This is a genomic window from Deefgea rivuli DSM 18356, from assembly GCF_000620145.1.
In the GTDB taxonomy this organism is placed as follows: domain Bacteria; phylum Pseudomonadota; class Gammaproteobacteria; order Burkholderiales; family Chitinibacteraceae; genus Deefgea; species Deefgea rivuli.
Genome location: NZ_KK211081.1, coordinates 485,139 through 542,809, shown reverse-complemented (window position 1 = coordinate 542,809; position 57,671 = coordinate 485,139). Strand labels below are relative to the sequence as shown.

Sequence of the window (57,671 nt, the reverse complement as noted above, 5' to 3'; positions counted from 1 at the left end):
TGGCCGCTGGATGAGGGCGATGCGTTTGAAGTGCTGGGCAATGTGCTTGATAACGCGGGGAAATTCGCGCAGCACAAAGTTGCATTGTCATTGCGCAGCAGCGATATGGGCTTGCTGATTATCGTTGCCGATGATGGACCCGGTTTTGGTGCAGAACCCGAGCGCGCATTGCAGCGTGGCATTCGTCTGGATGAACATGTCGCAGGCCAAGGCATCGGCCTTGCCGTTGTCACCGATATTGTGCATGCCTATGGCGGGACAATCCATTTAGGGCGGAGTACTTTGAATGGTGCAGAAGTACGCATTGTATTTGATAGAAGGGTATAGCCATCTAGGCTTTTACTAAAAAGGCTTTGATGGATATACCCTTGCTTATGTTTTAGTGATGCATTGCTGGCATCACACTACTCATTTCTTGCGCCATAAAGAGTGTTGGATCCAGCATCCCAAAAATCATCGCGATATGCGCGACGACTAAAAAGATCGCGACAAAGATCGCATGCAGTTTGAGTTTTCTCTCTTCATCCCAGCCTTTTCCAATGACGCCCAAATCCAGCAAAGCCAAGCCGCCCAAAGGCACGATGCCGGATAAATAAAAGCCGACCGCAATGATATCGGCGATACCACGCCATTCTCCGGCCTGCGTAATCGGAATCACGGCGTTGGCCATCAAATAGACAAATACCCCGCAAAAATACACGCCGCCCGTAATGCTGGCAAAGCGATTGATTTGGCGCATTTTGCCGTGAAACTGGCGTGAAAAGAGGATAAATAGCTCGGTAATCGCGACGGTTTCGGCGAGGATGACGGGAATCGCCATAAAGAAAATCAGATTCCACGGTTGATTGTCGGCCAGCAAGGCCATGTAGTGAGTCATATTCATGTGCGTCTCCGTGGCGCAGGCATGCTGCGCCGTGATGGGATCAAAGCGTAAATTCAAATCAATTGATTGTTACGAATGACGCCTGGGTGGCGGAGAGGCGGGGCTGAGATCGACCATTTGTTGCGAGAAGGCGGGCGCTGCATGCTGCACACTCAGCAGTGGTGTAATGCATGAGCTAGGAGTGATTTGCGCGGGTAGAGCGCAGTGGCCTAAACAATCAAAGCTTGCGTGATTGAGGTTTGCTTGGTGGCTAGGGCAATGCGTGGTGACCTGACGCTCACTCAATTGCGGGCTAGGTGCCGAGATGCTGGCCGATACGGGCGTGCAAAACAGCAGCAAGCTCAAGGCTAGCAGCAGCGGTGCACAACTCATCCGTATCGTTTGCCAAACTTGCATAAGCTTAATGTCGTTATCGGCGTTGAGTTTAAGGTTCTGATTCTGCTGTGCTTTCCAATCCGGAATATTGCCTTATATCAAGATCGTTCTTGCTGATCTTAATATTTTGCTGATTTTCTTGGGGTACATAAAAGTCATTTGTAAGTTTTATGTTCTATTCTGTGAACTGTGTTCAGATTAGGGGAAGAATCGAATGAAGATACTGAGTCGGCCCCGTTTTATTGTGCTGTCGATCTCGTGCTACGTATTCTTTGCGTTGGCGTGGATTTTTTTATCCGATCATTTGTTAAGCTCGATTGTGAATCATGACACGCTCGTTTCCTTGTCAACCGCAAAAGGCATTTTTTTCGTATTGGTTTCTGCTGCAGGTTTTTTTCTGGCTTTGCGCGCGGTACCTACATTCAATACGAGTCATAGCGAGCTAGGGCTAAATTTGCTGATTCGCACCAGTGGTCGCTGGCGCATCATGATGTATCTTTTCGCGCTGATTATTACGCTGTCAACGCTGTATTTACACAGCAAAATTGCTGCGAATTTTGGCAATCAATCTTTGATTATTTTATTGATGCTACCGATTATTTTAAGCGCTTTGATCGGTGGGCTGGGCCCCGGTTTGCTTGCTACTGCATGCGCAGCAGTTGGATCGGATGCCATTGCTTTACCACACCTATATGCGGTTGATGTGGCGGCATACGAACAGCTTAAATGGTTGTTGCTGATTGTGAATGGTGTCGCTGTGAGTGTGTTTAGTGCCGTGTTGCAGCGTTCTCTGGCGACTTTGGATCATCATCGTAACTTATTAAAAGCCATTATTCAGGGCACGTCAGATGCGATTTTTATTAAAAATGCGCAAGGGCGTTACTTATTAGCCAATGAAGCAGGCGCGGCGTTTGTGAATAAATCCGTCGAGGAGGTGGTTGGTTTATATGATATTGATTTCTTTGATGCAGAGTCAGTACAGACTTTGGCGCAATTAGATCAAGCGATTATGCGTCAAGGCGTGGTGCAAACACACGAGGAGCGATTAACGCTGCAAGATGGTTCGGAGATGACTTTTCTGGTTACCAAAGGACCTGTTTTTGATCAATATGGCAAAGTGCAGGGCTTGTTTGGTATTTCTCGCGATATTACGGCACAGAAAAATACCGAGCTGGCGCTCATCGCTAGAGAAGCCGCGCTAAAGCAAGCGCAACATTTGGCGCATGTGGGGAGCTGGGAGTGGAATCTGCAAACCGGCCAGCATGATTGGTCTGAAGAGGTTTATCACATCTATGGCCGCGATCCACGTTTATTGCCTGCGGTTTATCCTGAAGTTCAGCAGTATTTTACCCATCAAAGCTGGGTTTTGTTCTCGAGTGCGATAGAGCAAGCGCTAAAGCAAGTGCAGCCTTATCAGTGTGAGGCTCAGGTTCTCCGTGGTGACGGTGTTCTGCGCTGGATTAGTGCTCGTGGCGAGCCAGTGTGTGATGAGCAAGGTCAGTTGATCGCATTTCATGGCACGGTGCAGGATATTACGGATCAAAAACTGGCCACTCAGCACTTGGAAGAGAGTGAGGAACGGCTAAGAAATATCGTTAATGCGACCAGTGATGGTTTTTGGGATTGGGATTTGGAGAGCGGCCATGTGTACCGCTCTCCTCAGTATTACGAGCTGGTTGGTATGCACGCCGAAGATGACAAAGGTGATTTTAGCTTTCTACAGCGACTCATTTTTGCTGATGACTTACCGCATGTTTTGCAGATGATCGAGTCTTATCTGGTGAGTGACATACCACGTTTAGAATTTGATTTTCGCTTGGCTAATTTTGATTCAGCTAAGCCTCGCTGGGTTCGCGGTTTTGGCAGGAGCGTGCGTCGAAATGAGCAAGGTTTTGCAACGCGAATTGTTGGAACGTTGTCTGATATTACCGAGCGAAAACGGGTGGATGATGATTTTCGTTTTGTGTTGAATGAAGCTGGCGACGCAATCTGGATTACGGACGAGTCAGGGCGTTATACATTCGCAAATCCATCCGCTTGTAGGCTCACTGGGCATAGTTTGGAAATGCTCTGTGCGATGCAGATTCCTGATTTAGTCGCTGATGAGCATACTGAAGAGCTGCCCTTGCATTTGGAGCGCTTGCAGCAGCAAACCTTTGATTGCCGCGAATGGCGCTTGAATCGACGCGAAGGTGGCGTTGTCTCGGTTGAATTAACAACTGTGCGGATGCACGATGGGCGTTATATGGCGTTTGGTCGTGACTTGACCGAGAAAAAACGCGATGAACAGTTACTTAAAGAGCGTGAACAACAATTGGAGCGCGTGCTGGCGGGGTCGGATCAAGGCTATTGGGATTGGAATTTACAGACTAATCAATTTCAGGTGAGTGCCCGTTATGAAACAATGCTGGGCTATGCGCCGAGTGAAATGGATGTTTGCATCGAGAAATGGCCTGAAATTGTTCATCCTGATGATTTTTCTGCTGTATCGGAATCGATTGAGTGCCATTTAGGCGGGGAATCGCTCAGCCACACTGTTGAAATGCGCTGTAAAACTAAGCAAGGCGATTGGTTATGGGTTCTGACTTCGGGTCGAGTTGTCTCGTGGAGCGAGGATGGTTTGCCATTAATGATGTCGGGTACGCATACCGATATTTCCGAGCGAAAACGCCATGATTTAGCACTGCGTGAGTCGGGCGTGGTGTTTGATAATAGCTATGAAGGGATTATGGTTTTGGGCGCGGATCAGCTTATCGCGAAAATTAATCCGGCATTTACACGAATCACCGGGTATAGCGATATTGAGGCCATTGGGCAGTCACCGCATATTTTATCATCGGGTCAACACGATGCCGCGTTCTATCAGGAAATGTGGCACTCAGTCAGCACGCATGATTTTTGGCGTGGAGAGCTTTGTAATCGGCGTAAAAATGGTGCGATTTATATCGAGCTGCTTTCAATTTCAGTCGTGCGGGATGCGCGTTTTGCTATCCAATACTATATCGGTATTTTTTCTGATATCACGCTACTTAAAGCCCATGCGATGGAGCTTGATCGTGTCGCTCATTATGATGCGCTGACGGGCTTACCAAATCGCCGTTTATTATCGGATCGCTTAACGCGTTCGATTAACCGTACCGCACGCAGTGGCAAATTGTGCGCGATCTGCTTCTTGGATTTAGATGGCTTTAAGACCGTCAATGATCAGTATGGCCATGCCATTGGTGATCTATTGTTGATTGGGGTTGCTGAAAATTTACAGGCAGTACTTCGCGCGGACGATACATTAGCTCGCTTGGGCGGTGATGAATTTGTGCTGATTTTGTCTGAAGTGGGTTCTCCAGCAGAGTGTACTTTGATTCTTGATCGTGTCTTGGCGGCTGCGAGCGCCGCGGTACAAATTGAAGGGCTTTCAATTCGTATTTCCGCCAGTATTGGGGTGAGTTTATATCCAGAAGACAATGTCGATGCGGATACTTTGCTGCGGCATGCCGATCAGGCTATGTATTTGGCGAAAGAGGCAGGAAAAAACCGTTATCAGTTATTTGACCCTGAAAGTGATCGTCAAGCACAGCTGCATCGAAAAGCACTCGAGTTTATGTGGTTGGCTTTGGAGCGAAATGAGTTTGTGCTGCATTATCAGCCTAAAGTTGATCTTGAAAATGGCGAGGTGGTTGGTGCTGAGGCATTAATCCGTTGGCAGCATCCAGAGTCAGGGCTATTGCATCCTGCTGAATTTCTGACTCATCTCTATGGTAGTGAACTTGAGCACGCATTGGGTGAATGGGTGATTCATGCCGCATTACAACAAGCGGCACAGTGGGTTCGGGCAGGTTTGCAAATCAAAATTAGCGTGAATGTCAGTGCGAATCACTTATTACGCGCTGATTTTTCTGAGCATTTGCAGGCGGCATTGGCGCGTTATCCCGAAGTGCAGCGATCCAATTTCGAGCTAGAGGTATTAGAAACGGCTGCAATTGGCGATATGCAGCAAGCGGTTGAAACATTGCATCGTTGCAAGGCGATGGGAGTGAAATTTTCTCTGGATGATTTTGGTACTGGTTTCTCTTCGCTAACTTATTTACGTAAACTGCCGATTGATACCTTGAAAATTGACCAAAGTTTTGTACGCGAAATGTTAACTAATCCTGATGATCTTGGGATTGTTAAGAGTGTGATTCAGCTCGCCGCGGTGTTTCATCGTCAGGTGATTGCCGAAGGTGTAGAGACCATGGCTCATGGTGCCTTGTTGCTGGAATTAGGTTGTCGCTTTGCACAAGGCTATGGGATTGCCAAGCCGATGCCTGCGGAAGACTTCCCCGCGTGGTGTATCGAATGGCAGACTAAAGCCGCTTGGCTGCAAATCGTGCCATGTATTGTTTTAGATTGAAGCAAAAAAATACCCCGCCACTGCTGGCGGGGTAAAAAACTCTCGTAAAGTTTATGGGTGTTGGCGATTAAATCGCGCTTTGACGTAGTTGTTCCAGGATCGCTGGATTTTCTAAAGTCGATGTATCTGCAGTAATTTCTTGGCCCTTGGCAATGTCACGCAAGAGGCGGCGCATGATTTTGCCTGAGCGCGTTTTCGGTAGATTGTCGCCGAAACGGATTTCGTCTGGCTGAGCGATCTTACCGATTTCGTGCGCAACCCATTCACGTAGTTCTTTGGCGATGCGTTTCGCGTCGTCACCTTCTGGGCGATTACCTTTCAGAACCACATAAGCAACGACGGCTTCGCCTTTGATATCGTGCGGCTTGCCAACGACGGCGGCTTCAGCAACCAATGGATTGGCAGCCAGTGCCGATTCAATTTCCATGGTGCCGAGGCGGTGACCGGATACGTTCAGTACATCGTCGATGCGACCCATGATCCAGATGTAGCCGTTTTCGTCGTAATGCGCCGAATCGCCCGCCAAGTACAGCTTGCCGTTGTAATCTTCTGGGAAGTAGGTTTTAGCAAAACGCTCTGAATCGCCCCAGATATTACGTACCATCGATGGCCAAGGTTTGCTAATCACCAAGAAGCCACCTTTACCGCTAGAAACTGGCGCGCCAGATTCATCAACGATGTCGGCCATAATGCCTGGAATTGGCAAGGTGCAAGAACCTGGTTTAGTTGCGACTGCGCCTGGCAACGGGGCGATCATATTGCAGCCGGTTTCAGTTTGCCACCAAGTATCTACAATCGGGCAGCGGCTGCCGCCAATCACTTCGTAATACCACATCCACGCATCTGGATTGATCGGCTCGCCCACCGTACCCAACAAGCGCAATGACGATAAATCGTATTGTTTCGGCAAATCGCCGCCAAGTTTAATCAATGAACGAATCGCAGTTGGTGCAGTGTAGAACGTCGTGACTTCGTGTTTTTCAATCATTTGCCAGAAGCGTGATGCGTCTGGGTACGTTGGTACGCCTTCAAACACGACTTGTGTCGCACCGATGCCGAGTGGGCCGTAGGCGATGTAGCTGTGACCCGTGATCCAGCCCACGTCGGCCGTGCACCAGTACACATCAGTTTCTTTGTAATCGAACACCCATTTCATCGTCACTTGCGTGCCGAGCAGGTAGCCGGCTGACGAGTGTTGCACGCCTTTTGGTTTGCCTGTTGAGCCTGAAGTGTAAAGAATAAATAGCGGATGCTCAGATTCAACCCATTCTGGTTCGCACACGTCGGCTTGGTCTTGCACCAATTTGTGCCACCAGATATTGCGCTCAGTATTCCAGTGTTCTGGCTTGTTGCTAGTGCGTTGGAAGACGATGACTTTTTCAACGGTGTCGCAGCCGCCTAAGCCCAAAGCTTCATCAACCATTGATTTGAGTGGTGTTGGTTTGCCGCCACGGATCGATTCATTGGCGGTAATAACCAGTTTTGCTGCGGCATCTTGAATGCGGTCGCGCAATGCGCCTGCCGAGAATCCGCCGAATACGACCGAGTGAATCGCACCGATACGCGCACACGCTTGCATCGCAATCACTGCTTCAACGGTGTGTGGCATGTAAATAACGACGCGATCACCTTTCACTACGCCGAGTGATTTCAGGCCGTTGGCGAATTGGCAAACGCGGTGATAGAGCTCGCGGTAAGTCACGCGAGTCACTGAACCGTCGTCGGCTTCAAAAATAATTGCAACTTTATTGGCTTTTGTCTCTAAATGACGATCTAGACAGTTGTAAGATACGTTCATTAAGCCGTCTTCAAACCATTTGAAGAACGGTGGTGTTTCTTGATTGAGTACTTTAGTGAACGGTTTTTTCCAGCTTAAGAGGCTACGCGCCAAATCAGCCCAGAAACCTTCGTAATCGGCAGTCGCTTTTTCGCACAGGGCGTTATAGCCGTCCATGCCGGATACGGTCGCATTGGTACGAAATTCGTCTGATGGTGGAAAAAGACGGGTTTCTTTTAATACTGAATCGATACCACTCATGTGTAAGCCCCTTGTGTAGAGAAACTCCGCTGCTGCGCCTTGTCGTACGATATGTACTGGCATTAGGTTCGCTAGGCGGGATAGTTTGTGCCATGACTTAAATAATGATCTGTAGCGAAATCTATGGGTTTCACCCTATGAAATCCAATTGTCTTTTCTGATGTGCCAAATCAATGATGCTGATGGGCTTAGCAATCATTTGAATTTGTTGGCTTTTAGTTGGGTAATAGGGTGAAAACAGCTATTCTGAAACGGCCTAATGATGGCAGATTGACCCTAAAAGAGAGTGTTATGCGTCTGGATGTTTTACCTGCCTTATTGCGCGTACAAAGTCATTTTCTTGCTGAATCGCTGGATCACAGCGTGTTTTTGACTGCATTGCAGGATTTGCTACAGCTCACGGGCAGCGCTTGCGGTGCGATTGCTGAATGGAAAGGCGGTAATGGCATTGTGCACATGCTGGCGCAGCAGGGCTTGGCCGGTGATGACACTCATAAAGATGGTTCGACGGCCGTTTTGCCTTTGAGTGGCGAATTGCGTGCCGGATTGCTCAAGGGCCGTGCGGTGATTGTGCCGCCGCTTTCTGTCGCCGAGACTTGGTGCGTCATATCAAATGCCGAGCAAGGTTTGCAGTCATTGATTTGTTTGCCAATGCAATATCAAGGGCAGTTAATGGGTATTGCGCTCTTAGCCAACATCGATAATGCCTACATGGCAATACTGGCAAAGCAGTTGCAACCATTGCTCAGCACTTTGGCGCAATTAATCCGCTTTCAGCAGCAATTGCAAGCGCGATTTAAAGCTCAGGAAAAGCACGAGCGGCAGCAAGCTTCGCTGCGCGTTCTGAGCCAAATCACCGCGTTGCGGCAGCGGGATGATGGCGATTTAATGACGAGCGCGCTGTATCTGGGTTGCGCTTATTTCTCTCTTCCTGACGCGGTGATCAGTCGTATCGTGGCGGATGAATACCACGTTGTGGTGCAATATCCGGCCAAAGCTGAGTGCAATCTATTACCAACACCACTAGAAAATACCTATTGCAGCCTCACTTTTGCTGCAAATGATGTGCTGGCGATTTCGATGATGGGCTTGTCGCCGTGGGCGGAGCATCCCTGTTACGCCGCCTTAGGGCTCGAAACGTATATTGGCGTTCCGATCTGGGTCGCGGGACAGCGTTACGGCACTTTGAGTTTTTCCTCACTTGAAGTTCAAGAACGCCCATTTGACGAAATCGACCATGAGTTTTTACGACTGATGGCGCGTTGGGTCGGCGGCAAAATCGAGCGCCAATTGGCGCGGCAAGAGCGCGATGAAATTGCGGATCGCTTTAAAAAAATTGGTGAACAAGTGCCGGGTCTGATTTTTCAAACGCGGATGAATCAAGACGGTAGCAGCGCGTATTTGTATGCTAGCGCAGGTATTACAGGGATTTATGGCGTCACACCCGCTGATGTGGCTGAAGATGCGACAAAAGTGTTGGCCTTTTTGCATCCGGATGATGTGACCGAGGTCGTTACGAGCTACACCAAGGCCTTGGAGTCGTTGGTGCATTGGGATACGGTGTATCGCATCAATCATCCGCAAAAAGGTCTGATTTGGGTTGAGGCACATGCTAAACCTGAACGCACGCCAGAGGGTGATACGTATTGGTACGGCATGGTCATGGATGTGACCGAGCAACAGGTGGCGCAGGCGCAATTGCTGCAAGCGATGCAGGCGGCCACAGCGGCTAGTCAGGCAAAAAGTCTATTTCTCGCCAATATGAGCCATGAAATCCGTACGCCGATGAATGGTGTGCTCGGTATGGTGTCTTTATTGCTCGATTCTGACTTGTCGACGCAGCAGCGCGAATATGCTGAAACCATCAAATTAAGCGGCGATGTTTTGATGGGCGTGATTAACGATATTTTGGATTTTTCCAAAATTGAAGCCGGGCGTTTAGAGCTGGAAATGCTTGATTTCGATTTGCCGCGTTTGCTGAATGACTTTTCGGCCATGATGGCGCTGCGTTTTCAAGAAAAAGGTTTACGTTATCAATGTCAGATTGCGGCCGATGTGCCTGCGCTGCTGCGCGGTGATCCGGGTCGATTGCGGCAGATCCTTATTAATTTAGTTGGCAATGCGATTAAATTCACCGAGCAAGGCGAGGTGAATGTCAGCGTGAATGTGCAAGCCAAAAATCCAGATGCGATTACTTTGCGGTTTTGCGTCAGCGACACGGGGATTGGCATCCCGAGCGATAAAGTTCATCGTTTGTTTGATCGTTTTTCGCAAATTGATGAAACCACGTCACGGCGCTTTGGTGGTACGGGCCTTGGCTTGGCCATTTGCCAAGAGATTGTCGCTTTGATGGGTGGCGAGATTAGTGTGCACAGTATTGCTGAGCAAGGTACAGACTTCATTTTTAGCGTAAAAATGGCACAGGCAGCCAATGCCGCCGAGCGCGCTCGGCCTCGTGTGGCATCCAAAGCAACGCAGCAAAAAGTATTGTTGGTGGAGGCCATCGAAAGCCATCGGGAAACGCTCGCAGCTCTGCTCAAAACTTGGGCTGGGCAAGTCGAAGTGGTGGCAAGTAGTGCCGAGGCCTTGGCTGCGTTTCGTGATGCGGCGCAGACCGCGCAGCCATTTACGCTGGCATTGCTCGATCAGCATTTGCCGGAAATGGATGGCTTAAATTTAGCTCGCGTCATGAAGAGTGAAGCGGCAGCGTTGCCCATGTTGCTGCTGACGGCAGTGGGCGTACGTGGTGACGGCAGTCGGGCACGTCAGGCGGGGTTTTCAGCCTACCTGACTAAACCGGTCAATCCCGACGAATTTTATGGCGTGCTTGAGCTGGTGCTGCAAGGCGAGGGCGAGGCACAATTGGTGACGCGCCATACCTTAAAAGAAGTCAGCCCAACGCAGATTTATAAAGTTTTGCTGGCTGAAGACAATCCGGTAAACCGTATTGTGGCCGTTAAAATGCTGGAGAAACTCGGCTGCACTGTTGTGACGGCGGAAAACGGCCACTATGCGGTGCTGGCTTTGTTAGAGCAGGATTTTGATTTGGTATTTATGGATATGCAGATGCCGGATATGGACGGGCTAGAAGCGACGCGGATGATACGCAGCCAGAGCAAAGGGATTCGGATGCCGGATGTGCCCATTGTCGCTTTAACGGCCAATGCAATGGCCGATGATAAACAGCGCTGTTTTGATGCTGGGATGGATGATTTCTTGGTAAAACCGATTCAGGTCGACGCTTTAATGGGAGCGTTAAAGCAATGGGGTCGGCGATTTTGAATGTGGGTATATGATTGAAGGCTTTGATTGTTAAGATCTAGGTATAAATACCCCATGCTTTAATTTTAGAAAAATCATTGCGGCAGTTATCGCATCATTCATTGGATCGTGGCGTGGCAGCTCGGGTAATTCGAGTTCGGCCAGAATGGTACGTAAAGATAAATCCACTTCAGGCCGGTAGGCGCTGACTTTCTTGTTGTAATACATCCCCGATACTTCAATGCTGAGATTGGGTAACTGAATACCCAGCCATGGTTTAAGCTGACGATTAATCACCGCCAAATCAAATTCAAGGTAATAGCCCACAATGGGGCGGCTGCCGATGAAATACAGCAATTGCGCCAGCGCCTCCCTCAGCGGCAAGCCCGCTGCCACATCCTGACGCCGCAAGCCGTGAATCGGAATGGTTTTTGGATCAATCTCGCCGCTGGGTTTGACTAGCCATTGCCGGCTAGTCGATTTCAAAATCGTATTGCCCCGAATGACCACCGCTGCAATCGATAAGATTTCGGCTTGCTTGGGATTCAGACTGGTGGTTTCGCAATCGATACACACCCATTCGTCGCTCGGTGCGGGCGCAAATAGAAATGCAAATGCCGGATCACGGAGCTGACGTTGAGCGCGCCACAGTTGTAGGCGGCGCATCATAGGGCGTGCAACTTGAATTGATGGGCGATGGATTGTTTAAAGCGCTTTACGACGACCAATGTGTCTTTGAGTAGGTCGCGCTCTAGTGTCGTGAGTTGGCTGAGTTCAATTAAATTATCGATGGTTTTGCCTTGCTGCGATTTTTGTAGGCCGTATTTCAATTGCAGGCTTTGCAGATAGGCCAACGACTCGCTCAAGTCGCGCGCCAGCGCCGCAGATAGATATTCGTGTTGGCATAGCGCGTCGATGCGGTGGTAGCTATTGCGATTTTTGAGTCCTGCTTTGAGCGTCAAGCTGCGAATGCCGTGTACCAGTGTGAAAATGCCGCCTTTTTTCAAATCCAGTTGCCCACCTTTGCTGCGTAACTGGGAGAAAAAGCCCAAAGGCGTATCAAATTGCTCGATAGGCCGTGCGAAATGCCCCAGCAAGCTGTCGTTCTGGCTCTGGTCTTGCAGTAAATAGTCGCGCAAACGCGCAAATAACGCTTTATCACCAATAATCGGGTAGGCATCGAGCCAGATCGCTAAATGCATCATGTTCTCAAAGCTGGTGTGCGTCGTCCATTCATTAAATAGCAATTTAAATTCGGCTTCACTGCGTCGCCAATACGGATTATTCAGCATCACTTTGCCGGGGCAGGGCGGATAGCCAAAGCGAATTAGCGCTTGGTTAAATTGCTCGCAGATCTTGACTAAATCTGGATGGGTAAAGCCATCGGCGATAATCAGTGCGTTGTCTTGATCAGTCGGCAAGATTTGCTCGCCACGGCCTTCAGAGCCCAAGCAGACGACGCAAACCTGCTGTGTGATCTCGGCAGGCGCAATCAGTAGCCAGATTTTGGCGAGGAATTTGCGGTGCAATTCACGCATCGTCGCGGCAATCAACGTGATTTTGATACCTTGGCGTTGCTGTTGGCGAATCAGTTTTTCGGTTTGCGCCCATGCCAAACCCAGTTCATCAAGGTTACTGGCGCGTTCGATTTGGCTTTGAATTAAATGCGAATGTTGGGTGAGAAACGCCAATAAATCGACTTGTTCTAAAATGCCGATGATCTCACCATTTTGCGTCACGACGACTCGACCTATCGTATGCCTTGCCATTAATACCATCGCCGCATGTAAAGGTTCGTCATCAGAGACGCTATACAAACGGTAGCGGGCATAATCGGCGACCTGGCATTGGCTGGCATCGAATCCAGTAATGACAAAATCGCGTAAATCACTTTGCGTAAAAATTCCTGCGCCTTGCTGGTGCTGAATAAGCACCGCAGTACAGTGTTGCTCGCGCATCATGCGTGCGGCATCCAATACGCTGGCGTCACTGGCCAGCCATTTAACAGGATGCAGATACGCTGATTTTACTTGCGCTAAAAGCAGCGCTTGCAGCTCATCTTCGGCGGGGGATTGCTGGGCGAGCGTGGCTAAACGCTGCGCGATGTCTTGATAAAAATACGCACCAAAGCGCGGATTGCTGCGGATTAGCTCTAAAATCAGCTCGCGCGGAATAGAAAACACCAGACTGTCATCAATCGCAACCCATTGCTGTGCGGCGCTTTCGCTGAGTAGCGCTTTGCTATTGAGGGTTTCAAGCTCGCTATAAACAGTTAATACTTCGCCATGTTCTTCTTCGGAAATTAAGCCTTTGCTGAGCACTAGTAGCGCGGTGTTCGCGCTGTTGGCTGCGATGACGGTACTGCCGCTGGGAAAATATTGAATATCTAGCGCTTGCTCAAAGCGTTCCTGCTCCGTACTGCTGAGGCTGCTATACGGTGCAGTTGAAAAATTAAATAGCGTAGACATTTTCATTTCCTTGAATGAAAAACGCCCCACATCGAAATCGAGTAGGGCGTTTGCGATGTATCTGCTCTTAGTGCTTATCAGTAGCGCCTTCTGCGCCAATACCCGTCATAGAACGAATAAACTGAGGCAAGAATTTAGCGCGTTCTTCTGCGGCTTGCTTGCTATTATCCAATACCGAAACCAACCAGATCGTGAAGAACGCAAGCGTCATCGAGAAGATCGTTGGGTTTTTGTATGGGAACCATTCGCTGCCTTTGTCGTGACCGAGGACTTCAACCCAAACGGATGGGCCGAGGATAATCAGTGCCAAAGCGGTGATTAAGCCAACAAAACCACCCACAACTGCGCCGCGTGTTGTTAGGCCTTTCCAGAACATGGACAAGAACAGCACTGGGAAGTTAGCAGATGCAGCAATCGAGAATGCAAGGCCAACCATAAAGGCGATGTTTTGTTTCTCGAAGGCAATCCCAAGGAACATGGCCAACACGCCTAAGGCGATGGTCGTCATTTTTGAGACGCGAATTTCATCGGCTTCAACCGCTTTGCCTTTCTTGATAACCGAGGCATAGATGTCATGTGAAACAGCCGATGCACCCGACAAGGTCAAACCAGCGACCACCGCGAGAATCGTTGCAAAAGCCACTGCTGAGATAAAGCCAAGGAAGTAATCACCACCGACCGCATCGGCTAAGTGAATCGCCGCCATATTCGAGCCGCCAATCAAGGCGCCTGAGGCTTCTTTGAATTTCAAACCCGCATCACCCGAGAGCAGCACGATGGCACCAAAACCGATGATGAAAGTCAAAATGTAGAAGTAGCCGATAAATCCAGTCGCAAAGAAGACCGATTTACGCGCTTCTTTGGCATTCGATACGGTAAAGAAACGCATCAAGATGTGCGGCAAACCCGCCGTACCAAACATCAAGGCCATACCCAGTGAAATTGCATCGATTGGGTTAGAAACCAAACCGCCCGGTGCCATGATATTGGATTTAGCTGCGGCGACTGCTGCTTTGGATGCAGCAGCTGCGCTAGCAACTGCAGCTGAAGCATTGGGTGCATGGCTCGCAACGGCTGCTGCTGCGGCTTCGGCAGCGATATTGGCTTTTAGTGCTAATGCTTCGGCGCCATGCTGTTTAACGGCAACGGCTTGGGCAAATAAGTTTTCAAAGCTAAAGCCAACGTGCTTCATCACCATAAAGGCCATGAAGGTCGCACCAGAAAGCAACAAGATCGCTTTGATAATTTGCACCCACGTCGTCGCTAACATGCCGCCGAAGGTCACGTACATGATCATCAGCACGCCGACCAAGATAACCGCATAGGTGTAATCCATTCCAAACAGCACTTGAATTAATTTACCTGCGCCCACCATTTGCGCGATCAGGTAGAGCGCAACCACAACCAAAGTACCCGTCGCGGCAAAGATTCGTACAGGTGTTTGTGAGAGTCGATAAGAGGCAACGTCAGCAAAAGTGTATTTGCCCAAGTTACGCAAACGTTCGGCAATCAGGAAGGTGATTAAAGGCCAGCCAACTAAAAAGCCGATGGAGTAAATCAAACCATCGTAGCCCACGCCAAATACCATCGCGGAAATACCAAGGAAGGACGCGGCCGACATATAGTCACCGGCAATCGCCAAACCGTTTTGGAAACCACTAATCCCACCACCCGCAGCGTAGAAATCTTTGGCTGATTTGGTGCGGCGTGCGGCCCAGTAGGTAATGCCTAAAGTGAAGGCAACAAAAATTAAAAACATCACAATCGCAGGAATGTTGAGGTCGTGGCGTTTTTCGACTGCGCCTTCAATCGCGCCGGCTGCCCATGTTGGGAGGCTGCTGGCGAGCATCAAGCTGGCGATAGAGAGACGTTGTAGATTAGTTTTGATCATTTTTTCGCGTCCTCAACAACTTCGCGTGTGAGTTGGTCAAATTCGGTATTGGCGCGGCGCACATAAATGCCGGTAATCACAAACGCCGACAAAATAATCAAAATGCCAATCGGAATCCCAATGGTGGTCACACCGCCTGAGAGCGATTGGCCGAGTGTTGCAGGGGAGAAGGCAACGACCAAAATAAAGCCGTAATAAATCACCAGCATCACGATAGAAAGCAACCAAGACAGACTCGATTTTTTCCTCACTAATTCTTGAAATTTGGGGTTCTGCTGAATGCGTTCAATCGTATGATCTTGCATGCGCTGCCTCCTTACATAATTCGATAATCAAACCCAAATGGGTGTTGTGCCAGTAATCTATGTGAGAGGTGGGGCATTAGGCTAATTGCATTTTCTGATGTTCTAAATCAGTTCGACTTATGTTGTATTGCAATAGTCTTACTTTCTTGTGTGTAATCAAGCTTTTTTGACTACATTTTGCGTATTGTTAATTCCCTGAAGACGCGTGAATAAGGGATAATCCTAGGATGGAAATCTACCAACTTCGCACATTTGTGACCGTGGCGCAGCAAGGGCATTTGACCCAAGCGGCTGAATTACTGCATTTATCGCAGCCTGCCGTGACCGCGCAGATTAAAGCTTTGGAAGAAGAGTTTGGCGTCTCTTTATTTGAACGCTACTCAGGTGGCGTGCAGCTGACTGAGGCGGGCAAGTTGATTTTGCCCGATGCACAGCAAGTTTTGGCGCAAGCGCGTAGTCTGTTGTATCGCGCTAAAGCACTGCAAAATGAGCCCAAAGGTAAGGTCAAAATCGGCACGATAGGCGTTCCAGCACGGCTGAAACTCGGTCCTTGGCTATCGCAATTGCGCGAGAATTATCCTCTACTCACCGTGCAAACCACGCATGGCATTTCGGTGAGTATTCTCAATGATGTGCGTAAAAAAATCCTTGATGGCGGCTTTTATTTAGGCCGCAATCCTTATCAAAATGTCAGTACCGTGCCGCTTCGCGAAATCGGCTTTTGCGTCGCTTTACCGCCTTCTATGGCGGCAGAGCTGGTGAATGCCGATTGGAAAACGCTAGGCGCTGCGCCGTGGCTGGGACTTTCGCAATACACCAGTTTGGCTGATATTTCGCAAGAGCTGTGGCGCAGTCAAAACATCGCCCCCAAACTGGTTGGTGAATTTGATGAAGAAGCGACATTGCTGGAGCTGATTAAATCGGGGATGGGGATTGCGATTTTGGCCGAACGCACTGCGCATCGTTATGCAGCCGATGGTTCGATTGTGCTATGGCGTAATGGCGAAGTGGCAATTAGTGCTCTATTGCAGTTTATCTACTCCAGCGATAGAGAGCACGACCCGATGTTGGCGATGCTCACTAAAACCTTGAGAATGACGTGGGGACTGGATGATCAGAAAGGCGAAGCCTAAAGATTGGCTGTGGGTATGTTGATGTAGGCTTATTGCTATGTGTGCTACATTGATATACCCATTAGACGTTTTGAAATCATTTTGAGTTATATTATCTGAGAAAAAACAAAAACCCCACTCAAAAGAGCGGGGTTCGAGTATGGCGTCACTGCACTGAATTACTTCAGTTTAGTTTCTTTGTAGATCACGTGTTTACGAACAACAGGATCGAACTTCTTGATTTCCATCTTTTCTGGCATGGTACGTTTGTTCTTGGTCGTTGTGTAAAAATGACCTGTACCAGCAGAAGATTCTAGCTTGATTTTATCACGCATGATTCTATTTCCTTAGCTTACAGTTCGCCGCGCGCACGCAGATCTGCCAAAACCACATCGATGCCGTTCTTGTCGATGGTGCGCAGAGCTGCGGTCGAAACGCGCAAGCGGATAAAGCAGTTTTCGCTCTCAACCCAGAACCGGCGGGATTGCAGGTTCGGTAGGAAGCGGCGTTTAGTTTTGTTATTGGCGTGGGAAACGTTATTCCCTGTCATCGGGCCTTTGCCGGTGACTACACATACTCGTGCCATGATTCTGTCCTGACGTTCGGAACTGGAAAAGTCCACGTTTATATCACAAAGCGCAGATTGTGTTCAAGTCCGTTGATAAAAAACTTCAGACATTAGTCTCTGAAGTGACTGATTTACAACATCTTGCATTCTAAAAAATGCTCAGGCGACATTATTCACTGATTGGCGGCGCAAGTACAGTCCGGTTGCCATTTGTTTCCATAGAAGACACTAATCCGGCGTTTTCCATCTGCTCAATCAGACGTGCGGCACGGTTATAACCGATGCGCAGCTGTCTTTGCACCGCTGAAATCGATGCGCGACGGCTCTTGAGCACAAAGGCCACTGCCTCGTCATACAGCGCATCGCCTTCGCCTGCATCGCTATTCCCGACGCCCATACCGCCCGCAGCCGCTTCGGCTTCAAAGCCGCCGTTTAAGATGCCCTCAATGTAATTAGGCTCGCCCAGCGACTTGAGATAGTCAACGACGTGATGCACTTCATCATCAGCCACAAACGCGCCGTGAATCCGCTGTGGATAGCCAGAGCCTGGCGGTAAAAATAACATATCGCCTTGCCCAAGCAGCGCTTCTGCGCCCATTTGATCTAGAATCGTGCGACTATCAATTTTGCTGGAAACTTGGAAGGCCAAGCGAGTTGGGATATTGGCTTTGATCAAACCGGTAATCACATCAACTGACGGGCGCTGCGTCGCCAAAATCAAATGGATCCCTGCCGCACGGGCTTTTTGCGCGAGACGCGCAATCAGCTCTTCAATTTTCTTGCCTGCGACCATCATCAAATCAGCAAATTCATCGACGACGACGACAATAAACGGCAGATGTTCTAAGCGTTCAGGATCATCCGGGGTTAGGCTAAATGGGTTGGTCAGGTGTTTGCCAGCTTTTTCGGCTTCTTTGATTTTCTGGTTGTAACCCGCTAAATTTCGCACGCCCATTGCGCTCAATAGGCGATAGCGTTTTTCCATCTCGGCCACGCACCAGTTCAGCGCGTTTGCGGCGAGCTTCATATCGGTGACGACTGGGGCGAGTAAATGTGGAATGCCTTCGTAAATCGACAATTCCAGCATTTTCGGGTCGATCATAATAAAGCGCACTTCATCGGGCGTGGCTTTGTAGACCAGCGACAAAATCATCGCGTTAACGCCGACAGATTTACCTGAGCCCGTCGTTCCGGCCACCAGCATATGCGGGGCTTTGCCCAGATCAGTGACGATGGGCTTGCCAGTAATGTCTTTGCCGAGCGCGATGGTGAGCTTGCTGCTCATATCGTGATAAGGCTCGCTCGATAGAATTTCGGAAAGGCGGATCATTTGCCGCGTTGGGTTGGGAAGTTCCAAGCCCATATAGGTTTTTCCAGGAATGGTTTCGACGACGCGAATCGATACTAAGCCGAGCGCACGCGCTAAATCCTTCATCAAATTGACGATTTGCGAGCCTTTAACACCCACGGCAGGCTCGATCTCGTAACGCGTAATCACAGGGCCAGGGTAGGCGGCGACAATTTTGACTTCGACATTGAAGTCGGCCAATTTGCGCTCGATCAGCCGTGAGGTGAATTCCAGTGTTTCTTTGCTAATGGTTTCTTGCGAAGCCACTGCCGGTGCTAAAAGTGCCAGCGCGGGTAAGGAATCATCGGTTTTGGCCGGAGCTACGGCGCGTTTGATCGGCGTTGGCGGTAAATCGACTTCAGCAAATAAGAGTGGCTGTGCGGCTTGCTTGGCTTCGTGTGCTTGTTGTTTCTCTTGCTCTTTCTTTTCTCGCTCAATGCGTTTTTCTACTTGGCGAGCGACGGGAATGTCGAGATTCGGTGTTTCAATAATCAGTGGTTCTTTACCGGCTTGTTTTTGTTTGGCGGCGATCACTTGTTCGTCGCGGACTTTTTTGGTCTCTCTGCCAATTCGGCGATCTTTGGCGGCTTGTATTGCATTGAGCGTATTGAAATAGGCGGCTTCTAATACTGTGCCGATATTTTCCATGACGTTCAGCCATGACAGTCCAGTAAACAGTGAAATGCCTAAGCAAAACGCCGCAATCAGAATCAGCGTTGCGCCGCTAAAACCTAAGCTGAGCGTCATCCATGTGCCGAGCGCAAGGCCGAGCATTCCGCCGGGAACGTAAGGCAGCGGGGCGCTGAGGCTGTGCATGCGCAGCGCTTCAAAGGTGCTGCTGGATAATAAAATCAGGAAAAAACCAAGGCAGGCTAAAAATACAACGGGGCGCGGTGATTCGGCAACACGATCAATTCGGCGATAGCCCCATAAAATGGCGGCCAAGAAAAACACCGTCCACCACCAAGCCGAAAAACCAAAGGTGTAGAGCAAGACATCGGCGACCCAAGCGCCAAAGCTGCCGCCGCGATTATAAATATGCGCTTCAGTGGCGCTGTGTGACCAGCCCGGATCAGCTTGGTGGTAGGTCGATAAGACCAAGACCAAATAAGCCAACACAACGACCAAGATTAACCACCACGATTCACGCAGTAAATTGGCCATGCCGGGCGGTAGCGCGGCACGGGTAGAAACATTCGCGACGTTTTTCTTGCGGAATAAAGACATGATGGGTATCGGATATCGAGGAGATAAAGCTTTCGCGATTATAACGGCAAGCCTGCCCGATGTTCTGCAAATGAATGGCTTTGTGGAATGAATTCATCAATTTAATCGAGAAATCGACTTTGCCATGTGAGGTACTGCCGATGAACGGTAGAAGAGTAGCTTTCTTTGTCCGCAAAATCAGTTGGATAGAACGGATCGAACACATGATAGTGAACGACGGCATTGGGGCTGGTGAGGATGGTCCAGAGTTTTTGCAGTAGGTTTTCTTGATTGGTCCACTCAAAAATCTCTTGCGCTTCGTGGTGTAAAAACACCGGCACGATGGGCGTGTTGGTGGCGATTGATACGGCAAATGCGCCAAATAGAAATCGATCCGCAATCCGCCGTCCTTTGCAGCCGCCTTCGGGGTAAAGCGCAATATTGTCGCCCGAGTTCACCGCCGAAATCAGCTCGGCTTGTGCGGTTTGGCGCGATGATTTACTTTCTCTTTGTACGAATAGCGTTCCTGCGGCACTCGCAATTTTCCCCACCAGAAACCAGTCTTTGACTTCAATTTTAGCCAAGCTACGCACAGTAAAAAGGGAAGGAATGCCAACGTCTTCTAGTGCTGACGGATGGTTGGCGATCAAGATAAAGTGCTTGGGTAGCGGCGCCTGGTGATGTTGGTGCAAGCGCAGCTGAACGCCTAAAGCGCGAACAAAGCAGCGGCACCAAGCATGGAAGAGTTTTGGGTAGAAAGACGCCAGTAGCGTATGTGGTAGGCGTGAGAGCAGCAGCATTACTAAGGTAAACGCGGCTAAATCAAGTAGTGCGATGCCGCGGAGAAACCAGCGCAGAAGCCAAAGCATAATGCAGCTCTTTGAAAGAGAGTGATGTTTTGACTATAGCGCAGTCGATTGATTCTGCTGGAATTGCTGTGCAACGGGGTATGTTGATCTAGCTCTTATTTAATAATGGCGGGATGTATATACATCACTTAGTGGTGTAGGAATCCGGAGAGTTTATTTTCGAGTAGGCGTGGGTTTTCACCATTGGCGATGGTGACCAAACCTTCGGCGACCATTTCGCGGCGGCGAACTTCGAGCAGGATGTAGTGCTTGAGTTTATTGGCTATCGGCAAGAAAAACATATTTGCCGCGCCAACGCCGTAAATTGTCGCGACAAAAGCCACTGCAATCCCCGCGCCGAGTTTGGACGGGTCGGTTAGGTTTTCCATGACATGAATTAAGCCCAAAACCGCGCCCAAAATCCCGAAAGTGGGCGAATAGCCGCCAGCTGCGTCCCAGATTTTAGCGGCGGCACGTGCTTGATCTTCGTAAGCATCGATATCAAGTTCGAGCGCACGGCGGATGGTTTCTGGCTCTGCGCCGTCGACCACCATTTGCAGGCCACGGCGAACAAAAGGATCTTTTTCGCTATTAAAAAAAACTTCCAGCGCCAATAGGCCACCACGGCGGGCTTGCGTTGCCCAATTCATCAGCGTGGTGAGCAGCTTTCTGAAATCCATTTTGGGCGGGATAAAAATCCATTTCAGCATTTTTAAGCCAGCAATAAAATGCCGTGGCTGAGTTTGTAGCATCACCGCACCGACGGTGCCGCCCATTACAATTAAAAAAGCCGTAAATTGAATCAGCGAATTAATGTGGCCGCCTTCCAGCCATTGCCCCAGAATGATTGCGACGAGGCCTAAAATAACGCCCAGAATACTGATTTTATCCATTAACCAATCCAATCCTTTAATTTGCCCCGCAGGCGTGCAATCGCCTGACTATGCAATTGGCACACCCGCGATTCGGAAACGCCTAAGACTGCACCGATTTCTTTTAAATTGAGTTCTTCATCGTAATACAGCGCCATCAAGAGCTTTTCTCGTTCGGGCAGCAATTCAATGCCCGCAATCAATTGCGAGCGAAAACGATCATCAGAAAATAATTCAGCCGGATTAGCACTGCTGTCGGCAGCGTATTGGTCGAGTTGATCGTTTTCGCCGTCTTGTTCGAAATCTTCGTAATGCAGTAATTGATGACCGCGCGCATCGCCGAGCATTTCTTGATATTCGGTCAGCGGCAGATTCATTTTTTGTGCCACTTCGGTTTCCGAAGGCGGGCGGCTTAAACTTTGTTCGAGCTGCACCACGGTGCGTTCGATTTCACGCATATTGCGCCGCGCTTGGCGTGGTAGCCAATCGGCATTGCGGAGTTCATCCAGCATCGAACCGCGAATGCGTTGGCTGGCAAAAGTTTCAAATTGCACGCCCGCTTCAGGGTCAAAATTGCGCGCAGCTTCCATCAGGCCAATCAGACCTACTTGGATTAAATCATCGACATCGACGCTGGCGGGCAATTTGCTCATCATGTGATAGGCGATTTTGCGTACTAAAGACGCGTGCTTTTCCACGCGATCATCTTCGCTGCTGTTTTGGGTATTGCGATAAAGAGAAAGTGCGCGATGAGCTGACATGGATTTACGTTAAGTGACGTCTCTTTCAGTGTAGCTCACTACAGGGGTTTTACCGCAAGCAGTGAAGATTCTAATTGCAATAAAATGGCGTTTAAGCCGCGATTAAAGCCAATAACCGCTTGTTCGGGGCTGGCATCTAAAATGGGTACGGTTTTTGACAGCATAAATAGCTGCGGTGTAGCGCTGTCGTCAGCCAATAAAGCATAGCGTATTTCTAGCGTGACAGCGGGTTTGGCGGGTTGGGTGACATCAATGTAAAAGGTTTGCAGCTCACCTTCCAGCCGCCATTGCGCTGCGAGTGTACTGCCTTGCGGCAAGACGCCGCTAAATAAGCCGCTACGCGCTAAGCGATCTCGTGTTTCGGCGCTGATTTGCTGCGCTGGCGCGGCTAAAAAGCCATTGTGTGGATCAAGCACAAAGCGCTGCGCGCTTTCACGGTAGATTAAAGACTGCGTGTTGTACGGTCGATTTGCGCGTAATTCTGCCACTTGCAACACGCCAAATTTCGGCGCGCTACTGGCTTTAATTTCGACTCTCTCGCTGCTTAAGAGAAAGTCTTGGCGTTTCACGGGCGTGCTGCTGCAGCCTAATAAGAGCCCAATGAGTAAGAAAACGCTCAGGTATTTTTTCATGGTTTTGGCGGCACATAAGGTGGTTGCTGTTGAGAAAAGAATAGCTGACTCGGTTGCTGCTCAACTTTATCGAGCAAAGATTTTAGGCTTGCGCTGCTGGAATTTAAGTTTTCAATCAATTGACTGACTTCAGACTCTTGCGTCGCAGTGAGGCGATCTAGTCTTTGCGTGACGCGCTCCATTCTTTGCACTGCGCTGGCAATCGCCGGATCACTGGCGATTTTTCTAGCGTCTTGCGCTGCTTGCGCTAAATCGGCAGGCGCACTGACCCAGCCTGGTTGCGCTAACACCGATTGCAAAGCTTGATTGGTTTGCCGAGTTTCGACTAGTAAACCTGTAGCCTCGCTGGCGATTTGATTGAGCGGAAATTGTGCCATTCGCCCCAGAACGGTATCCATTTTTTGCGTAATGCTCAGCAGCGGCAAAGGTGCGATTTTTTGCTCGGCAGTGATTAAGAGCTGATCCAAACGCGCAATCGTTTGGTCTAGATCGATTTTTTGTAGTTTCGCCATCAAATCTTGTGCGCCATTCACAAACTGGCCGACGGTACTCGGTGCCGATGGAATGTAGAGATTATCGGGTTTCCAACTAAATGGCAGTTGCCGACTGGTTTGTGGATTGAGGTAATCGATTTCTAAATAACTGGTACCCGTTAAACCTTGCGGTGCAATTTTGACGCGCAGACCTTTCGCCACTTCGACATCAATATTGCTTTGCTGCGGATTGGATAGCCCTTTGCTGGCGAACATATCGCTAGAAAGTCGTGTTTCAACCAACACATATTGCAAGCGTTCCGTTCTGGATAATCCTTGTTCGTAGCGCGCATAGGTAAACGTAATTGCGCTGACTTCGCCGACAACGACGCCGCGATAGCGAACTTTTGAACCAATATCGAGGCCTTGCACCGATTCGTTAAAGTAGGTTTCCAGCTGAAAGGTCTTGTTAAACCATCTGCCGCTACCCAGGCCGATCATTAAAATCGCGCCAAGAATAATGGCCGATAAAATAAATAAGCCTAAACGAAAGTTAGATTTTTGTTCCATGGCTTAGCCTGTGCTCGATAGCGAATCGCAAAACAATGACAGGATCATTTTAGCGCGGTTTCCCTCGGTTAAAAAAGCCGCTAACACGCGTATCAGCGGATGTAGCAAGCGCGGCAGGTGTGTCGATGGCGATGATGCTTTGCACTGATTTATCCAGCATGATCGCGCGGTCGGCAATGGCATTAATACTGGCCAATTCATGCGTGACAATGACAAAAGTCACTTGCTGAGTTTCGGCAATACGGCGTATCAATTCATCCAGCTCTGCTGATGTAATTGGGTCTAGCCCTGCGGACGGCTCATCCAAGAATAGGATCTCAGGGTCGAGCGCCATCGCGCGGGCAATTGCGGCGCGTTTTTGCATCCCACCCGATAGCTCGGCAGGCGCAAAGTCGGCAAATTCTTCTAAGCCCACCAAACGCAATTTAAGCCTCGCTAACGCATCAATCGCAGCGGCGTCCAGTCGGCTAAAGCTTTCAAGTGGTAAAGCAACATTTTCTAGCACTGTCATCGAACCAAATAAAGCACCCGATTGAAACATCACACCAAAATGGCGGAGTATATCGCTGCGTGCATTACCCATTGAGCCTACCAGCTCATTACCTGCTATAAGTATGCTGCCAGATTGCGGTGGATATAGACCGATCAGATGTTTCAAGAGGGTCGACTTTCCACAGCCCGAACCACCCAGAATCGCGACAACTTCGCCGCGCTGAATGTCAAAATTAATGTCTTTTAAAATCGTTCTCGCGCCGTAGCCACAGTTTAAATCGCGAACTTCAATCAGCGCGTTCATGTTTACCAGCCCATGTGGTACGCGACCACGGCAAATAAACCATCTGCGATCACCAAGAGTACCAAGGTTTGCACCACGGCTTGCGTGGTTGCTGCACCGACAGCGCTCGCGCCATTGCCGGTATTTAGGCCGCGTAAACAACCGACTGAGGCGACAATAAAACCAAAAATCGCCGCTTTACTTAAACCGGTGAATAAATCGACCAAATCAACTTGCGTGCTAACTTGGCTCCAAAATGTCGCAAATGGAATCCCAAAGCCTTTCATCACCAGCGCGCCGCCAAATAGGCCGACCACTTCGGCAAATAAAGTCAATAAGGGGGCCATCAACACTCCCGCCATTAAGCGCGGCAAGACCAAAAATCGCATCGGGTCAAAGCCAAAAGTCACCAGCGCATTCACTTCCTCATTCACTTTCATTGTGCCGATTTCGGCGGCAAATGCGGCTCCCGTGCGGCCAGCGAGCAAGATTGCAGTGATCAACGGCCCTAATTCGCGAATGAGGGAGAGGCCAAGCAAGTTGGCGACATAGAGTTCAGCGCCAAATTGCCGCATTGGAATTGCGGATTGGAACGCCAAAATCACGCCAAGCAAAATAGAGATCAGCGCAACAATCGGCACCGCATTCGCGCCAACCAGCTCGCACTGCTGCAAAAAATCACGTATGCGGAAGGTTTTGGGTTGACGTAGTGTGTCGGCAATGGCTTGTGCAATCGCGCCGAGAAAGCTGATTTGCAGCTTAAAGTCGGCGAGAGTGTTAAACGTATTTAACCCTAATTGACTGATTGCGTTGACGCGTTTTTTGCCGGCCGAGGGCAGCAAGGCTTGCTCTGGATTGAGGGCTTGCAGCAGGCGCTGGCTTTGTTCAGGGATGTGTTGCAGTTGCGCGCCGCGTTGCACTAGCTCGAACAGCAGTGCTGCGCCAGCGCCATCGCATCGGACGATGCCGCTGGCGTCAATTTGTGCGTTGGCCCATTCGGTTTTACGCACGACGCGCCACAGCGCAGGCACGGTGGATAAGGTTAAATCACCGCGCAGTTCAAACGACGCGTTGTTGTTACTAGGAATGAATTGGGCTTCAGTTTTGACCATGAGGAATCCGCTCAGCCAATAAACGGGATGATTCAATTAGACGGTATATAAAGCTAGCCATTGTCCCTGCTGCGTTACGAGGCGGTACCCACCTGAGCATTGCATCAGCTAATTGGCGAATGGCGGCACTGGCTTCGGCTTCGGGGAAGGCTTCTAGCACGGGGCGACCGAGCCGCGTCGCGCGATTGAGCCATTCGTCTTCTGGAACGTAGCCGATCAATTTAAGCTGAATATCATCACCGAGATATTGCTGCGCCACTTCACGAACTCGATCAAACAAGGTCATCGCCTCGCCCAGACTGGCGACGCGATTGACCAGCACGCGAAAATCACGGCGCGCATATTCAGTCGACAATTGTTTGATCGTTGCGTAGGCATCAGTGAGCGATTCGGCGCGATTTGATAGCACAATGACGACATCATCAGCAGCTAAAGACAAGCTGGGCACGCCTTGCGCCATCGCGGGGCGCGTATCGAGCAGCAGATAATCGAGCTGATCGGTGAGTTGTTCAAACTCGGCGGCCAGCCAACGCTGCTCGCCTTCATTGAGGTTGGCCAAGAGCTGCGGTTGCGCGGCAATCGGCAAAATTCCAAAGCCATATTGGGTTTCAATTAAAGTGTCGAGCAAGCGAACTTCGCGGCGCAACACGTGTTCCAGCTCAAAACCAGGCGCGAGATGCAAGCGATGTGGAATGTTTTGCAGACCAGTGAATTCATCGAGCACGACGACTTGGCGCTCTCTTTCAGCTAAAGCGGCGGCCAAATTAATCACCAAGCTCGTCGTTCCCGCATCGCCGCGCCCACCCGAAAGACTAATCGTGCGGCAGGTTGGCGTGGCGACCATTTGCCGCAAACCTGCTGCTTGGTCGAGCCAGCGTTTAGGCACGAGTGAATTCCTGAGGCCTTGCTGTGGCCAACATCATCGGTGCGAAGTTGAAATGGTGAAGTCGGTCGGCGTATCTTGCGTGCTCATAAACAAAGGATATTCGTCTTTGTTCAGCTGAAATACGCTATTTTCTTGCGAGTTGCGAAACGCTCTGTCGACCAAATACGCCAAATTAGCGCGATGCAGGTCTTCGGGAACTCGCTGGCCGTTAGTGACAAAATGAAGCGGTAGCCGATGGCGAATGGCGACATCAAGGCAACCGCCCAGTGCCATGGTTTCGTCGAGTTTGGTCAAAATGCAGCCGACTAAATGGCTATTTTTATAGCGCCGTGCCACATCATCGAGCGTTCCAGCTTGCGCATTGGCGGATAAAAGCAACACGGTGCCAACATTGTCGTGACCAAACATCGCCAATTGCTCGCCGATGCGTTGATCACGTTGTCCCATCCCGACGGTATCAATGAGCACCAAATGCCGATCAGTCAATTCACCCAAAGTGAGTTGCAAATCGGTTTCGTCTTTGACGTCGTGAACAGGTACGCCCAAAATTCGACCATAAATGCGCAATTGATCGTGCGCGCCAATCCGGTAGCTATCGGTAGTGAGCAAAGCCACTGATTGCGGACCATAGGCGAGTGCGCAACGCGCGGCGAGCTTGGCAACGGTTGTCGTTTTGCCCACGCCCGTTGGGCCAATCAGCGCATACACACCGCCGCGCTCAACGATATCGTCTTTCGCGCTGACGGTAGGTAGATTGTGGGTCAGCGCGGCTTTGACCCATTTGATGCCGGTATCTAGGCTCATGCCTGCAGGCATTTTATCGATCAGCTGGCGCGATAAAGCTGCGCAAAAGCCGGCTCCGAGTAATAGGCGCAATACTTCAAGTTTTTCTGGTGCGTGTTTTGACAGCTCACCCCAAGCCATGCCTGCCATTTGGCTTTCTAACAGGCCGCGCAACATGCGAATTTCGCGCGCAATGTCTTGCATCGCCTCTTGATCGGCGGGTGGCGCAGCGGGTTTGACGGGTTCATCTTCAAAGCTAAACGTCGGTAGCGGTTTTTCGGCTACAGCAGGGCGGCGCGGTGGCGGTGAGGCGGGGCGCTGCGGTGTGATTTCTGGTTCGCGGCGTGGCGCTTCGATTGGATCGGGGCGGCTAATGTAATCGCTAAATGGCACTTCTGCGCGAGCTGGCGCAGCTTTGGGCGCGCGATTACTGCGCAGTACCGAAGGAATTTCGTACGGTACATCGTTGATGCTGGGCTCTTGCTCATCATCGGGAATCGCATAAGAGCGGGCCAATGCTTTGCTGATATTGGGTGTTACTGGCGCTTGTTGTGCTGAACTCATTAAGCGCGCGCCATTTTGCGCCGCCCGTGTCGCGGGTTTGGGTGGCGTGGCTACAGTTTGGATGCTAGTGAGCGCGGCGACATCGGCGTCGGCGACGGCCATGATTTCGATGCCGCCACCGGCGACTTGACGATTCGACAAGATAAGCGCGTCCGGCCCCAGTTCATCACGAACTTGGCGCAGCGCATCACGAGTAGTAGCACCGAAGAATTTTTTAACCAGCATAGGCCACGATAATCACAGCGTTTTCGTCCAAAATTTCATCAACAAAGCACGCCCCAAAGCATTTTTTAGTCAGTATCGAAAGACGATTATCACTGTTCCTGTGCTTCTGCACAATTTAATGCCTGCATTTAGCGGTGAACATACTTAGAAAATGCGCTGCGGCATGGCTAATTTCATGCACCCAACACATTAATGATGCGTAAAGTTTTGCTGTCAGGAATTTCGGTGTGCGCAATCACGCGCAATCCAGGGATAGAACGGCGCAAAAAGCGCGATAACATCGGGCGTAATTGCGCTGGCGTGATTAAAACGGGGTTAATGCCCTGCATTTCGAGTTGTTCGGTGAGCGTAGCGGCTTGTTTGAGTAGGCGCTCGGCCAAGCCCGGCTCCAAACCACCTTGAGATTTTCCGCTGGCAGCAGACATTAATATACTTTCGAGTTGTGGTTCTAATGCGACAACTTGCAGCTCGTTTTCACCTGCAAACAGCTGATGCACAATTGAGCGGCCGAGCGCGACTCGAACGGCGGAGGTCAGCTCGTCGACATCGGTGGTGCGTAAAATATGCTCGCCCAGCGTTTCGATAATCGAGCGCAAATCGCGGATATTGAGGCCATCTTCAAGCAGCGCTTGTAGCACTTTTTGCAGCGTGCCAATCGGCACCACTTTGGGCACTAGTTCTTCAATCAGTTTGGGCGACTCTTTGGCGAAATGGTCTATCAGTGCTTGGACTTCTTCGCGGCCGAGTAATTCAGCGGCATTCGATTGCAAGATATTCGAAATATGCGTGCCAACGACGGTCGACGCATCGACCACCGTATAGCCCATTGCTTGTGCTTGATCGCGCATGCTGCTATCGACCCACGTGGCCGGCAGGCCAAAAGTTGGATCGGTCGTAGCTGCGCCGGGGAGTGTGCCGGCGGCGTTACCCGGATTGATTGCCAACCATTGGCCGACAAAGGCTTCGCCTGCGCCGACATCAACGCCTTTGAGCTGGATTCGATATTGATTCGGTTTAAGTTCAAGATTGTCGCGAATGTGGACCGCAGGCACTAAAAAGCCCAGCTCTTGCGCAATTTTTTTGCGAATGCCACGAATGCGGCGCAGCAATTCGCCGTCTTGATTGCGGTCAACCAGTGGAATTAAGCGATAACCGACTTCAAGCCCAACCGGATCAACGGGTTGAACATCGTTCCAGCTGACTTCTTGCAGTGGCGAATCAGCAGGCGCGGCAGGCGTTGCGCCCGGTGTCGGGCTAGCGCCTGTAGGCCCAGCAGTGCTTGCGGGTTTAAGTAGGTTTTGTTCTGCAAACCAAGCCAATCCACCCGCGATAGCAGCCATCATTAAGAAGGCCAAGTGTGGCATACCCGGAATAATCCCGAGCACCGCCAGTACGCCAGCGGTCACATACATGACTTGGGGGCGAGCAAACAGCTGGCCGAGGATTTGCTCAGACAGATCTTGATTGGTGCCGACGCGGGAAACGACGATACCGGCGGCAACAGAAATAATCAACGCAGGCACTTGGGCGACCAAACCATCACCGATGGTGAGTAGCGTGTAGGTTTTGGCCGCATCGGCAAAGAGCATATCGTGCTGCAACATGCCGACCAAAAGCCCTCCAATCAAGTTGATGACCATGACCAAAATACCGGCCACCGCATCACCACGGACGAATTTACTCGCACCATCCATTGAGCCGAAGAAATTGGCTTCATCAGAAATTTGCGCACGGCGCGTGCGGGCTTCTTCTTCGCCGATTAAGCCTGCATTCAAATCGGCGTCAATCGCCATTTGCTTGCCGGGCATTGCATCGAGTGTAAAGCGCGCTGATACTTCGGCAATCCGGCCGGCACCTTTGGTAATCACGACAAAGTTAATGATGGTGAGAATAATAAACGCCACAATACCGACTGCGATATTGTCGCCAATCAGCACGTGGCCGAAGGATTCGATCACTTTACCTGCAGCATCGCCGCCCGCGTGACCTTCGGTAAGAACGAGTTTAGTAGAGGCGACATTGAGCGACAGACGCAGCAAGGTCGTCATCAATAAGACGGTCGGAAAGCTAGAGAATTCCAGTGGCTTGTGTGTGTAAAGACTGACCATCAACACAATAATCGACAGCGCAATATTGAAGGTAAAGAAGAAATCGAGCACGAGCGGTGGCAGCGGCAGAATCATCATGCCGAGTACCATCAGCACCAAGGCTGGCATGGCGAGGGTCGTGAGCTTGCTACGCCACATATTTAATACCTAGGTTACGTATCTCGATGTGCATATTTATTAATAAGGACTGTAGTTATATACCCTTGGTTTCTGATTCTGGATCGAGTTCCGCGGGTACAGGTAAATCGGTGTTGAGCGTCGGCGCTAGGCCGCCTTCTTTTCGATAATGATCAAGCTGGTAGATGTAGGCCAAAACTTCTGCTGCCGCAGTATACAACGCAGCCGGAATTTCTTCGCCCAATTGGGCGTGGTGATACAGTGCGCGCGCGAATGGTGGCGTGCGTACAACGGTGACTTTGTGTTCTTTGGCTAGATCAATAATGCGTTCGGCGAGCAAAAATGAGCCTTTTGCCACCACTTTGGGCGCGCGCATTTCTTCGTCGTAACGAATGGCGACGGCATAGTGCGTTGGATTGGTGACGACGACATTGGCCTTGGGGATTTCGGCCATCATGCGTTTGCGGGCGGCTTCGCGTTGCAATTGGCGGATACGGCCTTTAACGTGTGGATCGCCTTCCGATTCTTTATTCTCTTGCCGCACATCTTCTTTGGTCATGCGCAGACCTTTGTAGTAATCCCATAGCTGATAGGGCACATCGATCAGCACAATCACCGCCATGCCGCTTACAGTCATTAGCAGTGTGTATTTGAGCATTTGCCACAGCATTAAAAACCCAGTATCAGGCGGCATCGAAATCAAGCTGATAAATTGTTCTTTTTCATCCCAGAGAATCCAGCCCGCGACGCCTCCAATCAGCGCAGATTTCAAGACGGTCTTGACGGTTTCAACAATGGTTCGCATTGAAAACATCCGCCCTATGCCTGTCGCCGGATTGAGCTTGCCAAAATTGGGGCCGAGCGCCTCCGTACTAAACACCCAACCGCCAATTAAAATCGGCACCATGATGGCAACGAGCACGCAAGCGCCAAAAATGGGCAGTAGCGCCACAAGGGCGATGCGCATGGCTTCCATTAAAGATTCTGCCATTAGTTTGGGGCTGGTCAAATCGCTGCGATCAAAAGTAAAACTCTGCACCATGATATTTTTGATCGAGGTGTAAATATCGGGCGCAAGGATAAATACCGTGATGAGGCCAGCCATCAGCGTTGCGAAAGTGGTGAGTTCGTGTGACCGTGGAACTTGCCCTTTTTTGCGCGCATCTTCAATGCGCTTGGGGGAGGCCGGTTCGGTCTTTTCGAGGTCGGAATCTTCTGCCATAACTTAAGCTTATCACGCAGCTTTAGTCTGCTGGCATTGTCTTTGCTTATCTCTATGCCAAAGTCTTTTTATTGGGTGCAATCATGGCAACGTCTCCATCAACTCCTGCAATTCCAGTCCAAATTCAATCTCCGGTGAGTCGATCCGCTGAATCACGGTCTAATCGTGAAGCTGCGAGCAAAGGGAATGATTTTGGTAGCGAATTTAAACGTGAGCTAAACCGTGACCGCACTGAGAACAATCCGCCCGCAGCCACAACGCCAAGTACCCCAGAAAAAGTGCCCGCTAAGAGTGCCGCTGCTGATGAAGCTACGGCGCCCGCTGAGCAAGCACAAGCTCAGGCGGCCATGCTAGATCCTTGGCTTGCTATGTTGCAAGGTGCGACAGTGGCTGTGCCTACGACAGTAGTGGCAGAGTTAGAAACAGCGCCACTGCTTGATACAGAGGGACAAAATCAAACTGACGCAGGTGAGCTTGGCGCAGAGAGCGCGCAATTGCTGGCCTTGCAAAGCGCATTAAAATCAACAGCAGGCGCGCAGGATAAGGGTAGTGATGCTCAAAAGCCCACACCGATAGTCGCAAATCAATTAATGACTGAATCAAAGGATGCGGCAAGCCTTGCCGTTGATGCGGCAAAATTAACGCCCGTCGCCTTGGATGTAGAGCAGGATGAAATTGCTTTTGCGAGTGAGCTGAAGTCGCAATTGATGACGCCAAGCGAAAATCGTCTGCAAAATAGTAGCCTTAGTACGCCGATTGCACAAAATAGCAAAACCATAGAAACGCCGGTTCATCATATTGCTACACCGGTGGGCGAGTCTCGTTGGGGTGATGCCGTGGCGCAACGCGTTGGCCTGATGTTGGGACGGCAAGAGCAAAAAATTGAAATGCAGCTTAATCCTGCAAATTTAGGCCCAATGGAAGTGCGGCTTAATTTGGCACAAGATCAAGCTAGCGTAGTGTTTAGCTCGCAAAATGCGGCTGTCCGTGAAGCGCTGGCGGCCGCGATGCCGCGATTAACTGCCTTGCTTGCGGATCAAGGTTTTACACTGACCAATGTGCAAGTGGCATCGGAATCTTTACAACAGCATCAGCAGCAAAACCAACAGCAAATGGCATCTGGGTCGCAGCAGCAAAATTCAGGCCGTGAATTAGGTGCGACTTATGCAGGATTAACGGGCGGGGAGATCGAGCCAATGCAAGAGCTAGGTGCGCTACGCCTGCCCGTTGCTAAAGGTGGCGTGAGCTTATTTGTCTAATTTGTTGTTTTCTGATGCCAAAAACGCTTGCTTAGCGTATGTTTTATAGTATCTTTCGCGTGTTGGCAGACTTTTATGCCCCTACGATGCTGGGGTCGATTTGTTTTGTGTTGGCTTGTGAATTCATATTTAAAATATTGAACGTTGTATCGAGGAAGTGAAATGGCAGAAGCAAAAACAGAAGTTAAGGCCGACGTGGCACCGAAATCTAAAAAAAATATCCTGATCTTTGCTGTTATTGGTTTGCTGGTGTTTATCTTGATTTTGGGGGGCGCCTTGGCGTTCTTTCTTTTGAAAAGTCCAGCCGAGGGTAGCGCTGATGAAGCGACCGCAGAAGCTGCTGCACACGGCGAAGTAAAAAAAGAAAAGAAGAAAGAGAAAAAAGATGAGCACGCTAAACCGGTGTTCGCCAAACTACAAGATCAGCCGTTTACGGTTAATTTAAGCGGTGAAGCCGAGTCGGTCTTGCAAGTTGAAATTATGGTTGAATTAGCCGAAGAGGCTGATAAAGAGAAAGTTACTGCGGTGCAGCCTAAAATTCTCGATGCAGTGAACCGACTGCTGCGCGCAAAAACGCTGGAAGAAGTCAAAACAGCGAAAGGTCAAGAAGAGTTAGCACGACAAATCCGCGAAAAAATAAATGAAATTCTTGAAGTTGAAGCCAAAGATGAAGGCGTCTTGAGCGTCAACTTTACTAAATATTTTTATCAATAATCCGATAGTTTCAAGTTTTAGAAAGAGATAATGGCTGACGATATCCTTTCCCAGGAAGAGGTCGATGCGCTACTGCGCGGTGTGACCGGCGAAGAGGACGATGGCGAAGATGTCGTCGATCCTTCTGCTGTCCGCAACTATGATATTGGTCGTCAAGAACGAATTGTGCGTGGGCGGATGCCGACGCTGGAAATTATCAACGAGCGTTTTGCGCGAAATTTGCGGATCGCTTTATATAATTTTATGCGCCGCAATGCCGAGATCAGTGTTGGCCCCATTCGGGTGCAAAAATACAGCGAATTCATTCGCAATTTGGTCGTGCCGACCAATCTAAATATGATCCAAATGAAACCCTTGCGTGGCACGGGTTTATTTATTTTTGATCCCAATTTTGTGTTTCTGGTGGTCGATAATTTATTCGGCTCGGATGGTCGTTATCACGTACGCGTTGAAGGTCGGGATTTCACGCCGACCGAGCAACGAATTATTCAGCGCCTCTTAGAAGTGGTGTTTGAAGAATACGAAAAAGCGTGGAAACCCGTGTTTGAGTGCGAATTTAGCTATATGCGCTCAGAAATGAATACGCAATTTGCCAATATTGCGACGCCGACCGAAGTCGTTGTTGCGTATACATTTAAGATTGAGTTGGGTGCTGGCGGCGGCGATTTTCATGTCTGCTTGCCGTATTCGATGATAGAGCCGATTCGGGATATGTTGTATAGCTCGATGCAAACTGATCGAATTGAATCAGATAATCGTTGGTCATCGTTGTTACGCAAACAGCTGCATCACGCGGATGTTAATTTGGTCGCAACGCTAGGTAATGCGCAAATTACTTTGGGCGATATTTTAAACTTGAAAACTGGCGATGTGATTTCGCTGGATATTCCAGAGGCGATTATTGCTTCGGTGGATAGCGTGCCAGTGCTTGAGTGTAAGTATGGTATTCTTAACGGCCAATATGCATTGAAAGTCGATAAAGTGCTCGGTTCCGCTGAGGCTTTAAACGGCGCGCAGGACGAAGAAAATAGCGGAGAAGCCAATGGCTGATGAAACAACGTCGGAAGAAAATCCCGACGATATTATGGATGATTGGGCTGCGGCCCTAGCCGAGCAGGACGTTGCTGATACTGCGAGTGCTGATAGCGCGTCAACCGCACAAGCTGCAGATATTTTTCAGCGTTTTGATTCTGCGCCTTTGCCATCGAATGCACCGAATAATATCGATATGATTCTCGATATTCCGGTTAATTTAACGGTGGAATTAGGGCGGACCAAAATTGCAATTCGTAGCTTATTGCAATTGGCACAAGGCTCTGTGGTTGAGCTAGACGGCATGGCCGGTGAACCGATGGATGTATTGGTGAACGGTTGCCTGATTGCGCAGGGTGAGGTGGTGGTGGTGAATGACAAGTTTGGTATTCGCCTCACTGATATTATTACGCCAGCCGAGCGCATTCGCCGCTTGCATAAATAAACCGACCCATGAATTTAATTCGACTTTTTTGCGGCAGCCTGATCGGGCTGCCGTTATCCGTTTTAGCGGCAGTAGGTAAGGCGGATGGCCCTGGATTTGGGCAAGTATTCCAAGTGATATTTGCTTTATTGCTGGTGCTGGGTTTGATTGTCGGCGCGGCTTGGCTAATGCGGCGATTTTCTTTAGTTCCTGGCGGCGCTAATGCGCAAATGCGCGTGGTATCTGCTGTGATGGTCGGTACGCGTGAGCGCGTGGTGATTGTTGAAGTTCGCGATACATGGCTGGTGCTGGGGGTTACGAGCGAGCAAGTCAATATGCTGCATACTTTAGATAAACCGATGGATGCACCTGTCGCGCCCCCTGCGCCCCCCGCTTTTGCCGAGTGGTTGCAAAAAGCCATGGCAAAACGGAAAGAGCCGCAATGAAAAAGCTAATCTTAATTTTTATTGGGGTATTGCTCTCTCCGGTATTGTTTGCTGCCAATCCTGTAGGTATACCCTTCATGAATTCGTCGCAGACTGCGGCGGGTACGGCGTATAGCTTACCGATTCAGACCTTGCTGTTTATGACGGCGATTGGGTTTATCCCTTCGGTTTTACTGATGATGACGTCGTTTACGCGCATTATCATTGTGTTGTCTTTGCTGCGCCAAGCTTTAGGCACGATGCAAAGCCCTCCGAATCAAGTGATTGTCGGTTTGTCGCTATTTTTGACGATGTTCATTATGGCACCGACTTTCGATAAGATTTATACCTCTGCGTATCAGCCGTTTTCTGAGCAAAAAATGACCTTTAACGAGGCGCTCGACAAAGGCGCGATTCCGTTAAAAGACTTTATGCTGAAACAAACACGGCAAAAGGATTTAGCCTTTTTTATTGAAGTTTCCGGCGCGAAAGCACCCGAAGGGCCTGAAGACGTGAGTTTGCGGGTTTTGGTGCCCGCGTTTGTCACGAGTGAGCTGAAAACTGCGTTTCAGATTGGCTTTCTGGTGATTATCCCGTTTCTCATTATCGATTTGGTGATTGCGAGTATTTTGATGGCGATGGGGATGATGATGGTGTCGCCAGTGATTATCTCCTTACCATTTAAAATTATGCTGTTTGTGCTGGTCGATGGCTGGACTTTGTTGATGGGCTCGCTGGTACAAAGCTTTTATATAACGAGTTGATCGCACTGTTTTAAATGATTTTGTCCGCGTAATTATTTCTATATCGAGTTTGTTATGACACCAGAAACAGTCGTCACTTTGCTGCAAAGAGCGATGGAAGTCATGATTTTGTTGGGCGCACCGGTGTTGTTGACGGCGCTAGTGGCTGGTTTGATCGTCAGTATTTTTCAAGCGGCAACCCAGATCAATGAAGCCACGCTGTCATTTATTCCCAAAATTCTCGCCTGTTTTCTAGTGCTGGTGCTCGCCTTGCCGTGGATGATTGAAACCATGATGGATTACACCACGCGTCTGTATCAAAGCATTCCGCAGTTGATTGGATGATTACTTTTACGCAGGGGCAAATGGAAATTTGGCTGGCGCTATTTTGGTGGCCATTTCTACGTATTTTTGGCTTGCTACTCGCCGATCCATTTTTTTCTAGCCGTTCCATCGCTATCAAAGTACGCGTTGGTTTAGCACTGATGCTGGCCATCTTAATCGGCCCTTTATTACCCGCATTACCGACGGTGCCTGTCGTTTCACCCGAAGGAATGCTGATTGCGATTCGTGAGCTAATTATTGGCATCTCAATGGGCTTTGTGATGCGGCTGATTTTTAGTAGCGTCGAGTTGGCTGGACATTTGTCGGGCTTGCAAATGGGGCTGGGTTTTGCGTCGTTTTATGATCCGCAGCATTCAACGAATAGCTTGGTGATTTCGCAATTAATGAGCTTGTTTATGCTGTTGGCTTTCTTATCTGTCGGCGGACATTTGGTCGTACTTCGGGTATTAATTGACAGCATGGTGCAGCTGCCGCTGGGTGGCATTAGCGTGTCGGCGGCGGGATTTAAGCAATTGGCTGATTATGGGGCCATTGTATTTCGAACTGGCGTATTGCTGGCCTTGCCAGTGCTGGCCGCATTGTTGATTACTAACTTGGCCATTGGCGTGATGACGCGTGCAGCGCCGCAACTCAATGTTTTTGCAGTCGGTTTTCCGCTCACTTTGGGTGTGGGCTTTGCTGCGATGTATTTTTCCTTGCCGATGTTGGTGCCGCATATCGATCAAGCGATTGCCAATTACACGCGCTATATTGCTCAGATCTTAACTGCTTTTAGCGTTAAATAGCGGCACGATCTTCCCGCAATTACCTCGGCATTGACGTCATTTTTGTCGCATTTAGCCAGAAACAATCGACCTGATGAATAAATGCAATTCCCGACTAGTTTGCTCGGGTATTGCAGCTCGGGGTATAATCGCTCATCTATTTTTTTATCCAAGTGAGATTCCCATGAGCGTGGCCATTGCCGATGTGCAAAACACCGTGGATACCCGCAATATTGCCATCAATAAAGTGGGGATTAAATCGATTCGTCATCCAGTGCAAGTGGCTGATCGCGCCGATGGTGTGCAACACACCGTAGCGACTTTTGATATGTATGTGTTTTTGCCGCAGCATTTCAAAGGCACGCACATGTCGCGCTTTGTTGAGATTTTGAATAGTCACAACAAAGAAATTTCAGTTGAATCGTTTGAAACGATTTTGCGCCAAATGTGCGAACGCCTTGAAGCTGATGCTGGCTATTTGGAAATGCGTTTCCCATTCTTTGTGAATAAAACTGCGCCGGTTTCTGGTGTGCAAAGTTTGCTGGATTATGATGTTTCTTTGATCGGCGAATTGAAAAACGGCGTGTTTACGCAAACGCTGAAAGTACTCGTGCCAGTGACTAGCTTGTGCCCATGTTCGAAGAAAATCTCGGCTTATGGCGCGCACAATCAACGCTCGCACGTGACCATCAGCGCCACTTTGGGCGAACACGTTTGGATTGAAGAAATCGTTGAATTGGTTGAGAAACAAGCATCATGCGAATTGTATGGTTTGCTCAAACGCCCAGACGAAAAATTCGTTACTGAACGCGCTTATGACAATCCAAAATTTGTTGAAGACATGGTGCGCGATGTGGCAGCTAGTTTGAACGACGAGCCACGTGTAGTGGCGTATGTGGTTGAATCAGAAAACTTTGAATCAATCCATAATCACTCGGCGTATGCTTTGATCGAGCACGATAAACGCGCTTAAGTAGTAAGGCAAAAATTTTCTTGCATCGTTGTCTCGCCTTGTCGTACTAAAGTACTGCCTTGGGCTTGCCCGCCTTGCCATAAAACTTTTGCAATTGACTGAATCAAACTAAAAAGGCTCCTGATGGAGCCTTTTTTGAGGGTGCTATGTATATTTTATTGATTGGTTATTTGTTTGTGGTCGTGATGTTTTCGGCGGTGGTCGCTGCGAGTAAATTGTTTTTAGGCTTGTTTTTCTTTGTCGTGTTAGCGGTATTGCCAACGTGGTTAATTTTTTGGCTTAAGCGCAGTGTGCAAAAAAAACGTGTTGAAATCGATGACAATCAGCAGCTTGAAGGTGAGTAGGGGTATTTGATTGTAGGCATTAATCAAAAAAGCCTACAAGGCAATACCCCCTATTGCTGCTCTAGCCAAATCAAGCTAGCCATGCGACCCGTTACGCCGTCACGACGATAAGAAAAATATCGTTCGCTGTCGTTAAACGTGCATTCAGTACCGCCATAGATCTGGCTAATACCGAGGCGATTGAGCCGCTGCCGCGCGAGCAGATACATATCTGCCAGCCATTTACCATCAGCTTGTAGCGCAAATGCTGCCGCTGCCGCCACGTCGCGCTGCATAAACGCCTCACGCACATCATCACCCACTTCAAACGCTGTTGGCCCAATTGCAGGCCCTAGCCACGCCATGATGGAATCTGCGGGTACAGCCATCGCCGCGACAGTATTTTCTAGTACGCCATCACATAATCCACGCCAACCCGCATGCGCTGCCGCAACAACGCTGCCTTGCTGATCGCAAAACAGCACCGGCAGGCAATCTGCGGTCATGACAACGCTAACCGCACCCACAGTGCGGCTCACGCTGGCATCAGCTTCAATTGGTGCGCTGACGTCCTCAGTAGTGGAGGTCTCGGCATCGACGACGATGGTGCTGTGCGTTTGCTTGAGCCATGCGGCGGGTGAGGGTAGTTGTTGCCGATTGGCTGCAACAGCGTCAATGGCGTCGCCCACATGATCGCCCAGATTGAAACTCGCATACGGTGCGGCGCTGACTCCGCCATGCCGCGTAGTTTGCAAGGATTTCACATTGGCCGGAGCAGGCCAATCGGGCGTAAAACAGTGGGTATTATTCACGGAGGGCATTTTATTCACGGACATAGATCAGCTCACAATCGTGATCGTCGTCTTCATCATCTTCGTCAAAATCGTCTTGGCTCATGCCCATATCAGCGCGTAGCGTGCCGATGAGTTGTTCCAAGTCGAATGGAATCGCTGCTTTCCATGTCATCGTTTTGCCGCTCTCTGGATGAACTAAAGAGAGCTTTCTGGCGTGTAGCGCTTGGCGATTAAGGTCTTCCAGCGCCATACGAACTTCATTGCTGGTATCCATTTTTGGTGCAATGCCGTACACAGGATCAGCAGCCAGTGGATGATTAATGTGCGCCATGTGCACGCGAATTTGATGCGTACGGCCTGTTTCAAGGCGGCATTCAATCAGCGTGTAGGCAGTAAAGCGCTCTAGTACATGGTAATGCGTGATTGATGGCTTGCCAGTGCGGACCACGGCCATTTTAATTCGGTCTTTCGGGTGGCGAGCAATCGGCGCATCGACTGTGCCATCGGCGTTGATAAGGCCGTGTGCAACCGCCAAGTAATGGCGTTTCACGCTGCGTTCTTGTAATTGATTCACTAAATGCACTTGCGCTTGCAAAGTGCGGGCGACGACCATCAGGCCGCTGGTGTCTTTATCGAGGCGATGAACAATCCCAGCGCGTGGGATTTGACGTAATTCAGGATAATGAAACAGTAGGGCGTTGAGTAAAGTTCCCGACCAATTGCCGCTGCCGGGGTGGACCACTAAACCGGCGGGTTTGTTGATAATCAGAATCGTGGCGTCTTCGTATAAGACGGTCAGTTCAATATCTTCGGCTTCATACGCGACTTCATTGGGGTCGGGCTGTACATCGACAGATAGCGTTTCACCGCCCCAGAGTTTGGTTTTCGGTTGCGCGGTTTCACCATCCACCGTCACCCGCCCGTCTTTAATCCACGTAGTCAAGCGGCTACGAGAAAAATCAGGCAAAATCTTCGCTAAAGCTGCGTCTAAGCGTGTGCCTGCTAAATCATCAGGCACAGACAAAACACGAATGTCTGCGAAGTCGTTATAATCGTTTAGTTCAATATCGGATTGCATCATGACTAAGATTCTACCGCGAATCCTGATTTCTGCCTTATTAGTTAGCTTAATGGCAGGATGTTCTTCGCTCGGCAATGATAAACCAGATGATACTTTGGGCTGGAGCGCTGAAAAATTGTTCAGCGAAGCCAAGTCAGAGCAAGCTGGCCGTAATTTTGAAGCCTCTAATAAACTATTAGAGAAGCTGGAAGCGCGTTTCCCCTATGGTCGCTTTGCATCGCAAGCCCAGTTGGAAATGGCCTTCAATTACTACAAGGATCAGGAACCCGCACTGGCTTTAGCGGCGATTGATCGTTTCATTAAACAAAATCCAACTCATCCTAGCTTGGATTACGCGATGTACCTGAAAGGGCTGGTGACGTTTAATGAGTCGCAAGGTTTTATGTCGAACGTTTCCAAGCAGGATATGTCCGAGCGTGACCCGAAGGCTGCAAAAGAATCATTTAATGCATTTCGTGATTTGACTCTGCGTTTCCCTGAGAGCAAATACTCAAAAGATGCGACGATTCGGATGGGTTATCTGATTGGTGCGATGGCCAATTATGAGCTGCACGTTGGGCACTACTATTTCCAACGCGGTGCGTTTTTGGCGGCAGCAAATCGTGGTCGAGCTTTATTGGATAACTATGCCAATACCAAGCAAGTTGAAGGTGCTTTGGGCTTGATGATCCAATCCTATGATCGTTTAGGGATGAAAGATTTAAGCGCCGATACCAAGCGCGTTTTGTTGAAAAACTTTCCGAATTCAACAGCGGATAAAGAAACAATCAGTACAGATCCATACTGGTGGGCGCCGATTTAAAGTTTGATTGCAGAATAATGAAAGAGTGCTTGACGCCAATTAAATTGCCGTCTATTATTCTGCTCTCTTTGGGGGTATAGCTCAGTTGGTAGAGCGCTTGCATGGCATGCAAGAGGTCAGCGGTTCGATTCCGCTTACCTCCACCAGAACAAAGTTCTAGAGTTCATTCGGCTGAATAGATTGAATTTTGGGCGAAGACGTAGTTCCCATAGTTTAGCGGTTAGAACACTGCCCTTTCACGGCGGCGGCCGGGGTTCGATTCCCCGTGGGAACGCCACAGTTAGTCGTTTGTAGTAGTAAAAAAGTTTGTACATAGTTCCCATAGTTTAGCGGTTAGAACACTGCCCTTTCACGGCGGCGGCCGGGGTTCGATTCCCCGTGGGAACGCCAATAAATAAAAAAGCACTCGTTAAAACGAGTGCTTTTTTATTGCCTAGCGAATTGTCTAACGATTAGTGATGATGATTCTTATCGTATTCGATTCGGGCGTGAGCAAGGCAATCATAGAAGTCGATGCGCAAATTCGCACAGAGCTCTAAATATTGCTGCAGCTGCGTTGTGACTTCGCTGCTTAATTGCTCTTTGGTGTTGGGTGCTTGATTTGAAACACCCGATTGACAGCTGGCCATCTGCTTTGCTCCTAGCAACACTGTAAGTAGAGTATTGCAAGTCTTGTGCCATGGTGCAATGCGGAAAATACGTATGCGAAGGCCAAAATAGCCGCGTTTCTGACTGATTTTTAGTAGTGAGCGGCAACTTTTGCCATTTGTGACGGCAAAGCTGCGATTTTACTTAATTTTTTGCCGTTAAGTCCTTGTTTTTAGTCATTAATTCAAACCAAGCCATTCGTCGTTTTAAACGCAGTATGTATAAAAAAAGCCACGGAAAACCGTGGCTTTTTTGCACCTTCGCAAGCAAATTACTTTTTACGTTGCGGTGGTAAGTCAGTACATACGCCTTTCGCGACTTCAGCGGCCATACCAATCGATTCGCCCATGGTTGGGTGAGGATGGATGGTTTTGCCGATATCGACGGCATCAGCGCCCATTTCGATGCCGAGACAGATTTCGCCGATCATATCGCCAGCGTGTGGGCCAACAATCGCACCGCCGAGGATTTGGCCGTTTTCTGCATCAAACAGTAGCTTAGTAAAGCCTTCCGTGCGGCCATTGGCAATCGCACGACCCGAAGCCGCCCATGGGAACACGCCCTTGGTGATTTTAATACCGTCCTTCTTGGCTTGATCTTCGGTCAGACCCACCCAGGCCACTTCAGGGTCGGTGTAGGCAACGCCAGGGATCACGCGTGCGTCGAAGTAGGCCTTGTGACCTGCTGCGTTCTCAGCGGCAACGTGTGCCTCGTGAACGGCTTTGTGTGCCAACATTGGTTGACCCACCAAATCGCCAATTGCGAAAATGTTCGGTACGTTGGTGCGCATTTGTTTGTCGACAACAATAAAACCGCGCTCATCGACAATCACACCTGCGTTTTCAGCACCGACTTTCTTGCCATTGGGCGAGCGACCTGTCGAGTACAGTACCAAGTCGTAGCATTGCGCTTCAGTTGGCGCTTTCGGGCCTTCAAACGTCACCCAAACGCCATCTTCTTTTGGCACAATCGATGTGGTTTTCGAGCTAAGCATAATGTTGTCAAAGCGATGGCTGTTCCAGTCTTGCCACACTTTAACCAGATCACGATCCGCGCCTTGCATCAGGCCGTCCGACAATTCAACCACGTCCAAGCGTGCGCCCAGCGTCGAGTAAACCGTACCCATTTCCAGACCAATAATCCCGCCGCCGATAATCAGCATGCGTTTTGGTACAGATTTGAGTTCCAAGGCGCCAGTTGAATCTACGATGCGTGGGTCATTCGGGATAAACGGCAATTTCACCGCTTGCGAACCCGCTGCAATCACCGCTTGCGCAAATTTAATGATTTTTTTCTCGCCGGAAAAATCTTTGCCCGTGCCAGTGGTCACTTGAACTTCCATGTGATTGGCATCAAGGAAAGCACCGACCCCGCGTACTTGCTCGACTTTACGCATTTTCGCCATGCCAGCCAGACCGCCAGTGAGCTTGCTAATCACTTGGTCTTTGTAGCCGCGCAGCGCGTCGATATCGACTTCGGGGGCGCCAAATTTAATGCCGTTTTTCGCCATATGCGCGACTTCATCGATGACCGCTGCGTTGTGCAGCAAAGCTTTCGATGGGATGCAGCCGACGTTCAAACACACGCCGCCTAGCGTTGCGTAACGCTCAACAATGACGGCTTTCATACCCAAATCGGCCGCGCGGAACGCCGCAGAATAGCCGCCAGGCCCTGCGCCGATCACCAGCATGTCGCATTCAATGTCAACGTTGCCGGTGTATTGACCTGCGACTGGCGCAGCAGCTGATACTGCTGGTGCAGAGGCTGGTGCAGCAACAGGAGCGGTTGCTGCCGGTGCTGGCGCAGCTGCGCTAGCAACGATTTCCAAAATTGCGATGACATCGCCTTCAGTGGCTTTGCCGCCCGCAGCAAGGCGCATTTCTTTGATCACGCCAGCGTGCGTTGAAGGTACTTCCATCGTCGCTTTGTCGGTTTCGAGTGCGATCAAGCTGTCTTCAACGGCAACGGTGTCGCCGACTTTAACAAACACTTCAATCACATCAACACCGGCATGACCGCCGATGTCGGGTACTTTTAATTCAATCAGATTGCTCATAATAAATCCTGTATGGGTATATGAATAAGGGCATTAAAGGGTAATGGCTAGGTGCCAATACCCCCATGCACCCTTACAGAACTAAACGACGAACGTCGGACAACAATTTGCCCAAGAACACGGTGAAGCGACCAGCTTGTGCACCGTCAACGACGCGATGGTCGAATGACAATGACAATGGGCACATCAAGCGTGGCTCAAAGCTAGAACCATTCCAAATCGGTTTGATTTGCGATTTGCATACGCCCAAGATCGCCACTTCAGGTGCATTGACGATTGGCGTAAAGCTCGTGCCGCCGATGCCGCCCAAACTTGAAATCGTGAACGTTGCGCCTTGCATATCGGTTGGTTTGAGCTTGCCATCACGCGCCAAAGCCGACAATTCACTCAATTCTTTGGTGATTTGTTTCAAGCCTTTTTGATCCACGTTTTTAATCACGGGAACGACCAAACCATTTGGCGTGTCGGCGGCAAAACCAATGTTGTAATACTGTTTCAGAATCAAATTATCGCCATCGAGCGATGAATTCATTTCTGGGAAGGCTTTGAGCGCTTCGGCAGCGGCTTTGATAATGAAAGCGAGTGGCGACAATTTAAGGCCACTTTTTTCCCATTCTTTACCGATGGTTTTACGGAAGTCTTCGAGTTCAGTGATATCGCATTCGTCGTTGAACGTTACGTGCGGGATCACCACCCAATTGCGATGCAAGTTCGCGCCAGAAATCTTTTTGATTTTTGACAACGGTTTGCTTTCGATTGGACCAAATTTTGCGAAGTCCACTTTCGGCCATGGCAACAAATCAATGCCGCCGCCGAGTGATGCGCCAGCAGCTGGCGCAGCAAGTGACGAAGCCACTGCGCTGGTCATGACCGATTTAACAAAGTTTTGCACGTCTTCATGCAAAATGCGGCCTTTTGGGCCTTTGCCGCCGACTTTGCCTAAATCCACACCCAATTCACGCGCGAATTTACGCACTGAAGGCGAGGCGTGCGCTTTGCTAAAGTTAGCTTCGTCGATTTTGGCTGGTGCAGAAGCGGTTGCGACTGGCGCAGCAACAGCGGCTGGCGCTGCTACAGGAGCAACTACAGCAGGCGCAGCGACTGGTGCAGGAGCTGGAGCGCTCACTGCCGCAGTACCAGCAACTTCGAGCAACAACACGACATCGCCTTCTGAGGCTTTGCCGCCAACTTGGATTTTGATTTCTTTGACGGTACCAGCGTGGGTAGAAGGTACTTCCATCGTCGCTTTGTCGGTTTCGAGTGCAATCAGCGATTGCTCTTTTTCAATCACATCGCCGACTTTGACAAACACTTCAATCACGTCAACACCAGCGTGGCCGCCGATGTCCGGTACTTTAACTTCAACCACACCGCCACTTGTTGCAGGCGCAGCAGGTGCAGAAGCGACGGCGGCTGGCGCTGGCGCAGCAACTGGTGCAGGTGCGGCAGCAGCTTCGCCGACTTCGAGCAACAACACCACGTCGCCTTCAGAAGCTTTGTCGCCGACTTTGATTTTCATTTCTTTAATCACGCCAGCGTGGGTTGCAGGCACTTCCATCGTCGCTTTGTCTGTTTCCAGTGCGATCAATGATTGTTCTTTTTCGATGGTGTCGCCCACTTTAACGAACACTTCGATTACATCAACACCAGCGTGGCCGCCGATATCGGGAATGATCACTTCAATTAAATTGCTCATGTCTAAAATCCTATGATGGGTGAGAGGGAAGGGGTGAGGTATTGCCCTCACCCAATCAGTGCTCTTGACTTAGCGGGCTATACCCACAAGAACACCTCACTCAATTACACTGTCCAAGGGGCCGGTTTCGCTGGGTTGATGCCATATTTTTCCATGGCTTCAAGCACCTTCTCTTTACCGATTTTGCCTTCGTCAGCCAAGGCTTTAATGGCGGCAACGGCCACGTAGAAACTGTCGACTTCAAAGAATTTACGCAATTGTTTGCGTGAATCTGAGCGACCGAAACCATCGCAACCGAGCACCACGTAACGGCCTGGCACGTATTCACGGACTTGATCGGCAAAGGCGCGTTTGTAATCCGTTGCAGCAATCACTGGACCTTGACGGCCAGCCAAGCATTGAGTCACGTACGGCACGGCTTGTTCGCCCATTGGGGCTAGCATATTGTGACGTTCCGCAGCCATACCATCGCGGCGCAATTCGTTAAAGCTTGGGCAAGCCCAGATATCAGATTCGATACCGAAATCGGCTTTGAGCAATGCGGCGGCTTGGATCACTTCACGGAAAATCGTGCCCGAACCCATCAATTGCACTTTCAACTTGGCGTCTTTTGCCCCTTCTTGGAACATATACATGCCCTTCAGAATGCCGGCTTCTGCACCTGCTGGCATCGCCGGCTGGGTGTAGTTTTCGTTCATCACTGAGAGGTAGTAGTAGATGTTTTCTTGGTCTTGGTACATACGGCGCATACCGTCTTGCACGATGACTGCCAATTCATACGCAAACGTCGGATCGTACGATACGCAGCTTGGGATGAACTCAGCAAACAAGTGACCGTGGCCGTCTTGATGTTGCAAGCCTTCGCCGTTCAATGTCGTGCGACCAGCCGTTCCACCAATCAAGAAGCCGCGTGCGCGCAAGTCGCCCGCTGCCCAAGCCAAGTCACCGATACGTTGGAAACCAAACATTGAGTAGTAGATGTAGAACGGAATCATCGTTACGCCGTGGTTGGCGTACGAAGTTGCCGCAGCGATCCAATCCGACATCGCACCCGCTTCGTTAATGCCTTCTTGCAAGATTTGACCGGTTTGCGATTCTTTGTAGAACATCAATTGGTCAGCATCTTGCGGCTCGTACAATTGACCGACGTGCGACCAAATACCGAGCTGACGGAACAAACCTTCCATACCAAAGGTACGTGATTCATCCGGCACGATAGGTACGATGCGATTGCCGATTTTCTTGTCTTTGGCCAGCGCAGTCAGGATACGAACGAAAGCCATGGTCGTCGACATTTCGCGCTCGCCTGAGCTTTCTAGCAAGGTTTTGAATAAATCAAGACCTGGCACTTCGAGTGGCTCGTTGACTGGCGTACGTTTCGGCAAGTAGCCACCGAGTGCTGCACGGCGTTCGTGCATGTATTTCAATTCCGGCGAATCTGGCGCTGGCATATAGAAAGTGCAAGATGTCGCTTGTTCGTCAGTCAATGGAATATTGAAACGGTCACGCAGATGCAGCAAATCGTCGTTGGCGAGTTTCTTGGTGTTGTGCGCGACGTTTTGTGATTCGCCAGCAGTACCCAGACCAAAGCCTTTTACTGTTTTAACTAGCAACAGCGTTGGTTGGCCTTTGTGTGAAACTGCAGCTTTGTAGCCTGCATACACTTTGTACAAATCATTGCCGCCGCGCGTCAATTTCCAGATATCGTCATCTGACATCGCAGAAACGAGGTCGAGCAATTCTTGGTAAGCGCCGAAGAAATGTTCACGTACATACGCGCCATTTTTCGATTTATAAGTTTGGTATTCGCCGTCAACCACTTCCATCATGCGTTTTTGTAGCAAGCCTTTTTTGTCTTGCGCCAAGATCGCATCCCAGCCTGTGCCCCAAACGACTTTAATGACATTCCAGCCCGAACCACGGAAATCGCCTTCCAGTTCTTGAATGATTTTGCCGTTACCGCGTACTGGGCCGTCTAGACGTTGCAAATTGCAGTTGATGACGAAAATCAGATTGTCGAGTTTTTCACGACCCGCAAGAGAAATCGCGCCGAGTGATTCTGGCTCGTCCATTTCGCCGTCGCCGCAGAAACACCAAACTTTACGATCGCCTTTTTGCTTAAAGCCACGGTCGTCGAGGTATTTCATAAAACGCGCTTGGTAAATCGCCATCAATGGACCAAGACCCATCGACACGGTTGGGAATTGCCAGAAATCAGGCATCAACCATGGATGTGGATAAGACGACAAACCACCACCATCGACTTCTTGGCGGAATTTATTCAGTTGATCTTCAGAGATACGGCCTTCGAGGAAGGCACGAGCGTAAACGCCAGGTGCCGAGTGGCCTTGTACATACACCAAGTCACCGCCGTGATTTTCATCAGCAGCGTGCCAGAAGTGATTCCAACCCACATCGTACAAGGTTGCCGCAGAGGCAAACGATGAAACGTGACCACCCAAATCGCCATCAAAACGATTGGCTTTCACCACCATCGCTGCAGCATTCCAGCGCGTGTACGACAAAATACGTTCTTCAAGGTGTGCATTGCCAGGATGCTTGGCTTGCAAGTGCGCCGGAATCGTATTGATGTACGCCGTCGTTGCGGTGTACGGAATGTTCACGCCATCTTGACGAGCATGATCTACCAATTGCTCAACTAAGAAATGAGCACGCTCAGCGCCCTCAGTTTCGATGACGCTTGCAAGTGCATCGCGCCATTCTTTAGTTTCTTGTGGATCATGGTCATGTAATTGCTCTGCCATTTGTATCTACCTTGTGAGTGGTGGTTTGGTATACGCATCCGATGCTTAGTTCGGAGGCTGAGTTGATTAAAAGGCGGTGAGTGACCGCCTTCTGGACTTAGCGCGGGGTGTTCCGCTTGTAATAATTGATTAAACCATTGGTGGATGCATCGTGAGAATTGGTGAGTCCTGGCGTCATCAAGTCGGCTTCGACAGTTTTTGCCAGTTGTTTACCCAATTCAACGCCCCACTGATCGTAGGAATTGATATTCCAAACCGTGCCTTGTACAAATACTTTGTGCTCGTACAGTGCGATCAAAGCGCCCAAACGGCGTGGTGTTAGACGTTGCATCAAAATGGTGTTGGTCGGGCGATTGCCTTTGAAAATCTTATGCGGAGTCAGCTTGTCTTGCGCTTCGCCAACGATGCCGGCTTTATCGAGTTCCGCGCGAACTTCCGCTTCGTTCTTACCGCGCATAAAGGCTTCGGTTTGCGCAAATACGTTCGCCATCAAAATCGTGCTGTGCGGTTCTGGAATATCCGGATGCTCGATTGTCGCGATGAAATCGATAGGAAGTAGCTGGGTACCTTGATGCAGCATTTGATAATACGCGTGCTGGCCATTAATACCTGCATCACCCCAAACGACAGGGCCGGTGGCGTAATCAACGCGCTTGCCATCTAGATCGACTGATTTACCATTCGACTCCATATCGAGCTGCTGCAAATAAGCAGGGAAGCGTGATAGGCATTGATTGTATGGTGACACCAAATGCGTGCTGGCTTCAAAGAAATTGGCGTACCAAATGCCGAGCATGCCCATAATGACGGGTAAATTTTGCTCTAGCGGTTTGCCACGGAAGTGCTGATCCATCGTGTACGCACCGTGCAGCAAATCTTGGTAATTGTGCTTGCCTAAGTAAATTGCAATCGGCAACCCAATCGCTGACCACAGGCTGTAACGTCCGCCAACCCAATCCCAAAACTCAAACATATTATTGATGTCGATACCAAACTCAGCCACGGCTTTGCTATTGGTTGATACAGCAACAAAATGTTTGGCGATGTGCTTTTCATCGCTAGCAGTGGATAAGAACCATTTGCGCGCAGTGCGGGCATTGGTAATGGTTTCTTGCGTGGTGAAGGTTTTGGATGCAACGATAAATAGCGTGGTTTCTGGATTGAGTTGCTTGAGGGTAGAAACGATTTGGTCGCCATCGACAGTCGATACAAAATGCATCGTGAGGCGTGCATGACCATATTCTTTCAGGCCTTGGCACACCATCAATGGGCCCAAATCCGAACCGCCAATCCCAATATTTACCACATCGGTAATTGGCTTGCCGGTGTAACCTTGCCATTCGCCAGAGCGGACTTTATCGGAAAAATCACCGATTTGATCTTTAACTGCATTGACTTTAGGCATGACGTCTTCGCCATCGACCATGATCGGATTGCGATCCAGATTACGCAGCGCGGTATGCAGTACGGCGCGGTTTTCGGTGGTGTTGATTTTTTCACCGGCAAACATTTTCTCGATGCGCTCAGACAGGCCTGATTGGCGGGCTAAATCCATCAGCAGCGTCATGGTGGTTTCGTTGATCCGATTCTTTGAGTAGTCAAAGAACAAGCCGCCCGACTCAAGAGAAAACCGTTCGAAGCGGTGTGGGTCATTAGCAAAAAGATCCCGCATGTGTTGCGGGGAAATTTCTTTGAAATGCTCTTCAAGTGCTTTCCATGCAGGAGAAGCAGTGAGGTTAGACATCGGAATCGTTCCTTGTTGATCGCAAACTGGGTTTTTCATGGTGCGTGATTTCTTAGTGGTCATGTCCGCGGACTCGTTTTTCTTTCATATTGCGTTTCATTTTTTCGAGCTGATCGATCAGCTCCGGTCCGCGTTTAAGCGCCACGCCAACGGCGAGCACGTCAATAATTACCAAGTGAACAATGCGTGTAATCATCGGCGTGTATAAATCAGGATCTTCCATCGTATCGGCAAACAGGCAAATATTGCAGCGTTTGGCCATCGGTGATTTGGAGTGCGTAATGCCGATGACATCAGCGCCAGAATCACGGGCGATTTCGACTGAGCGCAGCATATCGAGCGTACGACCTGAGTTGGAAACCGCAATGATGGCATCGCCCGGTTTGAGCATCGACGCGCTCATACCGTGCATATGCGGATCGGTATAGGCAACCGTCGGTACGCCAAGGCGGAAGAATTTATTTTGTGCATCAATCGCTACCGCACCGGATTGGCCTTGGCCCCAGACTTCGATTTTGCCGGTGTTCGACAATATTTTGATGGCTTTTTCTAGCACATCCGTATCGAGTTCATTGCGACAGCGCAGTAAATGCGAAATATTATTGTCGAATAATTTTTTTGCGAGGTCGTGTGCTGAATCGTCGGCCGAAACCATAGAATGCACGTACGGCACGCCAGACACCAAGCTGCGCGTGAGGCGAAGTTTGAAATCTTGCAGACCTGAGCAATTGAGCGAGCGGCAGAAGCGGATCACGGTGGGTTGTGAAACGTCGGACAATTCGGCGATTTGTGCAATCGGTGCGTTGGCGACTAAGTTCGGTTGAGCCAGCACAAGGTCGGCAACCTTGCGTTCTGATTTTGATAATGTATCGAGTACAGCTTTGATTCGTTCGAGCATTATTTGGGGCCTTTAATCAAACAGTCAGCGCCGTCAATCAAACGCAATAACGCCAAGCAGCAAAGCTGCAATGGCGTTGATAAAAAATGTAAATAAGAGTGAATCACTTAGGCTGTCCAATAAACCTGTACTGGGCTCGCCGCTTGATCAAGTACTCGGCGAATTGGGTAGCATTCAGTGAGCGATTTTTGCTCTTGCATTGCGGTATTCAGTAATTCTTTTTTGCCTTCGCCAGTAATGTGCACCAATAAATTGCGTGCTGCTGCGATGGTTGGCAACGTTAAAGTAATACGTTGATGCGGCGCTACAGGCGGCGTCACAGCGGCAACCCATTGAGTTGACGCACAAGCGGCTTCTAATTCAACGGCATTAGGGAAAAGCGAGGCAGTGTGACCGTCATCACCCATACCTAGGATCAGTATATCAATAGGGGCTTTGATGCTGCTAAGCTGCGCTTCAATACCCTCCAGTCCTGCGTGTGGTGTTGCTGCATCATTGACCATAGAAATAAACGTCGCTGCTGCTGCACCATCTTGGAGGAGATTTTCGCGCGTCAGGCGCTCATTGCTATCTGCGTGATCGTTAGGCACCCAGCGCTCGTCTACCAACGTAATAATCACTTTGCTCCAGTCAATTGGACTAGTGCGAAGTGCTTTAAACATGCCTGCTGGAGTGCGTCCGCCGGACACTGCAAGACTGGCTGAACCGCGATCGAGGATTGCTTGTTGAAGTTGCTGAGCAATGTCTTGCGCGAGCTTGAGGTCGAGTTCATCTTTGCTGCTAAACTCATGCCATTGCAGGGTCATTCGGGTGTCTCCAGGAATTCAATTCAAAAGGGGCGGCACAATGCGGAGTTTCCCGTAGTTGTCTGATTTACGCAACTGCTAGGAAAGCTCCGCGAGGACGAGAAATGCTTTTATAGAGTCTTCGTGTCCGCCTTTTAAGATTCTTCGTGCCAGCACAGTCCATCACGTGACAACAGTGCTGAAGAAGCCGCTGGGCCCCAAGTGCCTGCGGTGTAAGTTTTTGGACCTTCTGAGCTGTTTTCCCAGCTTTCGATGATCGGTTCAACCCAACGCCAAGCTGCACGTTGCTCGTCACGACGCACAAATAGCGACAAATCGCCTTTGATTACGTCCATCAACAAGCGCTCGTAGGCTTCTGGGCTGCGAGTGCTAAATGCTTCTTTGAAATCCAGATCCAAATACACTTCGCGCAAACGCTCACGGCCTGGCTCTTTCGCTAGCATATAAAGGCGTACTGATTCAGCCGGTTGCAATTGAATCACTAAGCGATTCGGTTGCGTGTTTTTGCCGAAAATCGACGTTGGCGCTTCGCGGAAATTAATCACGATTTCAGCCAGACGTTCTTGCAGACGTTTGCCTGTGCGCAAGAAGAATGGTACGCCAGCCCAACGCCAAGTTTCAATTTCTGCTTTCAGTGCAACAAACGTTTCCGCTTTCGAGCCTGCTGGCACGCCAGGTTCATCTTGATAACCGGCAACGGCTTTGCCGCCGACCGCGCCAGCACGGTATTGACCACGCACGACTTTGTTATGCACGGTTTCTGGCGTGAGCGGTTTTAAGGCACGCAGCACTTTGAGTTTTTCGTCGCGAACTGCATCGGCATCGATTGAAGCGGGTGGCTCCATCGCGACGATGGTCAAGAGTTGCAAGAGATGGTTTTGCACCATATCGCGCAATGCGCCAGTTTTATCGTAGAAATCAGCACGGGTTTCAACGCCGACTTGCTCAGTCACGGTGATTTGCACGTCGCGAATCCATTCGCGGCGCCACAGAGGTTCGAGCAAAGTGTTGGCAAAACGCAATGCAATCAAATTCAGAACTGGTTCTTTACCGAGGTAGTGATCGATGCGGTAAATTTGTTGTTCTTCGAAGTATTCGCCGACTTCATCGTTGATTTTATTCGAAGATTCTAGATCGTGGCCGAGCGGTTTTTCGAGTACAACGCGTGCTTTGCCTTTGTTCAGGCCTACTTCAGCTAGATTTTTTGCAATCGGCGCGAAGAAATCCGGTGCGGTTGACAGGTAGAATACGCGGCTACGATTTGGGTAAACGTTGAGCGCTTCAGCCAAAATGACAAAGTCGCTCGTTGTATTGGCATCAACTTTAAAGTATTCGATGCGTTGGGCGAACACAGCCCAATCGGCTTCGTTATAATGGTTGCCTAAGAACTCTTTCGCTTTGCTTTGCGCTTTGGCAACGTAGCTGGCAGTGTCTGAAGGGCTGCGTCCTAAACAGATGATGCGACCATCCACTGGAAGGTTGCCATCTTGATGTTGGTGGTAAAGTGCTGGCAGTAGCTTGCGCAAGGCCAAGTCACCCGTGCCGCCAAAAAATACCATGTCGAAAGCGTCGATCGGAGTCATTGCCGAAAATCCTTCCTGTGAGGGTTGATGTGCACCCAAATTGTGCGGGCAGACAAGTAAGCTTTGTAATCTTACTACATGCCCAAATGACGGTGCAAACGAATTTATAATTTGTTAATTGTACCCGCTGTTTTTTTGCCGTGAAGAGCAGCAAGCCCATGGTAGTAAACGCCAATGTTGCATTGCAACGCAAGGGGCCGACTTACTCTTTTGGGTTGCTCTGTAGCGCCGATTGTAGTAAAACTACGCCTAATTTCTATGCATTTCTGCTGGGTGCTGAGTCGCCCAGTCTATTCGGAGTTTCGTATGACATTGCATCCTCGTCTGGCTGAAGTAACGCAACGTGTTATTGAACGCAGTAAAGAATCTCGCGGCCGTTATTTGGCGCGCTTAGAAGAAGCCGCTAGTAAAGAGCCTGTGCGTAAAGGTCTTGCCTGTACCAACCAAGCACATGCTTGGGCTGCGATGCCGACGACTGATAAAATCATGCTGCGCGAAATGAAGACCGCCAATATTGCGATTGTGTCTTCGTACAATGAAATGCTGTCTGCGCATCAACCCTTCGAAGCCTTCCCTGCGCTGATCAAACGTGCTGCACATGAAGTTGGCGCGACGGCGCAATTTGCCGGCGGTGTACCAGCGATGTGTGATGGCGTGACGCAAGGTCAAGCTGGCATGGAATTGTCTTTGTTTAGCCGCGATGTGATCGCGATGTCGACGGCTGTGGCTTTGTCGCACAATATGTTTGATGCGATGCTCTGTTTGGGCGTGTGTGACAAAATCGTTCCGGGCTTATTGATCGGTGCTTTGCAGTTCGGCCACTTACCGACGATTTTTGTACCTGCTGGCCCGATGACGACCGGTATTTCGAATAAAGAAAAAAATGTAACGCGCCAATTGTTTGCCGAAGGTAAAGTCGGTCGCGATGCGCTGCTAGCGTCTGAAGAAGGCTCTTACCATGGCGCGGGGACATGTACTTTCTTTGGTACAGCCAATTCCAATCAAATGTTGATGGAAATCATGGGTCTGCACTTGCCGGGCGCTGCGTTTACCAATCCGGGTACTGAACTGCGTGATGCGTTGACGATTGCGGCAACCAAACGTGCGGCGCAAATTACGGCGCTGGGTAATGAATTTATTCCTGTTGGTAAAGTGATTGATGAGAAAGCGATTATCAATGGCATTATCGGTTTGCTCGCTACAGGTGGCTCGACGAATCACACGATTCACTTGATCGCGATTGCACGCGCTGCGGGTGTGGTGATTGATTGGTCTGATTTCAGTGATTTGTCGGCAATTATTCCTTTACTGGCTAAAGTTTATCCAAACGGCGCGGCGGACGTGAATCACTTCCACGCGGCGGGTGGCATGGGTTATGTGATTCGTGAATTGCTGGATGCCGGTTTGTTGCACGATGATGTGTGGACCGCCGCTGGTTTTGGTCTGCGTCATTATGCGCAAGAGCCTTTCCTTGAAAATGGCGTTGCGGTGTGGCGTGATGCGCCAACGGTTGCTGGAGATGCCAGCGTATTGAGCACCGTAGCCAAGCCATTCCAAGCTGATGGCGGCACTAAATTGCTGCAAGGTAATCTTGGCCGCGCGGTGATTAAAACTTCGGCGGTTGCGCCGGAATTCCGCATTGTGAATGCGCCAGCGATTGTGTTTGACGATCAAGAAGACGTGATTGCCGCCTTTAAACGCGGCGAACTCGAGCGCGACTTTATTGCTGTCGTGCGTTTCCAAGGCCCACGTGCCAACGGCATGCCCGAGCTACACAAACTCACACCACCGCTGGGCGTATTACAAGATCGCGGTTTTAAAGTCGCACTGGTGACCGATGGCCGGATGTCCGGCGCTTCTGGCAAAGTACCTGCGGCGATTCATATCACGCCTGAAGTGGTGTGTGGCGGTGCTTTGGGTAAAGTTCGCTCTGGCGATATGATTTTACTGAACGCAGAAACCGGCGAGTTGGTTGCGCAAGTGGATGCTGCAGAATGGGCATCGCGTGAAGTGGTTACTGCGGATATGGCTAAAAACGGACATGGTATGGGGCGTGAGTTATTTGCTACATTCCGCCAAAATGCGACAGGCGCGGAAGAAGGCGCAATTAGCATGGGCTTGGCACATTAATTTTAAAGTGCGGGTATGTTGATGCAGGGCTTTATTACTGAGTGCTGTATTGATATACCCTAGGTGGTGGTTTTTTATTGAGCCATTTGATTTTTGCTTGGGTGGCTTATTTTTATAACGCAAAACGGAAGAGTTAGAACATGCAAATTCGCGACATTATGCGCTCCTGCTCGGTGATGCCAGTCTTGGTCATCGAAAATGTGGAACACGCTGTGCCTTTGGCGCAAGCTTTGGTTGACGGTGGTATTCGTGTATTGGAAGTGACTTTGCGCACTGAAGCCGCACTCGCAGCGGTGAAAGCCATCGCTGATAACGTGCCAGGCGCGATTGTGGGTGTGGGTACAGTGGTTCGTCCGGAGCAATTCCAGCAAGCGAAAGACGCGGGTGCGGTATTTGCGGTAACGCCAGGTTTAACGCCAAAACTCGCTGCTGCGGCACGCGCTTGCGGTATTGAACTCTTGCCGGGCGTGATGACACCGTCAGAAGCCATCGCTGCGCTTGAAGAAGGCTTTGATGCGATGAAATTGTTCCCTGCGGAACAAGCAGGTAGCTTGGCCATGCTGAAAGCGTTGGGCGGCCCATTGCCACAAATTCTGTTCTGCCCAACTGGCGGTGTGAGCTTGGAATCGGCACCTAAGTTATTGGCGTTGCCTAACGTCGGCTGCGTCGGTGGTTCTTGGTTGGCGCCGAAAGAAATGGTTGCGAAGGGCGATTGGGCAGGGATTACTGCTTTGGCGCGCGAAGCAGCTGCACTGCGTCCTTAATTTGATTGATACCCGTCGCGTTTGCGGCGGGTTAGTTTTTGCATGCCATTCAGAGTGGGGTGCCATTTTGTCGTGATCGATAAGCTGGTCTTTGACTCTGATTTTTGCGCCGAGTTTGTCGTGGCGCAAAGGCAAGGGTGCGCTAAATGGTGCATGCTTAAGCGCTCCGTTATTAATTAAATTGCTAGGCACATATTGTCTTGCTCTGTTGTTTTGTCTTGCTGTAGGTCTGCTACGGCTTTTGGCTTTTATTACCTTGTGGCTAGCTGTTACACGGGTACATACTTGTTTTTACACCTCTTTTGGAGATTGATTCATGACTATTAAAGTTGGTATCAATGGTTTTGGCCGCATTGGCCGCATGGTCTTCCGCGCTGCTGTTTATAATTTTTCTGATGATATCGAAATTGTGGGTATCAATGATTTGTTAGAGCCTGATTACCTTGCCTACATGCTGAAACATGATTCAGTGCACGGTAAATTCAAAGGTGATGTAGCGGTTGTTGACGGTCATTTGGTCGTGAATGGCAAAACAATTCGCCTGACTGCGGTTAAAAATCCAGCTGAATTGAAATGGGGTGACATCGGTGCTGATGTTGTCGTTGAAGCGACTGGCCTGTTTTTGACTAAAGAAACTTGCGAAGCACATTTGGCTGCTGGCGCGAAAAAAGTCATTATGTCGGCTCCGAGCAAAGACGACACTCCTATGTTTGTCTATGGCGTGAATAACGACACTTATGCTGGTCAAGCGATCATTTCTAATGCTTCGTGCACGACGAATTGCTTGGCACCATTGGCTAAAGTCATTAACGACAACTTTGGTATCAAACGTGGTTTGATGACGACCGTGCACGCAGCAACAGCAACGCAAAAAACCGTGGATGGCCCATCGAACAAAGACTGGCGCGGTGGCCGCGGTATTTTGGAAAACATCATTCCATCATCAACTGGCGCAGCAAAAGCCGTTGGTGTGGTGATTCCAGAAATCAAAGGCAAACTCACTGGTATGGCGTTCCGCGTGCCAACTTCTGACGTTTCAGTCGTTGACTTGACGGTTGAGTTGAATAAAGAAGCGACTTTCGAGCAAATCTGCGCAGCATTGAAAGCAG

Annotated in this window: 49 protein-coding genes and 3 tRNA genes (2 of these 52 cut by a window edge); 21 read left to right on the top strand and 31 right to left on the bottom strand. The window is 49.8% G+C overall.

Annotated features, from left to right (window positions below; all coding sequences use genetic code 11):
* Positions 1-327, top strand: the 3' portion of a protein-coding gene (locus Q320_RS0112565) for an ATP-binding protein (protein WP_027469292.1). 1,032 nt of this gene lie to the left of the window's left edge; the window shows 327 of its 1,359 coding nt (coding positions 1,033-1,359); the start codon falls outside the window, past its left edge; it ends in the stop codon at positions 325-327.
* 52 nt (positions 328-379) lie between these two features.
* On the opposite strand, the gene Q320_RS0112560 is transcribed toward Q320_RS0112565, so the two are convergent.
* Positions 380-883, bottom strand: coding sequence for a DUF6803 family protein (locus Q320_RS0112560; protein WP_027469291.1), 504 nt, complete (start codon positions 881-883; stop codon positions 380-382).
* A gap of 69 nt (positions 884-952) precedes the next feature.
* Positions 953-1,279 carry a hypothetical protein gene (locus tag Q320_RS0112555; RefSeq protein ID WP_156939060.1) on the bottom strand — a complete coding sequence of 109 codons (327 nt, stop codon included), beginning with the start codon at positions 1,277-1,279 and terminating at the stop codon, positions 953-955.
* 193 nt (positions 1,280-1,472) lie between these two features.
* Between Q320_RS0112555 and Q320_RS20930 the strand changes: the two genes are divergently transcribed.
* A complete protein-coding gene (locus tag Q320_RS20930; protein ID WP_051534706.1) occupies positions 1,473-5,648 on the top strand; it encodes a sensor domain-containing protein in 4,176 nt (1,391 codons plus the stop codon).
* A 67-nt stretch (positions 5,649-5,715) separates the two neighbouring features.
* Here the strand turns inward: Q320_RS20930 and acs are convergent, their stop codons facing one another.
* Positions 5,716-7,686, bottom strand: coding sequence for an acetate--CoA ligase (acs, locus tag Q320_RS0112545; RefSeq protein WP_027469289.1), 1,971 nt, complete (start codon positions 7,684-7,686; stop codon positions 5,716-5,718).
* A gap of 291 nt (positions 7,687-7,977) precedes the next feature.
* Between acs and Q320_RS20925 the strand changes: the two genes are divergently transcribed.
* Positions 7,978-10,968, top strand: a complete 2,991-nt coding sequence (locus Q320_RS20925; RefSeq protein ID WP_051534705.1) for a response regulator — start codon at positions 7,978-7,980, stop codon at positions 10,966-10,968.
* Positions 10,969-10,998: 30 nt separating this feature from the next.
* Here Q320_RS20925 and Q320_RS0112535 read toward each other — a convergent pair whose 3' ends face one another.
* The 4 genes from Q320_RS0112535 to Q320_RS0112520 form a co-directional block, all read right to left on the bottom strand.
* Positions 10,999-11,616: a 3'-5' exonuclease gene (locus Q320_RS0112535; RefSeq protein WP_027469288.1), complete on the bottom strand. Its 618-nt coding sequence runs from the start codon at positions 11,614-11,616 to the stop codon at positions 10,999-11,001.
* On the bottom strand, positions 11,613-13,415 hold the full coding sequence (locus tag Q320_RS0112530; RefSeq protein ID WP_027469287.1) for a putative nucleotidyltransferase substrate binding domain-containing protein: 1,803 nt from the start codon (positions 13,413-13,415) through the stop codon (positions 11,613-11,615). Before Q320_RS0112530 ends, Q320_RS0112535 begins: the two co-directional genes overlap by 4 nt.
* A gap of 67 nt (positions 13,416-13,482) precedes the next feature.
* The gene (locus Q320_RS0112525) at positions 13,483-15,264 is read right to left on the bottom strand and encodes a cation acetate symporter (protein ID WP_245591018.1); all 1,782 of its coding nucleotides are present in this window, start codon (positions 15,262-15,264) and stop codon (positions 13,483-13,485) included.
* A gap of 38 nt (positions 15,265-15,302) precedes the next feature.
* Positions 15,303-15,611, bottom strand: a complete 309-nt coding sequence (locus tag Q320_RS0112520) for a DUF485 domain-containing protein (protein ID WP_027469285.1) — start codon at positions 15,609-15,611, stop codon at positions 15,303-15,305.
* A 227-nt stretch (positions 15,612-15,838) separates the two neighbouring features.
* Between Q320_RS0112520 and Q320_RS0112515 the strand changes: the two genes are divergently transcribed.
* Complete coding sequence (locus tag Q320_RS0112515) at positions 15,839-16,744, top strand: LysR family transcriptional regulator (RefSeq protein ID WP_027469284.1); 906 nt, start codon at positions 15,839-15,841, stop codon at positions 16,742-16,744.
* 158 nt (positions 16,745-16,902) lie between these two features.
* Here Q320_RS0112515 and rpmG read toward each other — a convergent pair whose 3' ends face one another.
* The 14 genes from rpmG to flhB form a co-directional block, all read right to left on the bottom strand.
* Positions 16,903-17,058 (bottom strand): 50S ribosomal protein L33, encoded by a 156-nt coding sequence (gene rpmG, locus Q320_RS0112510; RefSeq protein WP_027469283.1) that lies wholly within the window; start codon positions 17,056-17,058, stop codon positions 16,903-16,905.
* A 17-nt stretch (positions 17,059-17,075) separates the two neighbouring features.
* Positions 17,076-17,309 carry a 50S ribosomal protein L28 gene (rpmB, locus tag Q320_RS0112505; protein ID WP_027469282.1) on the bottom strand — a complete coding sequence of 78 codons (234 nt, stop codon included), beginning with the start codon at positions 17,307-17,309 and terminating at the stop codon, positions 17,076-17,078.
* Between the two features lie 151 nt (positions 17,310-17,460).
* Positions 17,461-19,866: a DNA translocase FtsK gene (locus Q320_RS0112500; RefSeq protein ID WP_027469281.1), complete on the bottom strand. Its 2,406-nt coding sequence runs from the start codon at positions 19,864-19,866 to the stop codon at positions 17,461-17,463.
* 101 nt (positions 19,867-19,967) lie between these two features.
* Positions 19,968-20,714 carry a lysophospholipid acyltransferase family protein gene (locus tag Q320_RS20920; protein WP_027469280.1) on the bottom strand — a complete coding sequence of 249 codons (747 nt, stop codon included), beginning with the start codon at positions 20,712-20,714 and terminating at the stop codon, positions 19,968-19,970.
* A 128-nt stretch (positions 20,715-20,842) separates the two neighbouring features.
* Positions 20,843-21,586 carry a flagellar motor protein gene (locus Q320_RS0112485; RefSeq protein WP_027469279.1) on the bottom strand — a complete coding sequence of 248 codons (744 nt, stop codon included), beginning with the start codon at positions 21,584-21,586 and terminating at the stop codon, positions 20,843-20,845.
* A complete protein-coding gene (locus Q320_RS0112480; protein ID WP_027469278.1) occupies positions 21,586-22,326 on the bottom strand; it encodes an RNA polymerase sigma factor FliA in 741 nt (246 codons plus the stop codon). Before Q320_RS0112480 ends, Q320_RS0112485 begins: the two co-directional genes overlap by 1 nt.
* A gap of 38 nt (positions 22,327-22,364) precedes the next feature.
* On the bottom strand, positions 22,365-22,958 hold the full coding sequence (locus tag Q320_RS0112475; RefSeq protein ID WP_027469277.1) for an ABC-type transport auxiliary lipoprotein family protein: 594 nt from the start codon (positions 22,956-22,958) through the stop codon (positions 22,365-22,367).
* Positions 22,955-24,001 carry an MlaD family protein gene (locus tag Q320_RS0112470; protein ID WP_027469276.1) on the bottom strand — a complete coding sequence of 349 codons (1,047 nt, stop codon included), beginning with the start codon at positions 23,999-24,001 and terminating at the stop codon, positions 22,955-22,957. Before Q320_RS0112470 ends, Q320_RS0112475 begins: the two co-directional genes overlap by 4 nt.
* A gap of 49 nt (positions 24,002-24,050) precedes the next feature.
* Positions 24,051-24,797: an ABC transporter ATP-binding protein gene (locus Q320_RS0112465; protein ID WP_027469275.1), complete on the bottom strand. Its 747-nt coding sequence runs from the start codon at positions 24,795-24,797 to the stop codon at positions 24,051-24,053.
* A gap of 2 nt (positions 24,798-24,799) precedes the next feature.
* On the bottom strand, positions 24,800-25,888 hold the full coding sequence (locus Q320_RS19740; RefSeq protein WP_084282631.1) for an ABC transporter permease: 1,089 nt from the start codon (positions 25,886-25,888) through the stop codon (positions 24,800-24,802).
* The gene (locus Q320_RS0112455; RefSeq protein WP_027469274.1) at positions 25,875-26,774 is read right to left on the bottom strand and encodes a MinD/ParA family ATP-binding protein; all 900 of its coding nucleotides are present in this window, start codon (positions 26,772-26,774) and stop codon (positions 25,875-25,877) included. Before Q320_RS0112455 ends, Q320_RS19740 begins: the two co-directional genes overlap by 14 nt.
* Positions 26,775-26,807: 33 nt before the next feature.
* A complete protein-coding gene (gene flhF, locus Q320_RS0112450) occupies positions 26,808-28,346 on the bottom strand; it encodes a flagellar biosynthesis GTPase FlhF (protein ID WP_027469273.1) in 1,539 nt (512 codons plus the stop codon).
* A 173-nt stretch (positions 28,347-28,519) separates the two neighbouring features.
* The gene (gene flhA, locus Q320_RS0112445; RefSeq protein ID WP_027469272.1) at positions 28,520-30,592 is read right to left on the bottom strand and encodes a flagellar biosynthesis protein FlhA; all 2,073 of its coding nucleotides are present in this window, start codon (positions 30,590-30,592) and stop codon (positions 28,520-28,522) included.
* A gap of 55 nt (positions 30,593-30,647) precedes the next feature.
* A complete protein-coding gene (gene flhB / locus Q320_RS0112440; RefSeq protein WP_027469271.1) occupies positions 30,648-31,793 on the bottom strand; it encodes a flagellar biosynthesis protein FlhB in 1,146 nt (381 codons plus the stop codon).
* A gap of 83 nt (positions 31,794-31,876) precedes the next feature.
* Between flhB and Q320_RS0112435 the strand changes: the two genes are divergently transcribed.
* The 10 genes from Q320_RS0112435 (at position 31,877) to Q320_RS0112390 (ending at position 38,816) form a co-directional block, all read left to right on the top strand.
* The gene (locus Q320_RS0112435; RefSeq protein WP_027469270.1) at positions 31,877-33,052 is read left to right on the top strand and encodes a flagellar hook-length control protein FliK; all 1,176 of its coding nucleotides are present in this window, start codon (positions 31,877-31,879) and stop codon (positions 33,050-33,052) included.
* Between the two features lie 162 nt (positions 33,053-33,214).
* Positions 33,215-33,766, top strand: coding sequence for a flagellar basal body-associated FliL family protein (locus Q320_RS19735; protein ID WP_051534704.1), 552 nt, complete (start codon positions 33,215-33,217; stop codon positions 33,764-33,766).
* 30 nt (positions 33,767-33,796) lie between these two features.
* A complete protein-coding gene (fliM, locus tag Q320_RS0112425; RefSeq protein WP_027469269.1) occupies positions 33,797-34,816 on the top strand; it encodes a flagellar motor switch protein FliM in 1,020 nt (339 codons plus the stop codon).
* Positions 34,809-35,243: a flagellar motor switch protein FliN gene (gene fliN, locus Q320_RS0112420; protein ID WP_027469268.1), complete on the top strand. Its 435-nt coding sequence runs from the start codon at positions 34,809-34,811 to the stop codon at positions 35,241-35,243. The genes fliM and fliN overlap by 8 nt, the downstream gene beginning before the upstream one ends.
* An 8-nt stretch (positions 35,244-35,251) precedes the next feature.
* The gene (gene fliO / locus Q320_RS19730; protein ID WP_035853532.1) at positions 35,252-35,668 is read left to right on the top strand and encodes a flagellar biosynthetic protein FliO; all 417 of its coding nucleotides are present in this window, start codon (positions 35,252-35,254) and stop codon (positions 35,666-35,668) included.
* On the top strand, positions 35,665-36,411 hold the full coding sequence (gene fliP / locus Q320_RS0112410) for a flagellar type III secretion system pore protein FliP (RefSeq protein ID WP_027469267.1): 747 nt from the start codon (positions 35,665-35,667) through the stop codon (positions 36,409-36,411). Before fliO ends, fliP begins: the two co-directional genes overlap by 4 nt.
* A gap of 54 nt (positions 36,412-36,465) precedes the next feature.
* Positions 36,466-36,735 (top strand): flagellar biosynthesis protein FliQ, encoded by a 270-nt coding sequence (gene fliQ, locus Q320_RS0112405; protein WP_027469266.1) that lies wholly within the window; start codon positions 36,466-36,468, stop codon positions 36,733-36,735.
* 20 nt (positions 36,736-36,755) lie between these two features.
* The gene (gene fliR / locus Q320_RS0112400; RefSeq protein WP_245591014.1) at positions 36,756-37,520 is read left to right on the top strand and encodes a flagellar biosynthetic protein FliR; all 765 of its coding nucleotides are present in this window, start codon (positions 36,756-36,758) and stop codon (positions 37,518-37,520) included.
* Between the two features lie 163 nt (positions 37,521-37,683).
* A complete protein-coding gene (gene folE2, locus Q320_RS0112395) occupies positions 37,684-38,472 on the top strand; it encodes a GTP cyclohydrolase FolE2 (RefSeq protein ID WP_035853530.1) in 789 nt (262 codons plus the stop codon).
* A gap of 146 nt (positions 38,473-38,618) precedes the next feature.
* On the top strand, positions 38,619-38,816 hold the full coding sequence (locus Q320_RS0112390; protein ID WP_027469263.1) for a hypothetical protein: 198 nt from the start codon (positions 38,619-38,621) through the stop codon (positions 38,814-38,816).
* Positions 38,817-38,866: 50 nt separating this feature from the next.
* Here the strand turns inward: Q320_RS0112390 and pgeF are convergent, their stop codons facing one another.
* Both pgeF and rluD read right to left on the bottom strand, forming a co-directional pair.
* Positions 38,867-39,631 carry a peptidoglycan editing factor PgeF gene (pgeF, locus tag Q320_RS0112385; RefSeq protein ID WP_084282629.1) on the bottom strand — a complete coding sequence of 255 codons (765 nt, stop codon included), beginning with the start codon at positions 39,629-39,631 and terminating at the stop codon, positions 38,867-38,869.
* Positions 39,618-40,670, bottom strand: coding sequence for a 23S rRNA pseudouridine(1911/1915/1917) synthase RluD (gene rluD / locus Q320_RS0112380; RefSeq protein ID WP_027469261.1), 1,053 nt, complete (start codon positions 40,668-40,670; stop codon positions 39,618-39,620). Before rluD ends, pgeF begins: the two co-directional genes overlap by 14 nt.
* Between rluD and Q320_RS0112375 the strand changes: the two genes are divergently transcribed.
* The 4 genes from Q320_RS0112375 (at position 40,669) to Q320_RS0112360 (ending at position 41,862) form a co-directional block, all read left to right on the top strand.
* The gene (locus Q320_RS0112375; protein WP_051534703.1) at positions 40,669-41,472 is read left to right on the top strand and encodes an outer membrane protein assembly factor BamD; all 804 of its coding nucleotides are present in this window, start codon (positions 40,669-40,671) and stop codon (positions 41,470-41,472) included. The genes rluD and Q320_RS0112375 overlap by 2 nt on opposite strands.
* A 70-nt stretch (positions 41,473-41,542) precedes the next feature.
* Positions 41,543-41,618, top strand: a tRNA-Ala gene (locus Q320_RS0112370).
* A gap of 56 nt (positions 41,619-41,674) precedes the next feature.
* Positions 41,675-41,749: transfer RNA gene (locus tag Q320_RS0112365), tRNA-Glu, on the top strand.
* A 38-nt stretch (positions 41,750-41,787) separates the two neighbouring features.
* Positions 41,788-41,862: transfer RNA gene (locus Q320_RS0112360), tRNA-Glu, on the top strand.
* 62 nt (positions 41,863-41,924) lie between these two features.
* Here the strand turns inward: Q320_RS0112360 and Q320_RS21625 are convergent.
* The 8 genes from Q320_RS21625 to zwf form a co-directional block, all read right to left on the bottom strand.
* The gene (locus Q320_RS21625) at positions 41,925-42,101 is read right to left on the bottom strand and encodes a hypothetical protein (RefSeq protein ID WP_156939059.1); all 177 of its coding nucleotides are present in this window, start codon (positions 42,099-42,101) and stop codon (positions 41,925-41,927) included.
* A 290-nt stretch (positions 42,102-42,391) separates the two neighbouring features.
* Positions 42,392-44,176: a dihydrolipoyl dehydrogenase gene (gene lpdA, locus Q320_RS0112350; RefSeq protein ID WP_027469259.1), complete on the bottom strand. Its 1,785-nt coding sequence runs from the start codon at positions 44,174-44,176 to the stop codon at positions 42,392-42,394.
* Positions 44,177-44,249: 73 nt separating this feature from the next.
* Complete coding sequence (aceF, locus tag Q320_RS0112345; RefSeq protein ID WP_027469258.1) at positions 44,250-45,872, bottom strand: dihydrolipoyllysine-residue acetyltransferase; 1,623 nt, start codon at positions 45,870-45,872, stop codon at positions 44,250-44,252.
* A 104-nt stretch (positions 45,873-45,976) separates the two neighbouring features.
* The gene (gene aceE / locus Q320_RS0112340) at positions 45,977-48,637 is read right to left on the bottom strand and encodes a pyruvate dehydrogenase (acetyl-transferring), homodimeric type (RefSeq protein WP_027469257.1); all 2,661 of its coding nucleotides are present in this window, start codon (positions 48,635-48,637) and stop codon (positions 45,977-45,979) included.
* A 97-nt stretch (positions 48,638-48,734) separates the two neighbouring features.
* Positions 48,735-50,381, bottom strand: coding sequence for a glucose-6-phosphate isomerase (pgi, locus tag Q320_RS0112335; protein WP_027469256.1), 1,647 nt, complete (start codon positions 50,379-50,381; stop codon positions 48,735-48,737).
* 52 nt (positions 50,382-50,433) lie between these two features.
* A complete protein-coding gene (gene hexR, locus Q320_RS0112330) occupies positions 50,434-51,279 on the bottom strand; it encodes a transcriptional regulator HexR (RefSeq protein WP_027469255.1) in 846 nt (281 codons plus the stop codon).
* 107 nt (positions 51,280-51,386) lie between these two features.
* Complete coding sequence (pgl, locus tag Q320_RS0112320; protein ID WP_027469254.1) at positions 51,387-52,085, bottom strand: 6-phosphogluconolactonase; 699 nt, start codon at positions 52,083-52,085, stop codon at positions 51,387-51,389.
* A 134-nt stretch (positions 52,086-52,219) separates the two neighbouring features.
* Positions 52,220-53,668, bottom strand: coding sequence for a glucose-6-phosphate dehydrogenase (gene zwf, locus Q320_RS0112315; RefSeq protein ID WP_027469253.1), 1,449 nt, complete (start codon positions 53,666-53,668; stop codon positions 52,220-52,222).
* Positions 53,669-53,974: 306 nt separating this feature from the next.
* On the opposite strand from zwf, the gene edd reads away from it, so the two are divergent.
* From edd to gap, 3 genes are all read left to right on the top strand, one after another.
* A complete protein-coding gene (gene edd / locus Q320_RS0112310; RefSeq protein WP_027469252.1) occupies positions 53,975-55,798 on the top strand; it encodes a phosphogluconate dehydratase in 1,824 nt (607 codons plus the stop codon).
* Positions 55,799-55,938: 140 nt separating this feature from the next.
* Positions 55,939-56,562 carry a bifunctional 4-hydroxy-2-oxoglutarate aldolase/2-dehydro-3-deoxy-phosphogluconate aldolase gene (gene eda, locus Q320_RS0112305; RefSeq protein ID WP_027469251.1) on the top strand — a complete coding sequence of 208 codons (624 nt, stop codon included), beginning with the start codon at positions 55,939-55,941 and terminating at the stop codon, positions 56,560-56,562.
* A gap of 316 nt (positions 56,563-56,878) precedes the next feature.
* Positions 56,879-57,671: the 5' portion of a type I glyceraldehyde-3-phosphate dehydrogenase gene (gap, locus tag Q320_RS0112300; RefSeq protein WP_027469250.1), read on the top strand. 212 nt of this gene lie beyond the right edge of the window; 793 of the gene's 1,005 nt are visible here — the first part of the coding sequence; the start codon lies at positions 56,879-56,881; the stop codon falls past the right edge of the window.

What these genes read in the sequence shown, in the direction of transcription:
- Q320_RS20930 (WP_051534706.1), top strand. Translation starts at nt 1,473, where the DNA reads ATGAAGATACTGAGTCGGCCCCGTTTTATTGTGCTGTCGATCTCGTGC.
- fliO (WP_035853532.1), top strand. Translation starts at nt 35,252, where the DNA reads ATGAATTTAATTCGACTTTTTTGCGGCAGCCTGATCGGGCTGCCGTTA.
- Q320_RS19740 (WP_084282631.1), bottom strand. Translation starts at nt 25,888, where the DNA reads ATGGTCAAAACTGAAGCCCAATTCATTCCTAGTAACAACAACGCGTCG.
- flhB (WP_027469271.1), bottom strand. Translation starts at nt 31,793, where the DNA reads ATGGCAGAAGATTCCGACCTCGAAAAGACCGAACCGGCCTCCCCCAAG.
- Q320_RS0112470 (WP_027469276.1), bottom strand. Translation starts at nt 24,001, where the DNA reads ATGGAACAAAAATCTAACTTTCGTTTAGGCTTATTTATTTTATCGGCC.
- Q320_RS20925 (WP_051534705.1), top strand. Translation starts at nt 7,978, where the DNA reads ATGCGTCTGGATGTTTTACCTGCCTTATTGCGCGTACAAAGTCATTTT.
- Q320_RS0112535 (WP_027469288.1), bottom strand. Translation starts at nt 11,616, where the DNA reads ATGATGCGCCGCCTACAACTGTGGCGCGCTCAACGTCAGCTCCGTGAT.
- pgl (WP_027469254.1), bottom strand. Translation starts at nt 52,085, where the DNA reads ATGACCCTGCAATGGCATGAGTTTAGCAGCAAAGATGAACTCGACCTC.
- Q320_RS0112435 (WP_027469270.1), top strand. Translation starts at nt 31,877, where the DNA reads ATGGCAACGTCTCCATCAACTCCTGCAATTCCAGTCCAAATTCAATCT.
- zwf (WP_027469253.1), bottom strand. Translation starts at nt 53,668, where the DNA reads ATGACTCCGATCGACGCTTTCGACATGGTATTTTTTGGCGGCACGGGT.
- hexR (WP_027469255.1), bottom strand. Translation starts at nt 51,279, where the DNA reads ATGCTCGAACGAATCAAAGCTGTACTCGATACATTATCAAAATCAGAA.
- fliN (WP_027469268.1), top strand. Translation starts at nt 34,809, where the DNA reads ATGGCTGATGAAACAACGTCGGAAGAAAATCCCGACGATATTATGGAT.
- rluD (WP_027469261.1), bottom strand. Translation starts at nt 40,670, where the DNA reads ATGATGCAATCCGATATTGAACTAAACGATTATAACGACTTCGCAGAC.
- Q320_RS0112525 (WP_245591018.1), bottom strand. Translation starts at nt 15,264, where the DNA reads ATGCTCGCCAGCAGCCTCCCAACATGGGCAGCCGGCGCGATTGAAGGC.
- Q320_RS0112485 (WP_027469279.1), bottom strand. Translation starts at nt 21,586, where the DNA reads ATGGATAAAATCAGTATTCTGGGCGTTATTTTAGGCCTCGTCGCAATC.
- fliM (WP_027469269.1), top strand. Translation starts at nt 33,797, where the DNA reads ATGGCTGACGATATCCTTTCCCAGGAAGAGGTCGATGCGCTACTGCGC.
- Q320_RS0112480 (WP_027469278.1), bottom strand. Translation starts at nt 22,326, where the DNA reads ATGTCAGCTCATCGCGCACTTTCTCTTTATCGCAATACCCAAAACAGC.
- fliQ (WP_027469266.1), top strand. Translation starts at nt 36,466, where the DNA reads ATGACACCAGAAACAGTCGTCACTTTGCTGCAAAGAGCGATGGAAGTC.
- pgi (WP_027469256.1), bottom strand. Translation starts at nt 50,381, where the DNA reads ATGTCTAACCTCACTGCTTCTCCTGCATGGAAAGCACTTGAAGAGCAT.
- rpmG (WP_027469283.1), bottom strand. Translation starts at nt 17,058, where the DNA reads ATGCGTGATAAAATCAAGCTAGAATCTTCTGCTGGTACAGGTCATTTT.
- Q320_RS0112560 (WP_027469291.1), bottom strand. Translation starts at nt 883, where the DNA reads ATGAATATGACTCACTACATGGCCTTGCTGGCCGACAATCAACCGTGG.
- eda (WP_027469251.1), top strand. Translation starts at nt 55,939, where the DNA reads ATGCAAATTCGCGACATTATGCGCTCCTGCTCGGTGATGCCAGTCTTG.
- Q320_RS19735 (WP_051534704.1), top strand. Translation starts at nt 33,215, where the DNA reads ATGGCAGAAGCAAAAACAGAAGTTAAGGCCGACGTGGCACCGAAATCT.
- Q320_RS0112500 (WP_027469281.1), bottom strand. Translation starts at nt 19,866, where the DNA reads ATGTCTTTATTCCGCAAGAAAAACGTCGCGAATGTTTCTACCCGTGCC.
- pgeF (WP_084282629.1), bottom strand. Translation starts at nt 39,631, where the DNA reads ATGTCCGTGAATAAAATGCCCTCCGTGAATAATACCCACTGTTTTACG.
- edd (WP_027469252.1), top strand. Translation starts at nt 53,975, where the DNA reads ATGACATTGCATCCTCGTCTGGCTGAAGTAACGCAACGTGTTATTGAA.
- aceF (WP_027469258.1), bottom strand. Translation starts at nt 45,872, where the DNA reads ATGAGCAATTTAATTGAAGTGATCATTCCCGATATCGGCGGCCACGCT.
- acs (WP_027469289.1), bottom strand. Translation starts at nt 7,686, where the DNA reads ATGAGTGGTATCGATTCAGTATTAAAAGAAACCCGTCTTTTTCCACCA.
- Q320_RS0112555 (WP_156939060.1), bottom strand. Translation starts at nt 1,279, where the DNA reads ATGCAAGTTTGGCAAACGATACGGATGAGTTGTGCACCGCTGCTGCTA.
- rpmB (WP_027469282.1), bottom strand. Translation starts at nt 17,309, where the DNA reads ATGGCACGAGTATGTGTAGTCACCGGCAAAGGCCCGATGACAGGGAAT.
- Q320_RS0112375 (WP_051534703.1), top strand. Translation starts at nt 40,669, where the DNA reads ATGACTAAGATTCTACCGCGAATCCTGATTTCTGCCTTATTAGTTAGC.
- Q320_RS0112465 (WP_027469275.1), bottom strand. Translation starts at nt 24,797, where the DNA reads ATGAACGCGCTGATTGAAGTTCGCGATTTAAACTGTGGCTACGGCGCG.
- Q320_RS21625 (WP_156939059.1), bottom strand. Translation starts at nt 42,101, where the DNA reads ATGGCCAGCTGTCAATCGGGTGTTTCAAATCAAGCACCCAACACCAAA.
- flhF (WP_027469273.1), bottom strand. Translation starts at nt 28,346, where the DNA reads ATGCTGGTTAAAAAATTCTTCGGTGCTACTACTCGTGATGCGCTGCGC.
- fliP (WP_027469267.1), top strand. Translation starts at nt 35,665, where the DNA reads ATGAAAAAGCTAATCTTAATTTTTATTGGGGTATTGCTCTCTCCGGTA.
- Q320_RS0112475 (WP_027469277.1), bottom strand. Translation starts at nt 22,958, where the DNA reads ATGAAAAAATACCTGAGCGTTTTCTTACTCATTGGGCTCTTATTAGGC.
- Q320_RS0112530 (WP_027469287.1), bottom strand. Translation starts at nt 13,415, where the DNA reads ATGTCTACGCTATTTAATTTTTCAACTGCACCGTATAGCAGCCTCAGC.
- fliR (WP_245591014.1), top strand. Translation starts at nt 36,756, where the DNA reads ATGGAAATTTGGCTGGCGCTATTTTGGTGGCCATTTCTACGTATTTTT.
- Q320_RS0112390 (WP_027469263.1), top strand. Translation starts at nt 38,619, where the DNA reads ATGTATATTTTATTGATTGGTTATTTGTTTGTGGTCGTGATGTTTTCG.
- Q320_RS0112515 (WP_027469284.1), top strand. Translation starts at nt 15,839, where the DNA reads ATGGAAATCTACCAACTTCGCACATTTGTGACCGTGGCGCAGCAAGGG.
- lpdA (WP_027469259.1), bottom strand. Translation starts at nt 44,176, where the DNA reads ATGAGCAATCTGATTGAATTAAAAGTACCCGACATCGGCGGTCATGCC.
- aceE (WP_027469257.1), bottom strand. Translation starts at nt 48,637, where the DNA reads ATGGCAGAGCAATTACATGACCATGATCCACAAGAAACTAAAGAATGG.
- flhA (WP_027469272.1), bottom strand. Translation starts at nt 30,592, where the DNA reads ATGTGGCGTAGCAAGCTCACGACCCTCGCCATGCCAGCCTTGGTGCTG.
- Q320_RS0112520 (WP_027469285.1), bottom strand. Translation starts at nt 15,611, where the DNA reads ATGCAAGATCATACGATTGAACGCATTCAGCAGAACCCCAAATTTCAA.
- folE2 (WP_035853530.1), top strand. Translation starts at nt 37,684, where the DNA reads ATGAGCGTGGCCATTGCCGATGTGCAAAACACCGTGGATACCCGCAAT.
- Q320_RS20920 (WP_027469280.1), bottom strand. Translation starts at nt 20,714, where the DNA reads ATGCTTTGGCTTCTGCGCTGGTTTCTCCGCGGCATCGCACTACTTGAT.